Origin of the sequence: Streptomyces graminofaciens (assembly GCF_030294945.1) — a bacterium.
In the GTDB taxonomy this organism is placed as follows: domain Bacteria; phylum Actinomycetota; class Actinomycetes; order Streptomycetales; family Streptomycetaceae; genus Streptomyces; species Streptomyces graminofaciens.
The window spans coordinates 7837844-7894176 of the sequence record NZ_AP018448.1 but is presented as its reverse complement, the minus strand read 5'-3'; the positions used below and the strand labels follow the sequence as shown (position 1 = coordinate 7894176).

Genomic DNA, 56333 nt, shown 5'->3' with positions numbered 1-56333 from the left:
CTCGCGGGCCTGTTCTCCGCGCCAGGTGCGCAGGGCCTCGAAGACGGGTTGCAGTTCCTCGGGCAGCTCGACCGCCGCGGCCTTGGGCTTGCGCTCGCCCCGGGCAGAGGCCGCCTTCGGTGTCTCCGGCTTCTTCGGTTCCTTGCGCAGCGGCACCTCCTGCTCGCGCCGCAGCACCGCCCCGCTCGTCTCGGTGAGCACCAGCGTGCCGTACTCGCCCTCGACCGCCAGCAGCCCCTGTGCCAGCATCTGTCGGACGACGCCCCGCCATTCGCCCTCGGCCAGTTCCTCGCCGATGCCGAACACGGACAGCTGGTCGTGGTCGAACTGGATCACCTTGGCCGTGCGCCGCCCGAGCAGGATGTCGACGATCTGCACGGCTCCGAACTTCTGCCCCCGCTCCCGCTGGAGTCGGACCACCGTGGACAGCACCTTCTGTGCGGCGACCGTGCCGTCCCAGGTCTCCGGCGGGGTGCGGCAGGTGTCGCAGTTGCCGCAGCCGCCGGGCTCCGGCTCCTGGCCGAAGTACCGCAGCAGCTGTCCTCGTCGGCACTGGGCGGTCTCGCACAGCGCGAGCATGGCGTCCAGGTGCGCGGCGGCCCGGCGCCGGAACGCCTCGTCGCCCTCGCTTCCCTGGATGAGCTTGCGCTGCTGTATGACGTCGTTCAGCCCGTACGCCATCCATGCCGTGGAGGGCAGTCCGTCGCGCCCGGCGCGGCCCGTCTCCTGGTAGTAGCCCTCCACGGACTTCGGCAGGTCGAGGTGGGCGACGAATCGTACATCGGGTTTGTCGATGCCCATGCCGAAGGCGATCGTGGCGACCACCACCAGCCCTTCCTCGCGCAGGAACCGCGCTTGGTGCGCCGCGCGCGTGCCCGCGTCGAGTCCCGCGTGGTACGGCACCGCCTGGACGCCGTTCTTGCTGAGGAACTCCGCGGTGCGCTCCACGGAGTTGCGCGACAGGCAGTAGACGATGCCGGCGTCGCCCGTGTGCTCCTGTCGCAGGAAGGACAGCAGCTGCTTCTTCGGGTCGGCCTTGGGCACGATCCGGTACTGGATGTTGGGCCGGTCGAAGCTGGCCTCGAAGTGCCGGGCCGTCGGCATGACCAGCCGTTCGGTGATCTCCCGGTGGGTCGCGTGGGTGGCCGTGGCGGTGAGCGCGATGCGGGGGACGTCCGGCCAGCGCTCGCCGAGCAGTGACAGGGCCAGGTAGTCGGGCCGGAAGTCGTGGCCCCACTGGGACACGCAGTGCGCCTCGTCGATGGCGAAGACGGAGATCTTGCCGCGTGAGAGCAGGTCCAGCGTGGTGTCGAGTCGCAGCCGCTCCGGGGCGAGATACAGCAGGTCCAGCTCCCCCGCGATGTACTCCGCCTCCACGACGCGCCGCTCGTCGAAGTCCTGCGTGGAGTTGATGAACCCGGCGCGTACGCCCAGCGCTCGCAGCGCGTCCACCTGGTCCTGCATCAGTGCGATCAGGGGGGAGACCACGATGCCCGTGCCGGGTCTGACCAGGGCCGGAATCTGGTAGCAGAGCGATTTGCCGCCGCCGGTCGGCATGAGCACGACGGCGTCGCCGCCCGCGACGACGTGCTCGATGACGGCTTCCTGCTCGCCACGGAAGGCGTCGTATCCGAAGACCCGGTTGAGGACGGCGAGTGCCTCGCTGTCTCCCGGCAGGCTCGCGCCCACTTGCGGCTGCCTGACTCCGGCTGCCACGGTGCCCACTCCCGGCTCGACCGTGCCCGCTCCCGTGCCCGCTCGCGGCGCGCCCGGGGACGCACCCGTCCCGGCCGTACCGCTCTCTTCCACCGTCATCACGCCCGTCCCGCCCGTCCCTGTCATCGCCTGTCCCCCGTGTGTCCCGCGCCGCCCGTTGGTTCCTTGTGGTTCCTCCAGCCCTTGCCACGATAGGCGCCCGCACCGACAGCGTCGGAGTTATCCACAGGCTCCACCCTTCGGGGTGCCTCGAATCCCCGGTACAGCCCGATGACCCGCCCCGCCCGCCCCGCCCCGCCTGGCAGGCCCGGGTCGGCCCGGCCAGCCTGCTGACGCGGGTCGGGGGAGGCCCGCGTGCCCACCACGACCGACTGCCGTTCGACCAGCGCCTTCGCAAGGGGCCGCAGGGGGGCCGCAAGGAGCCCCTTGTATGTCTCCGCTCAAGGCCGCCTGCGCCCTCGCCCTGACGGCCGTGCTCCCCCTGGTCGCGGCCCCGCGCACGCCGACTCCGCCGACGATCCACGGCCGTCCGCCTGATCGGATCTCGTCAAGGCGTAACGCACAGGTAGGACCCGGCCCTCGAAGGAGCCGGGTCCTACCGTGTGTCTGTCGGACGAGCGGAGCGTCAGCGCACGAACACTCCCGCCTGCCCCGCCAGATCCAGGAAGTACTGCGGCGCCACACCGAGCACCAGCGTGACCGCCACACCGACGCCGATCGCCGTCATGGTCAGGGGCGACGGCACGGCGACCGTCGGCCCCTCGGGGCGCGGCTCGCTGAAGAACATGAGCACGATCACACGGATGTAGAAGAACGCGGCGATCGCCGACGAGATCACACCGACGACGACGATCCCGCCCGCGCCGCCCTCCGCCGCCGCCTTGAACACGGCGAACTTCCCGGCGAAGCCGGAGGTGAGCGGAATGCCCGCGAAGGCCAGCAGGAACACCGCGAACACGGCCGCCACCAGCGGTGATCTGCGTCCGAGCCCGGCCCACTTGGACAGATGGGTGGCCTCGCCGCCCGCGTCCCGCACCAGGGTCACCACGGCGAACGCGCCGATCGTCACGAAGGAGTAGGCGCCCAGGTAGAACAGCACCGACGAGACGCCGTCGGGGGAGGTCGCGATGACACCGGCGAGGATGAAGCCGGCGTGCGCGATCGACGAGTACGCCAGCAGTCGCTTGATGTCGGTCTGGGTGATCGCGACGATCGCGCCGCCCAGCATGGTGACGATCGCCACGGCCCACATGACCGGCCGCCAGTCCCAGCGCAGGCCGGGCAGGACGACGTAGAGCAGCCGCAGCAGCGCGCCGAAGGCCGCGACCTTCGTGGCCGCCGCCATGAAGCCGGTGACCGGCGTCGGGGCACCCTGGTACACGTCCGGGGTCCACATGTGGAACGGCACCGCGCCCACCTTGAACAGCAGGCCCATGACGACCATGGCGGTGCCGATGAGCAGCAGCGCGTCGTTGCCCGTGGTGTCGGCGAGCGCGGGGGTGACCTCGGTGATGGTGCCGTCGACGACCTTGGCGATCGTCGCGTAGTTCACCGAGCCCGAGTAGCCGTACAGCAGGGCGATGCCGAAGAGGGTGAACGCGGAGGCGAAGGCGCCGAGCAGGAAGTACTTGACCGCGGCCTCCTGCGACATGAGGCGCTTGCGGCGGGCCACGGCGCACAGCAGGTACAGCGGGAGCGAGAAGACTTCCAGGGCGATGAACAGGGTCAGCAGGTCGTTGGCCGACGGGAAGATCAGCATGCCGCCGATGGCGAAGAGCAGCAGCGGGAACACCTCGGTGGTGGTGAACCCGGCCTTCACCGCGGCCTTCTCGCTGTCGCTGCCGGGCACGGAGGCGGCCTGCGCGGCGAAGGAGTCGACCTTGTTGCCGTGCGTCTCGGGGTCGAGGCGCCGTTCGGCGAAGGTGAACACGCCGAGGAGGCCGGCCAGCAGGATCGTGCCCTGGAGGAACAGGGACGGTCCGTCGACGGCGATGGCTCCCATCGCCGCGATTCCCGCCTTGGTGGTGCCGTATCCGCCCGCCGCGAGCCCGATGACCGCGGCGAAGGCGGCGGCGAGGGCGACGACGGACACGAACACCTGGGCGTAGTAGCGGGCCTTGCGTGGCACGAAGGCCTCGATCAGGACCCCGACGATCGCCGCTCCGATGACGATCAGGGTGGGCGACAATTGCCCGTATTCGATCTTCGGCGGGTCGATCTTCGTGATCGGATCCGCCGCCGTTGTCCACAGGCTGTGGACGGCTGTTGCGCTCACTTGGCCGCCTCCACCTCGGGCTGGGGGTCCTTCTTCTGTACGTCGGACATGGTGTGCTCGACCGCCGGGTTGACGATGTCGGTGAGCGGCTTCGGGTAGACGCCCAGGAAGATCAACAGCACGACCAGCGGGGCGACCACCACAAGTTCCCGCACCCTCAGGTCGGGCATCCCCTCGACCTCGGCCTTCACCGGGCCAGTCATCGTCCGCTGGTAGAGGACGAGGACGTAGAGCGCGGCGAGGACGATGCCGACGGTGGCGATGATCCCGATCGCCGGGTAGCGCGCGAACGTGCCGACCAGGACGAGGAACTCACTGACGAACGGGGCGAGCCCCGGCAGCGACAGCGTGGCCAGGCCACCGATCAGGAACGTGCCGGCGAGCACCGGCGCGACCTTCTGGACGCCTCCGTAGTCGGCGATGAGCCGGGAGCCGCGCCGGGAGATCAGGAAGCCGGCGACCAGCATCAGCGCGGCCGTCGAGATCCCGTGGTTGACCATGTAGAGCGTCGCGCCCGACTGGCCCTGGCTGGTCATCGCGAAGATGCCCAGGATGATGAACCCGAAGTGCGAGATCGACGCGTACGCCACCAGCCGCTTGATGTCGCGCTGGCCGACCGCGAGCAGCGCCCCGTAGATGATGCTGATCAGCGCCAGTACGAGGATCGCGGGCGTCGCCCACTTGCTGGCCTCCGGGAACAGCCCGAGGCAGAAGCGGAGCATCGCGAAGGTGCCCACCTTGTCGACGACCGCCGTGATCAGTACGGCGACCGGTGCGGTGGACTCCTGCATCGCGTTCGGCAGCCAGGTGTGCAGCGGCCACAGGGGCGCCTTCACCGCGAAGGCGAAGAAGAAGCCGAGGAACAGCCAGCGTTCGGTGCTGGTCACCATGTCCAGCGAGCCGTTGGCGCGGGCCTCGGCGATCTCCGGGAGCGAGAAGGTCCCGGCGACCACGTACAGCCCGATCACCGCGGCCAGCATGATCAGGCCGCCGACCAGGTTGTACAGGAGGAACTTCACGGCGGCGTACGACCGTTGCGTGGACGCCGCCTCCTCGCCGTGCTCGTGGGCACGGTCTCCGAAGCCGCCGATGAGGAAGTACATCGGGATGAGCATGGCTTCGAAGAAGATGTAGAAGAGGAAGACGTCGGTGGCCTCGAAGGAGATGATCACCATCGCCTCGACGGCCAGGATCAGGGCGAAGAAGCCCTGGGTGGGCCGCCACCGCTTGTTTCCGGTCTCCAGCGGGTCGGCGTCGTGCCAGCCCGCGAGGATGATGAAGGGGATCAGCAGGGCCGTGAGCGCGATGAGCGCCACGGCGATGCCGTCCACGCCGAGCTCGTATCTGACGCCGAAGTCCTTGATCCAGGCGTGGGACTCGGTGAGTTGGTAGCGGTCGCCGTCCGGGTCGAACCGGAACAGGACGATCGCGGCGAGCACGAGCGTGGCCAGCGAGACGAGCAGCGCCAGCGATTTGGCGGCGTTGCGCCTCGCGGCCGGCATGGCGGCCGTGGCGATCGCCCCGAGGGCCGGGAGCGCCGCCGTCGCTGTCAGCAGAGGAAAGGACATCGGTATCAGACCGCCCTCATCAGCAGGGTCGCGGCGATGAGGATCGCAGCGCCGCCGAACATCGAGACCGCGTACGACCGGGCATAGCCGTTCTGGATGCGGCGCAGGCGCCCGGAGAGGCCGCCCATCGAGGCCGCCGTGCCGTTGACGACGCCGTCGACCAGGGTGTGGTCGACGTACACCAGGGAGCGCGTGAGGTGCTCTCCACCGCGTACGAGCACGATGTGGTTGAAGTCGTCCTGGAGCAGGTCGCGCCGGGCGGCCCGGGTGAGCAGCGACCCGCGCGGGGCGACGACGGGGACGGGACGGCGCCCGTACTGGACGTAGGCGATGCCGGCGCCGATGACGAGGACGACCATCGTGGAGAGGGTGACCGTCATGGCGCTGACCGGCGGGTTGCCGTGCGCGTGTTCGGTGACGGGCTCCAGCCAGTGCAGGAACCGGTCGCCGATGCTGAAGAACGCTCCCGCGAACACCGAGCCGAACGCCAGCACGATCATGGGGATCGTCATGGACCTGGGCGACTCGTGCGGGTGCGGCTCGTGTCCCTGTTCGTCCGGCTGCCAGCGCTTCTCGCCGAAGAAGGTCATCAGCATCACGCGTGTCATGTAGTAGGCGGTGATGGCGGCGCCGAGGAGGGCGACGCCGCCGAGGATCCAGCCCTCGGTGCCGCCCTTGGCGAAGGCCGCCTCGATGATCTTGTCCTTGGAGAAGAAGCCGGACAGGCCCGGGAAGCCGATGATCGCGAGGTAGCCGAGGCCGAAGGTGGCGAACGTGATCGGCATGTACGTACGGAGACCGCCGTACTTGCGCATGTCGACCTCGTCGTTCATGCCGTGCATGACCGAGCCGGCGCCGAGGAACAGCCCGGCCTTGAAGAAGCCGTGCGTCACCAGGTGCATGATCGCGAAGACATAGCCGATCGGGCCGAGGCCCGCGGCGAGGATCATGTAGCCGATCTGGGACATCGTCGACCCGGCGAGGGCCTTCTTGATGTCGTCCTTCGCGCAACCGACGATCGCACCGAAGAGGAGCGTGACCGCGCCGACCACGGCGGTGGCCAGCTGCGCGTCCGGGGCGCCGTTGAAGATCTCCCCGGAGCGGACGATCAGATAGACGCCCGCGGTCACCATGGTCGCGGCGTGGATGAGGGCCGAGACCGGGGTCGGGCCCTCCATCGCGTCCCCGAGCCAGGACTGCAGCGGCACCTGGGCGGACTTGCCGCAGGCGGCGAGCAGCAGCATCAGGGCGATGGCGGTGAGCTTGCCTTCACTGGTCTCGCCGGTGGACTCCAGGACCGGCCCGAAGGTGAAGGTCCCGAAGGTGGTGAACATCAGCATGATGGCGATGGACAGGCCAATGTCGCCGACGCGGTTGACCAGGAAGGCCTTCTTCGCGGCGGTGGCGGCGCTGGGCTTGTGCTGCCAGAAGCCGATCAGCAGGTACGAGGCGAGGCCGACGCCCTCCCAGCCGACGTACAGCAGCAGGTAGTTGTCGGCGAGGACGAGGAGCAGCATCGCCGCGAGGAACAGGTTCAGGTAGCCGAAGAAGCGGCGTCGGCGCTCGTCGTGCTCCATGTACCCGATGGAGTACAGGTGGATGAGCGAGCCGACTCCGGTGATCAGCAGGACGAACGTCATCGACAGCTGGTCGAGCTGGAAGGCGACGTCCGCCTGGAAGCCCTCGACGGGGATCCAGCTGTACAGGTACTGGCCGATCTCGCGGTGTTCGGCGTCCTTGCCGAGCATGTCGACGAAGAGGACGACGCCGATGACGAAGGAGACGGCGGCGAGGGCCGTGCCGATGAGGTGGCCGACGGCGTCCAGGCGCCGGCCGCCGCACAGCAGGACGGCCGCTCCGAGCAGGGGCGCCGCCACCAGCAGCGCAATCAGGTTCTCCACGATTCTTCCGACCCCTTACAGCTTCATCAGGCTGGCGTCGTCGACCGAGGCCGAGTGGCGGGAGCGGAACAGCGACACGATGATCGCGAGTCCGACCACGACCTCCGCGGCGGCGACGACCATCGTGAAGAAGGCGATGATCTGTCCGTCGAGATTGCCGTGCATCCGGGAGAAGGCGACGAGGGCGAGGTTGCAGGCGTTGAGCATCAGCTCGACGCACATGAACACCACGATCGCGTTCCGCCTGATCAGTACGCCGGTGGCGCCGATCGTGAACAACAGGGAGGCGAGGTACAGGTAGTTGACGGGGTTCACTTCGATCCCTCCCCGCTCTTGCCGCTGTTGCTGCGCTCCAGACGGTCCTCGGCGCGCTGCTCCAGGGCCTTGAGGTCGCTGATCGCCTGCGCGGACACATCGCGGACCTGGCCGCGGTCCCGCAGCGTCTTGCTGACGGTCAGCTCGGACGGGGTGCCGTCGGGCAGCAGGCCCGCGATGTCGACCGCGTTGTGCCGCGCGTACACACCGGGGGCCGGGAGCGGCGGGAGGTGCTTGCCCTCGCGTACGCGCTCTTCGGCCAGCTCGCGCTGGGTCTTGGCGCGCTCGGTGCGCTCGCGGTGGGTGAGCACCATGGCGCCGACGGCGGCCGTGATGAGCAGGGCGCCGGTGAGCTCGAAGGCGTAGACGTAGTCCGTGAAGATCAGGGCGGCGAGGCCCTCCACGTTGCCGCCGGTGTTCGCCTGGCCGAGGCCGGTGAACTCCTTCAGCGAGGCGTTGCCGATGCCCGCGATCAGCAGGATGCCGAAGCCGAGGCCGCACAGGAGGGCCAGCCAGCGCTGGCCCTTGATGGTCTCCTTCAGCGAGTCCGCGGCCGTGACGCCGACGAGCATCACCACGAACAGGAACAGCATCATGATCGCGCCGGTGTAGACGACGATCTGCACGATGCCCAGGAAGTAGGCGCCGTTGGCCAGGTAGAACACCGCGAGGATGATCATGGTCCCGGCGAGGCAGAGGGCGCTGTGCACGGCCTTCTTCATGAAGACGGTGCACAGGGCGCCGATCACCGCGACCGTGCCGAGGACCCAGAACTGGAAGGCCTCACCGGTGGAGGTGGTGTAGGCGGCGATCTGCGCGCTCATGCGCCCACCCCCTCTTCTTCGGGCTTCTCGCCCTTGGATGTGGCCACTTGGCGGACCGTGCCGGGCGCGGCCTCGGTGACCAGCCCCCGGTAGTAGTCCTGCTCGTCGGTGCCCGGGAAGATCGAGTGGGGTGAGTCGACCATCCCCTCCTCCAGACCGGCGAGCAGTTGCTCCTTGGTGTAGATGAGGTTGGCGCGGCTGCTGTCCGCCAGCTCGAACTCGTTCGTCATCGTGAGCGCGCGCGTGGGGCACGCCTCGATGCACAGGCCGCACAGGATGCAGCGGGCGTAGTTGATCTGGTAGACGCGGCCGTAGCGCTCGCCCGGGGAGTAGCGCTCCTCGTCCGTGTTGTCCGCGCCCTCCACGTAGATCGCGTCGGCGGGGCAGGCCCAGGCGCACAGCTCGCAGCCGACGCACTTCTCCAGGCCGTCCGGATGGCGGTTGAGCTGGTGCCGGCCGTGGAAGCGCGGGGCGGTGGTCTTCTGCTGCTCCGGATACTGCTCGGTCAGCCGCTTCTTGAACATGGCCTTGAAGGTCACGCCGAAGCCGGCGACGGGGTTCTGGAAACCGGGCTTGGTCTCCTTCGGCTCCTCAGCCATCGGACGCCTCCTTCCCATTCGAAGATCCGTCACTGTCAGTATCGGACCCACCACTGACAATCAACTCCCGCTCGCGGCGCGGACGCCTGCGCGGCACCGGTGGGAGGGTCTGTCCGGGCAGGGGCGGTACGGGGAATCCACCGGCCATCGGGTCGAAGGCGGCCGGTTCCGCGGGCTTGTCCTGGGCCTCGCGCCGGTCACGGAACATGTCCGCGACGAACGAGAGCAACAGCAGGATGAGGACGGCTCCGCCGACGTACAGGGCGATGTCGGTGAAGTCGTAGTTCTCGTTGCGGAGGGTCCGTACGGTCGCGACGAGCATCAGCCAGACCACGGAGACCGGGATGAGGACCTTCCAGCCGAGCTTCATCAGCTGGTCGTAACGGACGCGCGGGAGTGTGCCGCGCAGCCAGATGAAGAAGAACAGCAGCAGCTGCACCTTCACCACGAACCAGAGCATCGGCCACCAGCCGTGGTTGGCGCCCTCCCAGAAGGTGCTGATGGGCCAGGGGGCCCGCCAGCCGCCGAGGAAGAGGGTCACCGACACGGCCGAGACGGTCACCATGTTGACGTACTCGGCGAGCATGAACATCGCGAACTTGATCGACGAGTACTCGGTGTTGAAGCCGCCGACCAGGTCGCCCTCGGACTCCGGCATGTCGAAGGGGGCGCGGTTGGTCTCGCCGACCATCGTGATGATGTAGATGACGAAGGAGACCGGCAGCAGCACGATGTACCAGCGGTCCTGTTGCGCCTCGACGATCGCCGACGTCGACATCGATCCGGAGTAGAGGAAGACCGAGGCGAAGGCCGCGCCCATGGCGATCTCGTACGAGATCATCTGCGCGCAGGAGCGCAGGCCGCCGAGCAGCGGGTAGGTGGACCCGGAACTCCAACCCGCCAGGACGATGCCGTAGATGCCGACCGAGGCGACCGCGAGGATGTAGAGCATCGCGATCGGCAGGTCGGTGAGCTGCATCGTGGTGCGCTGGCCGAAGATCGAGATCTCGTTGCCGGCCGGGCCGAAGGGGATCACCGCGATCGCCATGAAGGCCGGGATGGCCGCGACGATCGGTGCGAGGACGTAGACGACCTTGTCCGCGCGTTTGACGATGAGGTCTTCCTTGAGCATCAGCTTGATGCCGTCGGCGAGCGACTGGAGCATGCCCCAGGGGCCGTGCCGGTTGGGGCCGATGCGCAACTGCATCCAGGCGACGACCTTGCGTTCCCACACGATGGAGAACAGCACGGTCAACATCAGGAAGGCGAAGCAGAAGACGGCCTTGATGACGACCAGCCACCAGGGGTCGTGGCCGAACATCGAGAGGTCTTCTGCGGCGAGGTACGGGCTCATGCCTCCACCTCCTCGGGGGCCTCGGCGGCGAGTGTCGCGGGGCCGATACGGACGAGTGCGCCGGGCACCGCCCCGGTGTCGGAGGCGACGCCCGAACCGGTGGAGTTCAGCGGCAGCCAGACCACGCGGTCGGGCATCTCGGTGATCTGCAGGGGAAGTTCGACGGTCCCGGAGGGCCCGTTCACCGCGAGCAGGTCGCCGTCCTTGACGCCCGCCTCGTCGGCCGTGGCAGCGGACAAGCGCGCGCGTGCGGCGTGCCGGGTGCCGGCGAGCGCCTCGTCGCCCTCCTGGAGGCGGCCCTGGTCGAGCAGCAGCCGGTGTCCGGCCAGTACGGCCTCTCCGGCGGCCGGCCGCGGCGGCTGGGCCGCGATCTCCAGCGGGTCGGTGGCGCGCGCCCCGTCCCAGGCGCCGAGCCGGTCCAGCTCCGCGCGGGCGGTGCGCAGGTCCGGCAGGCCCAGGTGGACGTCCATGGCGTCGGCCAGCATGTGCAGGACTCGCTGGTCGGCGGGTGCCAGGCGGCGCGTCATCTGGTCGGGCTTCAGCGCGGCCTCGAACAGCCGTACGCGGCCTTCCCAGTTGACGAAGGTGCCGGCTTTCTCGGCGACGGCGGCGACCGGGAGGACGACGTCCGCGTGCTCGGTGACCTCGCTGGGCCGCTGTTCCAGCGACACCAGGAAGCCGACCGCGCGGAGTGCCTCACGCGCGCGTGCCGGTTCGGGAAGGTCGGCGATCTCCACGCCTGCCACCACCAGGGCCCCGAGCTCTCCGGTGGCGGCGGCCTCGACGATCTGACCGGTGTCCCGGCCGTAGCGGTGCGGGAGTTCGGCGACACCCCAGGCGACGGCGACCTCCTCACGCGCGCGTGGGTCGGTCGCCGGGCGCCCGCCCGGCAGCAGCGTCGGCAGCGCGCCCGCCTCGATCGCGCCGCGCTCCCCGGCCCGGCGCGGGATCCACGCCAGTCGGGCGCCGGTCATGGCCGCGGCCCGTACGGCGGCGGTGAGCCCGCCCGCCACGGCCGCGAGCCGCTCTCCGACGACGATCACCGCGCCCTCGGTGCGCAGCCCCTCGGAGGCCTTGGTGCCGTCCTCCTCCAGTCCGAACCCGCTCGCGAGGGCGTCCAGCCACTCGGTCTCGGTGCCGGGTGCGGCGGGCAGCAGCGTGCCACCGGCCTTCTGAAGGCCCCGGGTGGCGTGCGTGGCCAGGGCGAACACCTTCTGGCCGTGGCCTCGCCAGGCCTTGCGCAGCCTCAGGAAGACGCCGGGCGCCTCCTCCTCGGCCTCGAAGCCGACCAGCAGGACCACGGGCGCCTTCTCCAGGGAGGCGTACGTGACGCCCGTACCGTCGAGGTCACGGCCGTGTCCGGCGACCCGCGCCGCCAGGAAGTCGGCCTCCTCGCCGCTGTGCACGCGCGCGCGGAAGTCGATGTCGTTCGTGTCGAGCGCCACGCGCGCGAACTTGCTGTACGCGTAGGCGTCCTCGACGGTGAGCCGGCCGCCGGTCAGGACACCGGTGCGGCCGCGCGCGGCGAGCAGCCCCTGAGCGGCGGCCTCCAGGGCCTCCGGCCAGGAGGCGGGCTCGAGTTCGCCGGACTCACCCCGTACGAGCGGTGTCGTCACCCGGTCCCGCAGCTGCGCGTACCGGAACCCGAACCGTCCCTTGTCGCACATCCACTCCTCGTTGACCTCGGGGTCGTTGGCGGCGAGCCGCCGCATGACCTTGCCGCGCCGGTGGTCGGTGCGGGTGGCGCAGCCGCCGGAGCAGTGCTCGCACACGGAGGGCGAGGAGACAAGGTCGAAGGGGCGGGAGCGGAATCGGTACGCCGCCGAGGTCAGCGCGCCGACCGGGCAGATCTGGATGGTGTTGCCGGAGAAGTACGACTCGAAGGGGTCGCCGTCGCCGGTGCCGACCTGCTGGAGCGCGCCCCGCTCGATCAGCTCGATCATGGGGTCGCCCGCGACCTGGTTGGAGAACCGGGTGCAGCGGGCGCACAGCACGCACCGCTCGCGGTCGAGCAGCACCTGTGTGGAGATCGGTACGGGCTTCTCGTAGGTGCGCTTCCTGCCCTCGAAGCGGGACTCGCTGTGGCCGTGCGACATGGCCTGGTTCTGCAGGGGGCACTCGCCGCCCTTGTCGCAGACGGGGCAGTCCAGCGGGTGGTTGATGAGCAGAAGCTCCATCACACCCTTCTGGGCCTTCTCGGCGACCGGGGAGGTGAGATGAGTCTTGACGACCATCCCGTCCGTACAGGTGATCGTGCAGGACGCCATGGGCTTGCGCTGGCCCTCGACCTCGACGATGCACTGGCGGCAGGCGCCGGCCGGGTCGAGCAGGGGGTGGTCGCAGAAGCGGGGGATCTCGATGCCGAGTTGTTCGGCGGCCCGGATGACCAGGGTGCCCTTGGGCACGCTGATCTCGGCGCCGTCGATCGTCAGCGAGACGAGATCCTCCGGCGGGACCGCCGCCTCCCCGCCTCCGGAGGGAGCGCTGGTGGTCACGGTCATGCGTTCACCTCCGCGTGCTTGTCCTTGTCGGCCCAGGCGGTCGACTTGGCGGGGTCGAAGGGGCAGCCCCGGCCCGTGATGTGGTCCTCGTACTCCGCGCGGAAGTACTTGAGGGAGGAGAAGATCGGCGAGGCGGCGCCGTCGCCGAGGGCGCAGAAGGACTTGCCGTTGATGTTGTCGGCGATGTCGTTGAGCTTGTCGAGGTCGCTCATGACGCCCTTGCCGGCCTCGATGTCACGCAGCAACTGCACGAGCCAGTAGGTGCCTTCGCGGCAGGGTGTGCACTTGCCGCAGGACTCGTGGGCGTAGAACTCGGTCCAGCGGGTGACGGCACGGACGACGCAGGTGGTCTCGTCGAAGCACTGGAGGGCTTTTGTGCCGAGCATGGAACCTGCGGCACCCACTCCTTCGTAGTCAAGAGGGACGTCGAGGTGCTCGTCGGTGAACATCGGGGTCGAGGAGCCGCCCGGCGTCCAGAACTTGAGGCGATGCCCGGGTCGCATGCCGCCGCTCATCTCCAGGAGCTGGCGGAGGGTGATGCCGAGCGGGGCCTCGTACTGGCCGGGACTGGCGACATGGCCGCTGAGCGAATAGAGCGTGAAGCCGGGGGACTTCTCGCTGCCCATCGACCTGAACCATTCCTTGCCCTTTTGCATGATGGCGGGAACCGACGCGATCGACTCGACGTTATTCACGACAGTCGGGCACGCGTAGAGGCCCTCGACAGCAGGGAAGGGGGGACGAAGCCGCGGTTGTCCACGGCGGCCTTCGAGCGAGTCGAGCAGTGCGGTCTCCTCACCGCAGATGTACGCGCCCGCGCCCGCGTGCACGGTGAGGTCCAGGTCGAGTCCGCTGCCCAGGATGTTCTCGCCCAGGAAGCCCGCCGCGTAGGCCTCACGTACGGCCTCGTGCAACCGCCGCAACACGGGAACGACTTCACCACGCAGATAGATGAAGGCATGCGAAGACCTGATGGCATAACACGCGATGACCATGCCCTCGATGAGGCTATGCGGGTTCGCGAAGAGGAGCGGAATGTCCTTGCACGTTCCGGGTTCCGACTCGTCGGCGTTGACAACTAGATAGTGTGGTTTTCCATCACCCTGGGGAATGAACTGCCATTTCATTCCGGTGGGGAATCCCGCGCCGCCGCGACCACGCAGTCCGGATTCCTTGACGTACGCGATGACTTCGTCCGGGGACATGGCGAGCGCCTTGCGAAGTCCCTCGTAGCCCTCGTGCCTTCGGTAGACGTCCAGCGTCCACGACCTGTCCTCGTCCCAGAAGGCCGACAGCACGGGTGCGAGCAGCTTCTCGGGGCTGGTGCCCTTGATCTCGGGTGCCAATGTCATCACTCCCCCTCCTCGGCGGTAGGCCCTGCCGGGTGCGCGGGGTCGGATGCCGATGTCTCCTGCGGCGCGTCGTGCGAGCTGAGGTGTTCGGTGGGTGACGGCTCGTGCACCCTGTCCTGCGGCGCGTCGTGCGGGCCGCCGTCCCGCGGATGGACCACGCGCGCGGATGCGGCCTCTCCCCTTGCCAGGCGGAGGCCCACCAGCGAGGCGGGTCCCGCACCGCCGGTCGCCTCGACGGCCCCTGGCCGCTCGTCGGGGAAGCCGGCGAGAATCCGCGCGGTCTCCTTGAACGTGCACAACGGAGCGCCGCGCGTCGGTTCGACCTGTGCTCCCGTGCGCAGGTCGTCGACGAGGCGCTTGGCGCTGTCCACGGTCTGGTTGTCGAAGAACTCCCAGTTGACCATCACGACCGGGGCGAAGTCGCAGGCCGCGTTGCACTCGATGTGCTCCAGGGTGACCTTGCCGTCGTCGGTGGTCCCGCCGTTGCCGACGCCCAGGTGGTCCTGCAGCGCCTCGAAGATCGCGTCGCCGCCCATCACCGCGCACAGGGTGTTGGTGCAGACACCCACCTGATAGTCACCGGAGGGCCCCCGCCGGTACATGGTGTAGAAGGTGGCGACGGCGGTGACCTCGGCCGTGGTCAGACCGAGCACCTCGGCGCAGAACCGCATGCCGGTGCGGGTGACATGGCCCTCCTCCGACTGCACGAGATGCAGCAACGGCAGAAGGGCGGAACGGGAGTCCGGGTAGCGGGCGACGACCTCGGCGGCGTCCCGCTCCAGCCGGGCTCGAACGTCGTCCGGGTAGTCGGGCGCGGGCAGCTGGGGCATGCCCAGGCTGACGCCCTCGGGGGTGGTGGTCACCGGTCGACGCCTCCCATCACGGGGTCGATGGACGCGACGGCGACGATGACGTCGGCGACCTGGCCGCCCTCGCACATCGCCGCCATGGTCTGCAGATTGGTGAAGGACGGGTCGCGGAAGTGGACCCGGAAGGGGCGGGTGCCTCCGTCGGAGACGACGTGCACCCCGAGTTCGCCCTTGGGTGACTCGACCGCCGCGTACGCCTGTCCCGGCGGGACGCGGAAGCCCTCGGTCACCAGCTTGAAGTGGTGGATCAGGGCCTCCATGGAGGTGCCCATGATCTTCTTGATGTGGTCCAGGGAGTTGCCGAGCCCGTCGGGTCCCAGGGCGAGCTGGGCGGGCCAGGCGATCTTCTTGTCGGCGACCATGACCGGGCCGGGCTGCAGCCGGTCCAGGCACTGCTCGACGATCCGCAGGGACTGGCGCATCTCTTCGAGGCGAACCAGGAAGCGGCCGTAGGAGTCGCAGGTGTCGGCGGTCGGGACGTCGAAGTCGTACGTCTCGTAGCCGCAGTACGGCTGGGCCTTGCGCAGGTCGTGCGGGAGGCCGGCGGAGCGCAGGATCGGGCCGGTGGCGCCGAGGGCCATGCAGCCGGACAGGTCGAGATAGCCGACGTCCTGCATACGGGCCTTGAAGATGGGGTTCCCGGTGGCGAGCTTGTCGTACTCGGGCAGGTTCTTCTGCATCTTCTTCACGAACTCGCGGATCTGGTCCACCGCGCCGGGCGGCAGGTCCTGGGCGAGTCCGCCGGGCCGGATGTACGCGTGGTTCATGCGCAGGCCGGTGATCAGCTCGTAGATGTCGAGAATGAGTTCACGATCTCGGAAGCCGTAGATCATGATCGTGGTGGCGCCCAGCTCCATGCCGCCGGTGGCGATGCACACCAGGTGGGAGGAGAGCCGGTTCAGCTCCATGAGGAGCACGCGGATGATCGTGGCGCGGTCCGGGATCTGGTCCTCGATGCCGAGGAGCTTCTCCACGGCGAGGCAGTACGCCGTCTCGTTGAAGAACGGCGTCAGGTAGTCCATGCGCGTCACGAACGTGGTGCCCTGGGTCCACGTGCGGTATTCGAGGTTCTTCTCGATGCCGGTGTGGAGGTAGCCGATGCCGCAGCGGGCTTCGGTGACGGTCTCGCCGTCGATCTCCAGGATGAGCCGGAGCACACCGTGCGTCGACGGGTGCTGGGGGCCCATGTTGACGATGATGCGCTCGTCGTCGGACCTCGCCGCGGTCTCGGCGACCTCGTCCCAGTCGCCGCCGGTGACCGTATATACGGTGCCCTCGGTGGTCTCGCGCGGAGTTGCGTGCTGCGTGCTCATGAGTACGACCTCCGCTGGTCCGGAGCCGGGATCTGGGCGCCCTTGTATTCGACGGGGATGCCGCCGAGGGGGTAGTCCTTGCGCTGCGGGAAGCCCTGCCAGTCGTCCGGCATCATGATCCGTGTCAGCGCGGGGTGGCCGTCGAAGACGATGCCGAAGAAGTCGTACGTCTCGCGCTCGTGCCAGTCGTTCGTCGGGTAGACGGGGACGAGCGTCGGGATGTGCGGGTCGGCGTCGGGGGCGGAGACCTCCAGGCGGATCAGCCGGTTGTGGGTGATCGAGCGCAGGTGGTAGACGGCGTGCAGCTCGCGGCCCTTGTCGCCGGGGTAGTGGACTCCGGAGACGCCGGTGCACAGTTCGAAGCGGAGGGCCGGGTCGTCGCGGAGGGTCCGGGCGACGCTCGGCAGGTACTCGCGCTCGATGTGGAAGGTGAGCTCGCCGCGGTCGACGACCGTCTTGTCGATCACGTTCTCGGGGACGAGGCCCTGTTCCTCCAGGGCGCCCTCCAGCTCGTCGGCGACCTCGTCGAACCAGCCGCCGTAGGGGCGGGCGGTGGCGCCGGGGAGCCGGATGGAGCGGACCAGGCCGCCGTAGCCGGAGGTGTCGCCGCCGTTGTTGGCGCCGAACATGCCGCGCTGGACGCGGATCTCCTCGCCGCCGTCGCCGCGCTGGCCCGGGAGGTTGGAGGCGGCGAGGTCCTTCTCGGGGTTCACCCCGTTCGCGTCGTTGGCGCCGTTCTTGTCGCTCATCGCAGCAGCCCCTTCATCTCGATGGTGGGGAGCGCCTTGAGCGCCGCCTCCTCCGCCTCGCGGGCCGCCTCCTCGGCGTTCACGCCGAGCTTGGACGTCTGGATCTTCTGGTGGAGCTTGAGGATCGCGTCCATCAGCATCTCGGGCCGTGGCGGGCAGCCCGGGAGATAGATGTCGACCGGGACGATGTGGTCGACGCCCTGGACGATCGCGTAGTTGTTGAACATGCCGCCCGACGAGGCGCAGACCCCCATGGAGATCACCCACTTGGGGTTCGGCATCTGGTCGTAGACCTGCCGCAGCACCGGCGCCATCTTCTGGCTGACCCGGCCGGCCACGATCATCAGGTCCGCCTGGCGCGGCGAGCCGCGGAACACCTCCATGCCGAAGCGCGCCAGGTCGTAGCGGCCCGCGCCCGTCGTCATCATCTCGATGGCGCAGCAGGCGAGGCCGAAGGTGGCCGGGAAGACGGACGCTTTGCGCACCCAGCCCGCGGCCTGCTCGACGGTGGTCAGCAGGAAGCCGCTCGGCAGCTTTTCTTCGAGTCCCATGGCTAAAGGCCCCTCAGTCCCATTCCAGACCGCCGCGCCGCCAGACGTACGCGTAGGCGACGAAGACGGTGAGCACGAAGAGCAGCATCTCCACGAGCCCGAAAACACCCAGGGCGTCGAAGGTGACGGCCCAGGGGTAGAGGAAGACGATCTCGATGTCGAAGACGATGAAGAGCATCGCCGTCAGGTAGTACTTGATGGGGAAGCGCCCGCCGCCGGCCGGCGTGGGGGTCGGCTCGATTCCGCACTCGTAGGCCTCGAGCTTGGCCCGGTTGTAGCGCTTCGGGCCGATCAGCGTGGCCATGATCACGGAGAAGATCGCAAAGCCTGCCCCGAGGGCTCCCAGTACGAGGATGGGCGCATAGGCGTTCACCGCTCCTCGCTCCTCTCAGTCGGCACTGACTGCTGGCGGATTGATGGACCGGCTCTCCTGCCTCATCTGTCCCGCCAGCCCCGCCGGTCCCAGGCGAAGATCGCGAACATGTGAAGCAGGTCACAAGCCCAACTGCCGTGCATCCTATGCCCGGCGGTCTGTGATCTGCGACACGGGGTACGGCACCGAGTTTGTGATCTCCACCACCTGACGAAGGATCATGAAGTCGGATGAGCGGCGATCTTCACACACGAAGCGTCAGAGTGATCACCAGAAGTGACATTTTCATTCATCGCCGCAGGTCGCAAGGGGCGTCTCCATATCAAGAGAGTTCCTCTGCATGCAAATTGGCGCTGGACGAGGGTGCTTGATAGTGGGCCGCGTTCACACCTCGGAGGGAGGTCCGGTGTGGAATGTGGACGCGTGCACGCGTTCACGAGCTCCGGCGGGCGGGCGGGGCGGGGCGGATACCCACGAGGCGCGGTCACACCGGTGACCGTTCCGTGACCTGCGCCACACCGATACGAGATCAAATCAAGCGGGCTTGGCCACCCGTCCCGTTCGATGGTAGGCGCGGGGCAATCCGGACGTAATTGCGAAAGCCCTTGATCACGGGCCCGATAGGGCGTGTCCATAATGCCCGTTACGGCGTCAATAAAGGCTGACGCGCTGAGATTTCAGGGGGCTGATTGAACAACTGTGGCACAGGACACGTTTCTTGAAGGTATGGAGCAGCCCCTGGTACCGCTTGTACCCATGTCCCACACCGCTCACATACGCAGCCACCGGAAGCCCCGCCGCAACACGTCGTCGATCGTGATGCGTGCGGGCGTTGCCAGTGGTGTCCTCGGCACCGTGGCAGTGGCCGGCGCAACGTCGGCGTTCGCCGCCGACGCGACGACGCAGACGCTCGAACTGCCCACGCTGACGGCCGACCTGGCCACGCAGGCAGCACAGTCCGCCGACGCCACCCAGCAGATGGCGGCCGACTACCAGCTGCAGGCCGAGCGGGACGCCGCCGCCGAGGACGCGGCCAAGCAGGCGGAGAAGGACCTCGCCAAGGCGAAGCAGGCCGAGGCCCGCAAGAAGGCCGCCGAGGAGGCCGAGCGGAAGGCCGAGGAGCGCGCCTCGCGCAACAACGAGCGGACCACCCTCACCTCCACCTCGACGACGGCGAGCGCGCCCGCCAGCGGCAGCGTCGCCACCGTCATCAGCTTCCTCAAGTCGCAGCTCGGCGACGCCTATGTCCTGGGCGCCACGGGCCCCAACGCATGGGACTGCTCCTCGCTGGTCCAGGCCGCGTTCAAGCAGGTCGGCGTGGACCTCCCCCGGGTCTCGCAGGACCAGTCGATGCAGGGCACCGACATCCCGCTGTCCCAGATCCAGGTCGGCGACATCCTGTACTGGGGCTCGAAGGGCTCGGCGTACCACGTGGGTGTCTACATCGGTAACGGCCAGTACCTCGACGCGGCGAACCCCTCCAAGGGCGTCGTCATCCAGGACCTCTCCGGCTACCCGGCGTCGGGTGCGGTGCGCGTGCTCTGACGCGCGGACGCCCCGCACGGGCGTTTTCCGGGCCTTCTGGAGGGCCGCTTCCCCGATGGGGGCAGCGGCCCTCAGGCCTGCCCTCGAAGGGGCGCCGAGGGCCATGCGGGGGCTCTACGGGGCATGTCCGTGCGGACGCAGTCGCCCGCGAGGAAGAAGTCCGGGACGGCCGTGCGGGCCGTGGGGCGGTCGTAGAGCGCGCCCGTAGTGGAAGAGGAGCCGTTCACGGTTCTGCGGGTCGGGCCGCCGAAGCCCGTCTCGCCGGAGTCGTTGAGCGCGTCCCGGAGCTGGGCCCAGCACTCGGCGGCTGCCTACTCGTGGACGGTGACGGCGTAGCCGCGTTCGGCGAGTTCGTGCGCGGCGCTGAGGCCGGAGGCTCCGCCGCCGAGGACGGCCACACGTTTGCCCGCGGCGGGGACGGGAGCGGCCGCCGCGGGCGGGGCGCCCCTTGAAACGAGGGCGTCGGCGGGTGGGGAGGTGGGGACGGGACGGAAGGTAGCGTCCCGATCGCCCACAGCACCCTTGCACCGGGCTCACCGGGCTCACCGGGCTCACCGGGTCATCCGGCTCACCCGGCGGGTTCACCCGTCACGCCTTGGGTGCCACCTTGCTCAGGCCGTTGATGATGCGGTCCATCGCGTCGCCGCCCGTCGGGTCGGTGAGGTTGGCGAGGAGCTTCAGGGTGAACTTCATCAGCAGCGGGTGGGTGAGACCGCGCTGGGCGGCGATCTTCATGATCTTGGGGTTGCCGATGAGCTTCACGAAGGCGCGGCCCAGCGTGTAGTAGCCGCCGTAGGTGTCCTTGAGGACCTGCGGGTAGCGCTGGAGGGCGAGTTCGCGCTGGCCGGGGGTGGCGCGGGCGTGGGCCTGGACGATGATGTCGGCGGCGATCTGGCCGGACTCCATGGCGTAGGCGATGCCCTCGCCGTTGAAGGGGTTCACGAGGCCGCCGGCGTCGCCGACGAGCAGCAGGCCCTTGGTGTAGTGGGGCTGGCGGTTGAAGGCCATGGGGAGGGCGGCGCCGCGGATCGGGCCCGTCATGTTCTCCGGGGTGTAGCCCCACTCCTCGGGCATGGACGCGCACCAGGCCTTCAGAACCTCGCGCCAGTCCAGCTCCTTGAAGGCGGCGGAAGTGTTGAGTACGCCCAGGCCGACGTTGCTCGTGCCGTCGCCCATGCCGAAGATCCAGCCGTAGCCGGGGAGGAGGCGGTCCTCACCCGGCCCGCGGCGGTCCCACAGCTCCAGCCAGGACTCCAGGTAGTCGTCGTCATGGCGCGGAGAGGTGAAGTACGTCCGGACGGCCACGCCCATCGGGCGGTCCTCGCGGCGGTGCAGGCCCATCGCCAGCGACAGGCGGGTGGAGTTGCCGTCGGCGGCCACCACCAGCGGGGCGTGGAAGGTGACTTCGCGCTTCTCGTCGCCGAGCTTGGCGTGGACGCCGGTGATACGGCCCGTGCGGTCGTCGATGACGGGCGCGCCCACGTTGCAGCGCTCGTGCAGCCGGGCGCCCGCCTTCTGGGCCTGGCGGGCGAGCTGCTCGTCGAAGTCGTCGCGCTTGCGGACGAGTCCGTAGTCCGGGTAGGAGGCGAGATCCGGCCAGTCGAGCTGGAGGCGGACGCCGCCGCCGATGATGCGCAGGCCCTTGTTGCGCAGCCAGCCCGCCTCTTCGGAGATGTCGATGCCCATCGACACGAGCTGCTTGGTGGCGCGCGGGGTGAGGCCGTCGCCGCAGACCTTCTCCCTCGGGAAGCTGGTCTTCTCGAGGAGCAGTACGTCGAGGCCGGCCTTCGCCAGGTAGTACGCGGTGGTGGAACCGGCTGGCCCGGCCCCGACGACGATCACATCGGCGGTGTGTTCGGTAAGGGGCTGGGGCTCGGTCACGACGGTTTCTCCCCAAATGCGTAGAAGGTTCGAAGCGAATGGTTCTCTGGAAGACCAGAAAACATGTGCCGACAGGCGTCGGACATGGGCAGTCTATTCAGCGGTACCGATCACTTGGCTGAAGGGCTGCCCCAGTGAACCAAGCTCTCCCCGACGCACGGCCCCTTCCCGATGTACGGCTGCGCGTTCCCACCGACGAGGACGCCATCGCCTGGCACCGGATCTTCGACGACCCTGACGTCATGGAGTTCCACGGGGGCAGGTCCGCCGAGCTGTCCGTCTACGAGGAGCTCACCGCACGCCAGCGTCGTCATGACGCCGAACGCGGGTTCTGTCTGTGGAGCATGCTCGACGAGGAGGACCGGGTCATCGGCTTCACGGGCGCCCAGCCCTGGCCCCGGGACTGGGGCCCGGCCGGCGAGATCGAGATCGGGTGGCGGCTCGGCCGCGAGCACTGGGGCAAGGGATATGTGACGGCCGCCGCCCGGCAGACCCTGGAGCGGGTGCGGACGGCGGGCGTGACCAGCGTCGTCGCCATGGTCAACGCCCGTAACGAGCGCTCCATCGCGGTCACCAGACGGCTCGGGATGGAGCTGGCGGAGACCTACACGACACCCGTTTCGCAGCAGCAGGGGCACTGCTTCCGGCTCGGGCTCTGACGGGCGGTACGCCGAGCGGCACGGGGTGGCGTTGAGGCCGCCGCCGCAGGGGCGGCCAGTCGTCCGGGCGCGGGTTGTCTCTGGTTGCGCGGGTTGCCTCTGGTTGCTCGCGAAGCTCCCCGCGCCCCTCGGAAGCAGGGGCGCGGGTGTTCGCCTCTTCGGTTACAGGTGCCCTTACTTCTGCAGGAGCAGAATCGCCGCCGCCGCGCCTCCGCCGATCACGAACGCCGCCGTGATCGTGATCGTCCAGATCAGGGTCTTGTTGCGGGGCTCGGGGGCCGGTGCGGCCGGGAGCTGGTGGCCGAGTTCGACCATCGGCATCTCGTGCGGGGACGGGACCGACGTGGCCTGTACCGGCGTCGACGGAACCTGGGGCGGGATCGAGTGGCCCGCCAGGGCGCCCGGCATGGCCGGCAGCGGTGGGGCGATCACTCCCGTGCGGCCACCCACCATCTGGACCAGATACGGCGCCAGGAAGGCCGCCGCGAAGATCCAGAGCAGGCCGAAGAGCATCGACTCGGGGATGTTGAGACCGATGTCGGCCTTGCCCGCCGCGGACAGTTCGCTGCCGAAGTCGCCCGAGGCGTAACCGGAGGCCTCCATCGAGAATCCGCCGATGCCGGCCAGCAGGAGGAAGAGGCCGAAGAACACGCCGGCGGCCAGGAGTTGTTCGCCCCGCCCGGCCGAGCGGCGGGCCGCCAGTACACCGAGGGTCAGGGCACAGACCGTACCGAGCGCCAACGCGCCCACGACCGCCCAGGAGTTGACGGCGTCGCCGAGCTGGGAGAGCCCGAACGACTCGTGCTCATAGGCGCCGTACGGGCTGGAGTCGCCGAACCCGTAGTCGTCCGAAGAGCCGTAGTCGTCCGACGAACCGTCACCGTACGAAGAGCCGTCGCCGTACGAGGAGCCGTCGCGCTGGTACGACGTGGGGCCGCCCTCGCCCTCGACGGACGCGCCCCAGGAGAGGCCGAGCAGATGGATCGCGAGGTTCGGGAGCAGGAACAAGGCGACCAGGAGCGGGGAGACCTCGCCGTCCATCTCGGACTTCAGCTCGTCGCTCTGGGCGACGACGATGAACGCGACGAGCGAGCAGAGGGCGACGACGATCGCCATGGCGCGTACGGCCGTGCCGGTCGCCCGGAACAGGGCCTGCGGGCCGGGGCGGCTGGCCAGCCAGGCGGCCAGGTCGTCGCGTTGCAGCAGCGCGCCCGAGACGACGGCCGCGACCAGCAGCGCGCCCAGCGCCGCGAGCCACGGTGACGTGGAGATCTCGACGAGGACGACCGTGGGCTGGGCGAACAGGCCGAGCAGCAGGACGGCGACGGTCACCAGCAAGGTGACCCGCAGGGCCGCTTCGAGCCCGGCGGTACGGCCACCGACACCCGCACCCGCACCGGTGCCCCCGGCGCCAAGGGTCCCCCAGGCTCCGCCGCCACCGGCTCCGGCCATGCCGTACGCCCCGCGTGTCGCCAGTCGCGTACGCAGCTGCCGTACGCCGATGACGAGCGCGGCGATGAACAGGACCGTGACCGTGAGCGGGACGAGGGTGACGTTGAAGGCGGCCTCGGCCGTCCGGAGGTCGCCGCCGCTGTAGCCCCTGTTGGCCTCCGTGATCTCGAAGCCGCCGCCGAGGCCCTGGAGGAGGGCCGCGAGGGCGATGCCCAGCCGGTCGCCGAAGCCGACGGCGACCTCGTCCTCCTGGCCGTACGACGGGATGGCCAGCGCGATGGCGGCCACGAGCAGCAGCCCGATCGGCCAGAGCGCGGCCAGCGCGGATCCGGCCCAGTCGCCCCGGAAGGCCCGGCCGAGGAAGGCGCCCACGGGTGAGGGGCGGGCGGGGACGGGGGCGTAGCCGGGAGGAGCAGGCGGGCCGAGTGGCGGGGCTCCCGGCGGAGCGACGGGGGGCGTTCCCGGTGGGGCGAACGGCGGTGCCCCGTACGGAGCCGCCGGTGGAGCGGCGGGGAACATTCCGGGCGCGGTCGGCGGTACGGCCGGGGCCGGCACAGCTCCGGGCGGGGCCGCGGGCGGCGCGGCCGGGGCCGGTGGCGGCGGGGCGGTGGGCGGAACGGGAGGCGCCCCGGCGCCGACCTCGGCGCCGACGGCAGCTTCGGAAGCGGCACCGGCCTCGGCACCGGTCTCCGCCCCGCTCGCCTCAGCCGGTACGCGTTCCCGCCCGCACTTCATGCAGAAACGCGCCTCGTCGGGACCGGGTGTCCCGCAGTGCGGGCAGTAGGACGTCATGGGAACGCTCCGTCATCCAGAAAACTCGTGCCGTGAGGGGACGTGCTGACACGTCCCGGACGTACTCGGACGTATTCAACGGACGATGTTTTCTGTTGACCGGTTCCCGTCAATATGACGCCCTTTACGGGCATCCCCCTTACGAGTGAACCTTGAACCCTCGATGCAGCGCGACGACGCCCCCTGTGAGGTTGCGCCACGCCACCTTCGACCAGCCCGCCTTGGTCAGCCGGTCGGCGAGACCGGACTGGTCGGGCCAGGCCCGGATGGACTCCGCCAGATAGACGTACGCCTCGGGGTTGGACGACACCGCGCGGGCCACCGGCGGCAGGGCCCGCATCAGGTACTCGGTGTAGACGGTCCGGAACGGCGCCCATGTCGGGTGCGAGAACTCGCTGATCACGATCCGGCCGCCGGGCTTGGTCACCCGGTACATCTCGCGCAGCGCCGCGTCCGTGTCCTGCACATTGCGCAGGCCGAAGGAGATCGTCACCGCGTCGAACGTGTCGTCCTTGAACGGCAGCCGTGTCGCGTCGCCCGCGGTGAACGGCAGCCAGGAGTTGCGCTCCTTGCCGACGCGGAGCATGCCGAGGGAGAAGTCGCAGGGCACGACGTACGCGCCGGCCTGGACGAAGGGCAGTGAGGAGGTGCCCGTCCCGGCCGCGAGGTCGAGGATCTTCTGCGCGGGGCGCGCGTCCACCGCCTTCGCGACCTCCTTGCGCCAGCGCCGGTCCTGTCCGAGGGACAGCACGTCGTTGGTCAGGTCGTACCGTTCCGCCACGTTGTCGAACATCGAAGCGACTTCGTGCGGCTGCTTGTCCAGGGATGCGCGGGTCACGGGCCCATTGTGGCAGTACGGGCCGGACGCCCCCACGTCCGGCCCACCCACCCGCGTAGGTACGCGGTCTACGGCAACAGCTTCGGTTCCTTCTTCGCCGCGACGTCCTCCACCCAGCCGCACACCAGGACGAACACCGCGATCAGGACCCAGCCGATGCCGAACATGAACCACTGGCTCTCCAGCGGCAGCCACTTCTCGAAGGCGGGTACGTTCCAGAACTGGTCGATCAGCGGGACGGCCAGGATCAGCGCGATCTCGTGCCAGAGGTAGATCGTCACGGCACGCGAGTTGAAGATCGTGACGACCCGGTCGAGGCGCTTGCGCCGGGCCAGCCAGGCGAAGTCGACCTCGAAGTACCCCTTCGCGTACATCAGCAGCGTCACGAACCCGGCGGAGAAGAATGCCTGTGCGAGCGGGATGTCGTCGAGGTCGTACGAGCCGGTCTCCTCCTGGTGCGTGAAGGCGTACCAGGCGCCGAACCCGAGGGCCGCGAGCGAGAACGCGGTGACGGCGAACGGCTTCAGCCGGGCCAGGACGCCGTCGCGGTGCGCGAAGCCGAGCATCCAGCAGAACAGGAAGGTGGCCAGGTCGGTCAGGGCGTTGCCGAGGCGGTTGTCCGGGGGCTCCCAGAGGAAGTGGAAGGCCAGGACGGGGGTGAGGGAGGCGAGCAGGACCGGGACGGGGGCCAGCCGGAACGCCCTCAGCAGGAGGGGGGAGAGCAGGACGAACCAGAGGTAGGTGCGCAGGTACCAGAGGATCTCCCAGGCCTGCTCGCCCCAGGCGTTGCCCGGGGGGTCGCCGAGCGGGACGACCCAGAAAACTATCTGCCAGCCGGGCATCCAGTCGTGGATCAGCATGGCGACGACGACGAAGAAGCCCCAGAACCAGAAGGGTGGCAGGAGACGGCGGACGCGGCTTCTGATCACCTTCAGGGGTGGGCGTTCCAGGGACTTGGCCATCAGGGTGCCGGCCAGGGCGAACATGACGCCCATGGAGGGGAAGGCCATACCGGCCCAGGCCCAGCCGAAGGTGTGGTAAGTGACCACGCGTACCAGGGCGACGGCTCTGAGGGTGTCGAAGTAGCGGTCCCTCGGCGGGGGCGAGGGGGTCCGCTGCACCTGGACCCTGATTTCAGGCTCAGTCACCGCTGCTCTCCTGTGCGACCCCATCAGTTCGCCCCGGCCGGTGTGCCGACCTCGCCCGTGCGCTTGAGTTTCTGCCAGCGCAGGCGGCCGCCCGTGAGGGCCGTGATACAGGAGTGGATGAGGACGAGGTACATCATCTGGCGGTAGGCCAGTTGCTGGAGCGGGAGCATCAGCAGATAGCGGTACTTCTCCTTGTCGAGCTTGAAGGCGTAGGCGGCGCAGATGAGTTGGACGGCCAGGACCGCGAGCCAGGCCAGCAGTGACGCCTGGAAGTCGACGAAGATCATCGCGTAGACGGTGAAGACGTCGATGAGGGGGGCGAAGACCGGGGTGAGGATCTGGAAGATCACGACGAGTGGCATGCCCACGCGGCCGAAGCGGCCCGACGGGCCCTTGTCCGTCAGGGACTTGCGGTGCTTCCACAGGGCCTGCATGGTGCCGTACGACCAGCGGTAGCGCTGGGACCACAGTTGCTTCAGGGAGCCCGGGGCCTCGGTCCAGGCGCGGGCGTGCTCCTGGTAGACGACGCGCCAGCCCGCGCGGTGCATGGCGATGGTGATGTCGGTGTCCTCGGCGAGGGTGTCCTCGCTCATGCCGCCGACCTCCAGGACGGCGTCGCGGCGGAACGCGCCGATCGCGCCCGGGATGGTCGGCATGCAGCGCAGCAGGTCGTACATGCGGCGGTCGAGGTTGAAGCCCATGACGTACTCGATGTGCTGCCAGGCGCCGATCATGGTGTTGCGGTTGCCGACCTTGGCGTTGCCCGCGACCGCGCCGACGCTCGGGTCGGCGAAGGGCTGCACGAGCTTGGCGACGGTGTCGGGCTCGAAGACGGTGTCGCCGTCCATCATCACGACGATGTCGTAACTGGCGTTCCGTACGCCGTTGTTGAGGGCGGCGGGCTTGCCGGCGTTCTCCTGGCGGATGACGCGGACGTTGGGGTAGCCGAGCGCCTCGGCGATCTCCTTGGTGCCGTCCGTGGAGCCGTCGTCGACGACGATGATCTCGATGGGGTGGGTGCTCCGGGCGAGGGAGTGCAGCGTGTTGGCTATGCACTCCTTCTCGTTGTACGCGGGCACGATGACCGTCACCGGGCCGGTGATCGGCGGCCCCCAGCTGAACCGGCGCTTGTTTCGCTCACGGAAGTGGCGTCGGGCGAGGATGAGCATCATCCCGAAGCGGCCCATGACGGCGACGCCGACGACCATCAGGCCGACGGAGAGCGACGGGACGGTCCACTCGGCGACGTAGACGGCCGCGACGAGGGCCCTGCCCTCGTAGAGGGTGGCGCCGGTGGCGGTGCGGTGGGCGGCCTGCGGGTCCGAGGTGCCCGGGGTGCCCTGCCCGTTCGCGGCCGCGCCGCCCTGCGCGTCGGATCCGGGCGCGCCGCCGGGAGCACCCGCCTGGGCCGTACCGCTCGCGGCCTCGTCCTTCTGCAGGGCGCCGCTGACGGTCGTGAAGGTGTACCCCTTCGCCTTCATCTTCTCGATGTACGTGCCGAGCGCCTCGACCGTCTGGGAGCGGTCGCCGCCCGCGTCGTGCATGAGGACCGAGGCGCCCTCGCCGTCGTCCGGCGTGGCCCACTTGATGATCTTCTTGACGCCGGGCTTCTTCCAGTCGTCGCTGTCGGTGTCGACGAAGACGCTGGTGTAGCCCTCCTCGCCGAGCTTCTGGTAGACGGGCCAGCTGAAGTTGTCGATGGCGTCCGTCTCGGAGGAGTACGGGGCGCGGAAGAGCGTCGTCGTGATGCCGGCCGCGCCCGCGAGCGCGAGTTGCGTCTGGGTCATCTCCCGGGTGATGCGGGCGTCGCTCTGGTACGACAGGTCGACATGCGTGAAGGTGTGAATGCCGATCTCATGGCCGTCGTCGACCATGCCCCGCACGATGGCCGGATAGCGCGACACCATCGAGCCGACCACGAAAAAGGTCGCCGGGACGTCGTACTTCTCCAGGACGTCGAGGATCTTCGGTGTCCAGGTCGGGTTCGGACCGTCGTCGAAGGTGAGCGCGATGGTCTTGTCCGGCACGGACCGGGTCTGGGCCTCGCCGCCGCGGAAGGTGAGGATCGGCCCGCCGTCGAGGATGTCCTCGGGTACGTCGCCGGAGCCGGCCCCGGTGCGTACGCGCTGGTCGCCGCCGACCTCGGCGCGCAGATAGCCGTCGAGCAGCATCACGCTGGTCAGCCCGAGCAGAAGCAGCAGGGCGAGGATCACCCGGGGCTTCTGCAGGGCGGCGGCCCTGCCGGTGGCCCGCTGGAGCTTGGAGGGGGCGCGTCGGCGGCCGCGGGAGGGGGTCGTCGTGGTCATGAGAGTGGCTGCCCTTCCGTCAGTTCGCGGAGGCGGACGCGGACGGTACGGCGGTGGGGGCGCCCGAGGGCGGAGTGCCGCCCGGGGCTCCGCCGGGGGCGCCGGAGGGAACGCCTTCGGGGGCGATGCCGCCCTGGGGCTGCGGGCCGTTGCCGCCGCCGGGCGCGCCGGTCCCGCCGCCTCCGCCACCGAAGGGGAACAGCTCGGACGGGGACGCGGAGATGCCCCAGCCCATGAACGCCATGCCGAGGAGGACGGCATAACCGAGGCAGACGACTCCGAGGAAGACACCGAAGTGGCGCAGCAGCCTGGCCCGGCGCCCGGAGTTGTCGACGAACACGGGCCCCTCTTCGGCGGCCCCGGCCCCGGCCCCGTTTCCCCGTTTGCGGCGACGACCGCGGGCCGGTGTGCCGGCTGCGGAGGCTGAGTTTTCGATTGCGGACTCGCTTTGCATTCCCCGGATATTAGGGAGGCTTTATGTGGTCGATTCTCGGGTTCTCATGTGAGACGCCCATGAGAAACGTCTTAACCTGTCCGTTTCCTTAGAGAATCCAAGAACGCCTGTGAAGCGGGGAGAGGTTGCCTTCGGGGCGATATGCACTGGTTCAAAGGTCCGGATCGCCTGTTGGATACCCCTTTTCCCATGCACAGCCCATGGAATGGCGATCTTCATCTGGCACAGGCTGATGTGATTCTTTTCCCTGGCACAAACACGCTTTGTTTCCATCCTGCGACGAAAATCACGAGCGACCACGAGAGCTGGTGCATACGCGATGAGGTATTTCCCGAAGCCGGTCGCCGGGCTGTTGTGCCTGGTGGCGATGGCCTGCGCGGGCTGCTCCGCGGAGAGCTCGGGGGGCAGTGCTTCGGCGACGACCACCCCGTCCGCGTCGACGCCGAGCGCCACGGCCACCGCCGAATCGACGACGACGTACGCCCCCTATGTGGACGCCACGTCCGCGTCCGACCTCGACGACGCCGGGTCGGCGGCCGCGTACAACCTGGCGTTCGTGATCGCGGACGGCTCGGACTGCACACCGGCGTGGAACGGGACGACCGCGATCGACGACTCGTCCGTCAAGTCCCGCGTCTCGGCGCTCACGGAGTCCGGGGCGTCGGTGCGGGTGTCGTTCGGCGGGGCCGACGGGAAGGAGCTGGCGGAGGCCTGCGACAGCGCGTCCGCGCTGGCCGAGGCGTACGGCGCGGCGCTCGACGCGGCCGGCTCGACCGAGGCCGACTTCGATGTCGAGGGGGACGCGCTGGCGGACTCCGACTCCGTGAGCCTGCGCTCGAAGGCGATAGCCCTGCTCCAGGAGGACCGCCCCGACCTCTCCGTCTCCTTCACCCTCCCGGTCATGCCGGACGGCCTCGACGACGACGGCGTGGCCCTGCTGGAGTCGGCCAACGACCACTCCGTCCAGGTCTCCACGGTCAACATCATGACCATGAACTACGCCAGTTCGTACGGCGGTGACATGGGCGACTACGCGGAGGAGGCCGCCTCGGCGACGCACGAGCAGTTGATGGACGTCTTCGGGACGTCGGACTCCACGGCGTGGGGGGCGTTGGCGTTGACCTCGATGCTCGGCGTCAACGACGTGGACAACGAGACGTTCACGTTGGAGGACGCGGCGCAGGTGCGGGAGTTCGCGGACGATAAGGGGGTTGCCTGGGTTTCCATGTGGGCGGCTTTTCGGGACCGTGCGTGTGATGAGGATTCGTCCTCGGACGACCCTTTGACGAATTGCAGTGGGATTGAGCAGGAGGACGGGGCGTTCGGGGAGGCGTTTTCGGGGTGAGGTCGGGGGTTTCGGTCGTATGCGGACCGCGGGTTCGTCGTTGCTTGTCGCGTAGTTCCCCGCGCCCCTTTGGTGCTCAGCGGCGGCGGTGTACGAGCCGTCCGCCCAGGACAGTGGCCACACAGGTGCCCGCGCCCTTCGCCGTCAAAGCGGACTCGTCCTCCACGTCGAACACGGCGAAGTCGGCCAATTCCCCTACGGCGAGCGGGCCGTGGACGGTGCCCGGCAGGTCGTAGCCCTCCACGAAGGGGTCCAGGGCCGGGCCGTCCCATGCCGGGGCGGCCTGCCGCCAGGCGTCCGGTACCTCGCGCAGGCCCGAGCGGGTCACGGCCTGGCGTACCCCGTCCGGGAAGGGGCCGCCCAGATGGGTCGTGCCGTGGGCGAGCATGCGTTGGAGGCCGCGTCGTACGCTGCCGGCCATGCGGGTCGCGTCCGGCGCGAGGGTGTCCAGGGCCGCGCCGGTGATCGGCTCGGTGCCGAGGGTGTCGGCCTCGCGGGGGTCGGGGTGGTAACAGCGGGTCAGCAGCCAGCGGCCGTGCAGCTGTCGCAGGCCGGGGGTGAGCACGCCCGGCCAGCGGCGTACGCGTACACCCTCGTCGGCGATGTCCGCGTAGCGTCCGATCGCCGCGACGCGGTCGCCCTCGACGAGGACGGCGCCGTCCACGACGGGGGCCGCGCCGACCGGCAGGACGAGCGGCGCCGTGTGAATCGTGCGCATGGGGGGCCTAGTTGGTGCTGAGCAGCTTCAGCTCGGGGTGGGCCGTGCCGCCCTCGATCGCCGTGGACGAGATGTGGGACATGACGCGCTCGTCGACCGGGTCGTTCGCCGGGTCGTCGTGGACGACGAGGTGCTCGTAGGTCGTCGCGCGCTGAGCGGGCACGCGCCCGGCCTTGCGGATCAGGTCGATGATCTCCAGGCGGTTGGAGCGGTGCTTGGCTCCGGCGCTGGAGACGACGTTCTCCTCCAGCATGATCGAGCCGAGGTCGTCCGCGCCGTAGTGCAGGGACAGCTGGCCGACCTCCTTGCCCGTGGTCAGCCACGAGCCCTGGATGTGGGCGATGTTGTCCATGAACAGGCGCGCGATGGCGATCATGCGCAGGTACTCGAAGATCGTCGCCTGCGTACGGCCCTTGAGGTGGTTGTTCTCGGGCTGGTACGTGTACGGGATGAAGGCTCGGAAGCCGCCCGTCCGGTCCTGTACGTCACGGATCATCCGCAGGTGCTCGATGCGCTCGGCGTTGGTCTCGCCCGTGCCCATCAGCATGGTGGAGGTGGACTCGACGCCCAGGTTGTGCGCGGTCTCCATGATCTCCAGCCAGCGCTCGCCGCTCTCCTTCAGCGGGGCGATGGCCTTGCGGGGACGGGACGGAAGCAACTCGGCGCCGGCGCCCGCGAAGGAGTCCAGGCCGGCGGTGTGGATGCGCTGGATGGCCTCCTCGACGCCCACCTTGGAGATACGGGCCATGTGCTCGACCTCGGAGGCGCCGAGGGAGTGGATGACCAGCTGCGGGAACGCCTTCTTGATGGCGGCGAAGTGCGTCTCGTAGTACTCCACGCCGTAGTCCGGGTGGTGGCCGCCCTGGAACATGATCTGTGTGCCGCCCAGCTCGACGGTCTCCGCGCAGCGGCGCAGGATGTCGTCGAGATCGCGCGTCCAGCCCTTGTCCGTGGCCTTCGGCGGGGCGTAGAACGCGCAGAACTTGCACGCCGTGACGCAGACGTTCGTGTAGTTGATGTTCCGCTCGATGATGTACGTGGCGATGTGCTCCGTGCCCGCGTACCTCCGGCGGCGTACGGCGTCGGCGGCGGCGCCGAGCGCGTGCAGCGGGGCGTCGCGGTAGAGGTCGAGCGCCTCCTCTGGCGTGATCCGCCCGCCCTCGGCGGCACGGTCGAGAACGGACTGGAGGTCGGCCTTCTCGGTCACCGGGAGCGTCCCCTTCGTAGTGTTCCTAAGGGTTGAACGGACCAGGCCAGACTACGCCAGCGGTTCGGATCGGCCGACGTCAGCCCGTCCGCCTGTGGACAACTCGGGGCGAAGGGTGTGGCGTGTGTGTCGGGTCAGGCCGCGTACGCCTCCAGCAGGAGCCCCACGAAGGCGCCCGCGATCATGAAGGGGCCCAGGGGGACCGACTGGCCGCGTACCGCGCGGCCCCGCAGGGCGAGCGCCACCGTGTAGAGGCTTCCCAGGAGCGCCCCGGCGAACGTGCCCAGGTACAGCGCGCCCCAGCCGTACCAGCCGAGGGCCGCGCCGAGGCCGACGGCCAGTTTCACGTCGCCGAAGCCGAGGGCTATGGGGCGGATGAGGAAGAAGAGGAAGTAGAAGCCGCCGAGGGCCAGGGCCCCGTAGACCGCCGTGCGCCACTGGCCCGCGTGTTCGGGGACGAGGGCGACGACTCCCAGGAGGGTGAGGGCGAGGGCCGCGAGGGGGAGGGTGAGGGGGTCGGGGAGGCGCTGGACTCTGAGGTCGACGAGGGTGAGGAGTACGCCGAGGGGGGCGAGGAGGAGCCATACGGCCAGTTCGGGGCGGGTGCCGGTGGCCAGGGCGAGGGCGGCGCAGACCAGGGCGGTGGTCAGGGTGACGGTGGGGGTGGCGGGGCCGTACGGGGTGCCGTCCGGGGAGCGGGCGGGGCCCAGCCAGCCACGGGCGGGGCCGGTGAGGGGGTGGCCGGCGGGGCAGGTGTCCCGCCAGGGGGCTTCCTCGTCGACGGCGAAGCGGTATGCGGCGCGGGGGAGCAGCGTGCCGGTGGCGGCGCCCCAGAGGAGGGCGACGGTGACGGTGAGGCCGAGGACGAGATCCACGGCGGCAACCCTATGAGCCACCGGGGACTTTTTCGCCCCCTCCGCCCCTGCCCGCCCCTGCCCGTCCCGTCCCTGGGGGCTGCGCCCCCGGACCCGGGTGAGTTGTTGGCTGCGAGCCGGTGGGGGCTTGTCACGCGGTTCCCCGCGCCCCTTGAAAGCAACGGCCCCACCCACCCCCACGCGGGGCGAAAACCCTGCCCGCTACTCCACTACTCCACCTTCGCCATCCGCGCCGTCGGATCCCCCGCCTTCGCGTTGTCCGACGCGTACTGCAATTCGTCGCCCATCGGAGTGAAGGTCACCTCATGGGTGTTCGTCGTGCACGTACCGGGGTTGTCCTTCTCCGCGACGCTCGTGACGACGATGTGCTTGGCGGCGACGGACTTGAGGATCAGCCGGTCGTCGCAGTTGCCGCCGAGGAGGTCGGTGGAGCGGAACGTGCCGATCTCCTCCCCGACTTCGGCCGACTTGAGCGTCACCCGGAACGTTCCCGCGGGAAGACTGCCGTTCAGGGCGTAGCCGTCGCCCTCCCAGGTGCCGAGGTACTTCGCGGGCACGGCACCGTCGTCGCCGCCCATGTCCGCGTCCGACCCATCGGTCGCGCTCGCACTCCGCGACGGCGCGGGCGCGGCCGCCCCGTCCTTGCTGCCGGCCTCGTCGTCCCCCAGCATCCCGAACACGAACACCGACCCCACACTCACCGCCGCGAACGCCCCCGCGACAGCCAGCGCGACCGTACAACTCACCTTCCGGCCACGTCCGTTCACGTCACTGGTGGAGGTCGCAGCCACGCTGACGGACAACTTGCCGGCCCCCGCCCCGGCGGGCACCGCGTCCTCCGGGCCGGCCACCACCGGCTGCCCCGGCACATACGTGGGCGGCGACGGCACCATGACCGGCGGCGGCCCGAACACCCCACCACCGGAACCAGCTCCTCCGGAAGCCGCGTCCGCCCCCGGCTCCCCCACCGACGGGCTGCTGAACCCCACGACCCCGGACACCGCGCCGACGCCGTCCACCGCGTCCAGGTTGAGCAACTGCACCGCGCTCCGGCCGACCTGTTCCACCATCGGCCCCGGCAGCCACCCCGCCGCCACCAACCGGGCCGCGCCCTCTGGCGCCAGGGCCCGGGCGACTTCGTCCGGGCCCGGACGCGCGCTCGGCTCCTTGGCGAGGCAGCGCTCGACCAGCTCCCGCAGCTCGCCCTCCAGGGAGCCCAGCCGGGGCTCCTCGTGGACGACCTTGTAGAGGAGGGCGGCGGACGAGTCACCGGGGAAGGGGGACTCGCCGGTCGCCGCGTACGCCAGGACCGCGCCCAGGGAGAAGACGTCGGCCGCGCCGGTGACGCCCTTGCCGAGGATCTGCTCGGGAGACATATAGCCGGGAGAGCCGACCGAGACGCCCGTGGACGTCAGCGACGCCGTGCCGTCCGTGGCGCGGGCGATGCCGAAGTCGATGAGAAGAGGGCCGTCGACGGTGAGGAGGACGTTGGAGGGCTTCACATCACGGTGGACGAGGCCGAGCGCGTGCACCGCCGAGAGCGCCTCGGCGAGGCCTGCGCCCAGGACCCGTACGGAGTGCGTGGGCAGCGCGCCGCCGTCGGCGATCGCCGCCGCGAGGGAGGGGCCGGCCGCGTACGCCGTGGCCACCCAGGGCACGGACGCCTCCGGGTCGGCGTCGAGCACGGGGGCCGTCCAGGCGCCGCCGACCCGCCGGGCCGCGTCCACCTCACGCCGGAAGCGGGCGCGGAACTCCTCGTCCAGCGCGAAGTGCGGGTGCACGACCTTGACGGCGACGGTACGGCCGCCCGAGCTGCGCCCCAGGTAGACGCGGCCCATCCCGCCCGAGCCGAGCCTGCCGAGCAGCCGGTAGGGCCCCACGACAGTGGGTTCGCCCGCGCCGAGTGGTTGCATGACGCCCACACCTCCCCCGTACGTCCTGCTCTCCACAACTCTCCACGCCTCCCCAGCAGGGTAGTGCCGTACGCCCGAATGGGAATGCGAACGGCGGCCGCCGGTTCCGGGGCCTTGCCACAGACCCCGGAATTCGTCAAACGAATTTTCCGGAACCCGCGGGAAGTGAATGCTCAACAAACGGAGGAAATGTTCATCAATCTTGCGGAAGCGGGGAAAGCAGTTCCACCTTCACGTCCGCCGGAAATCCGGTCGTCGGGCCGACCCGGCGCGCGAACTCGGCGACCGCCGCCAGCTGCGGGCCGCCGAAGCGGAAGTCGAGGGTGGTGAAGTACCGCTCCAGGACCTCCTCGTCGAAGGACTCCCAACGGGCGGCCTGCTCGGCGACCTTGCCGACCTCGTCGAGGGAGAGGTTGCGGGAGGCGAGGAAGGCCTCGTGGACCTGACGGGTGATGACCGGCTCGCGCTCCAGGTAGTCGCGGCGGGCGGCCCAGACGGCGAAGACGAAGGGCAGGCCCGTCCACTCCTTCCAGAGCGTGCCGAGGTCGTGCACTTCGAGGCCGTAGCGCGGGCCGTCGAGCAGGTTGGCGCGCAGGGCCGCGTCGCCGATGAGGACGGCGGCCTCGGCCTCCTGCATCATCAGGCTCAGGTCGGGCGGGCAGGTGTAGTAGTCGGGCCGCACTCCGTAGCGATCCGTCAGCAACAGCTGGGCGAGGCGGACGGAGGTGCGCGAGGTCGACCCGAGGGCGACCCGGGCGCCGTCCAGTTCGTCCAGCGGGACCTTGGAGACGATCACGCAGGACATGACCGGGCCGTCGCAGCCGACCGCGATGTCGGGGAAGGCGACCAGGTCGTCGGCGTTCTTGAGGAACTCGACGAGGGTGATGGGCCCGATGTCGAGCTCTCCCCGCACGAGCCTCTCGCTGAGCTTCTCCGGGGTGTCCTTGGTCAGCTCGAAGTCGAGCAGCGTGCCCGTTCTCGCGAGCCCCCAGTACAGGGGCAGGCAGTTCAGGAACTGGATGTGGCCGACGCGCGGCCGGGTGCGAGAATTGTCCACATCGCGAGGCTAGACCTCGCGGGGTACGGAGCGGGCTTCGGGGTCGTATCGGTGTCAACACGGCGCCCCGGCGGATCAAACATCCGGGTGACGTGATCTTGCCCTCTATTGCATTCCGGTGCCTGCGTGCTAGGCTCGCCGCAAGTTGCAGTTTGGTTTCCCTTGCAGTACAGAGCCTGCGGAGCATGTGACCGCGGGCTCTCGTCGTTTTCAGACGTATGCAGTTGTGCGGCATCTTGTTTTCACACTTGCAGGGTTCTGGAGCAGGGCAACCCTTTGGGCCCAAGGAGGGCTTATGGCTACCGGAACCGTGAAGTGGTTCAACGCCGAAAAGGGCTTTGGCTTCATCGCCCAGGAAGGCGGCGGCCCCGACGTCTTCGTCCACTACTCCGCCATCAACGCGAGCGGCTTCCGTTCGCTGGAGGAGAACCAGCAGGTCTCCTTCGACGTGACGCAGGGCCCGAAGGGTCCGCAGGCGGAGAACGTCACCCCCGTCTAATTCGAGGGATGCCCCTCTAAAGACGTCTGAGAGCAGTACCCAAGGAGCCCCTCGCCGTTCGCGGTGCAGGGGCTCCTGCCTTTCCCGGCCTGGAGGGCCAGGGCCCTGATGGATCTCCGCGGAGATCCATCAGGGCCCTAGATGTGCTGCATCACGAGCACGAACGTCGTGCCCGGCGCCAACGCCTCGTACGAGTGCGGTACGTCGCCCCGGAACGCCATGTAGTCCCCGGGGCCGAGTTCGACCTCCTCACCCCGCGGGCCCGCCTTCACCAGGCCCGTGCTCACGGTCAGATGCTCGACCGTTCCCGGAATGTGCGGCTCCGACTCCCGTACCGAACCCGGCTCCAGTTGCGTCCGGTAGATGTCCCGCCGGGCGCCGGGCGGGCTCGCGGAGAGCAGGACCGCCGTGTAGCTGGACCGCTCGGAGTGGACGGTCGGACCCTCCCCCGCGCGGATCACCTGGACCGCCGGTGCCGGCGGCTCGATCAGCGTGCTGAACGGGACTCCGAGCGCGACCCCCAGCGCCCAGATCGTCTCCATGCTCGGATTGCCGCCCGCCGCCTCCAGTTGGGAGAGCGTCGACTTCGCGATGCCGGCCCGTTTGGCCAACTCGGACAGGGAGAGCCCGGCCCGGGCGCGCTCGCGCCGCAGGGACGCGGCGATCCAGTCGAGGGGGAGACGGGAGGGCGGGGAGGCGCCTTCGGACATGTCGTTCGCTCCATCGGTACGTTCGTTCGCCTTGACGAACATCGGCCGCTCTGTCCATTGTAGAAAACATGCGTTCGCCACTCCGAACACCCACGGCTGCCTCCCTTGTCCGCGACAGCTCCCTCGTCTGGCTCGCCGCCGGTGTCGTCGGGGTCTCCTTCGGCGCGATCTCCGTGGCCGGTGGGCTGCCGGTGTGGGTGCCCGTGGTGATGTCGCTGGTGGTGTACGCGGGATCGGCGCAGTTCAGCGCGGTCGGGGTGCTGCTCGCCGGGGGCGGGCCGGTCGCGGCGGCGGCCACCGGGCTGATGCTGAACACCCGTACGGCAGCGTTCAGTCTGGCGGTCGGCGACATCCTCGGACCCGGCCGCGCGGCCAGGCTGCTCGGCGCCCATCTCGTCACCGACGAGACCGTGGCCTTCGCCCTCGCCCAGCGGGACCCGGCCCGGCGCCGGGCCGCGTTCTGGGTCTCCGGGATCGGGCTCTTCACGGTGTGGAACGTGTGCGTGCTGGGCGGTGCGATCGGCGGTTCCGCGCTCGGCGACACCGCCGCGCTCGGCCTGGACGCGGCGTTTCCGGCCGTGCTGGCCGCCCTTGTCCTCCCGGCGCTGCGCGACGACCCCGGCGGCCCTGATGACGCCGGGGCCCCGGGCGGTTCCACCCTCTCCGGCCTGCGGCGGGCCGCGTTCGCCGGGGCGGTGGTGGCTCTGGCGGTCACGCCGTTCGTGCCGGTGGGGGTGCCGGTGCTGCTGGCGCTCGCCGGTCTGGCGCTGGTGGGGCGGAGGGCGCCGGCATGAGCGCGACGGTCGCGATGATCCTCGTCCTCGCCGTCGGTACGTACGCCTTCCGGCTCACCGGCCCGCTGCTGCACGGGCGGGTCGACATCCCCGTACGCGTACGGGAGTTGCTGGCCGCGGCGGCCGTGGTGCTTCTGGTCGCGCTGCTGGCGACGGGCGCGCTGACCGAGTCCGGCGGATTCGCCGGGTGGGCGCGGCCCGCCGGGGTGCTGCTGGGTGCCGTACTCGCGTGGCGGCGGGCCCCGTTCGTGGTGGTGGTGCTGGGGGCGGCGGTGACCACGGCCGCGCTGCGGCTGGCGGGTGTGGCTTAGGGCCCTTCCGGGGCGAACGTTTCGCCGGGCTCCCGCGTCGTAGGGGCGCAGGAGTGGGACGGGCAGCGGAGGGGAGCGGCAGTACATGACCAGTACACGTGGGGCCGTACGGCGGGGCCGGGCCGCGGTGGGTGGCGTCGTCGTGTTTGTGCTGGCCACGGGGTGCGGGGGTGTCGTTGTCGGCGAGGGGGCCAATGAAGGGGACAAGGGGCAGTCGGCCGCCGAGTGGGTCGCGTGCTCCACGACGATGGCGGTCGGTGATGTGGCCTCCGTGCGGAAGTCCGCCGAGGAGGGGAACATCGTGGTGACCTTCGAGGTCACGGAGTGGCTGAAGCCGGCTCGGGGGGACCGTCGGATCACCCTCGATGTGGTCGACCCCGGCACGCACGACGACCAGCAGCGGGTGAAGGCCGGGCAGCATCTGCTGATCGCGGTTCCGGAGCGGGACGATCAGGCGCTGGGTGTGGTCGAGGGCGACGGCCTGGCGCTGCAACGGCGTCAGATCAAGAAGTACCTCGACGAGGCGGAGACCACGGCCTGCCCGTCGCCGTGGAAGGCGGGCTGATCCGGGCGGCGGGAACGGCCGCCACCTCGGGACGTATGCATCAACTCGCATATATCTTGCGGTAGTTGATATTCCGGTGCCTAATGAGGCTCATGTTGCCCGTGGGGTGAGCGCGCGCCTCGCGGGGTGTGTTCGACCGCAACGCGCAAACGGGGGATTTGGGGGAATCTTGACGCATGTTCCGATCCATGGTGCCCGCCGGGTCGCCGGGGCTCTCGCCCTGGCGCTGGGGGCACTGTTCCTGACCGCGCCGTCCAGCCCGGCTGCCGACCTCGACGCGGACGCGGCGGCGGCCGGAGCCATCGACAACATCGCGCCGACCGCCCACTACGACGTGCCGTGCCGCAAGGGCCTCGTCTGCCAGACCGACAACGCCACGCTCACCTATTACATGGACTCCGGCGGCGGCAACAAGCTGGAGGCCGACGACAAGGCGACCGTGCGGGACGTACTGAACAGCGAGTACGCCCCGACCGACCTGTCCGTCAGCTACGACTCGTCGCCGTCCTGGTCCGGTGACGCGGAGACGGACATCTACTACAGCGAGGGCACGGTCTCCGGCAGCGACGACGGGTTCACCTACTGCGAGAACCCCGCGTCGGGCATCTACAAGTGCGACCAGCAGTACATCAAGATCGAGCCCGGCTACTGGTCCTACGGCCTGACCTGCCACGAGACCGGGCACGCCGTCGGCCTGCTGCACGGGATGGACTCGCAGCCGACCGTGGGCGCACAGGACTCCCGGCTGGGCTGCATGAAGAAGTCGGTCGGAGGCGAAGGGCTCGGCGACAACAACAAGCGCAACATCAACAGCGTCTACTGACACGGGGGTTGGGATGACGAGAGCATCAAGGACACAGGTCGCCGTCGGTGTCGGCGCGGCGGCCGTGGTCGTCGCGACGGGGCTGGCGATGGCCGTCACCGGGGACAAGGCCGGTGAGAAGGCGGGCGAGAAGGGGCGGTCGGGGGAACGCGCGGTCATCCTCGCCGAGGGCAGCGACCGCTTGCCCGCGCAGACCGCCGAGGACTGGGTGACGTACGCGGACCACGCGGTCGTCGTCACGGCCGTCGACGAGGCGGCCGTCGAACCCGATACGGCGGACCCGGACGACCCGGCGGGCGCGGCCGGTCCGGTCATGCGCGAGGTCACCCTGCGCGTCGACAAGGTGCTGTGGTCCGCCGAGAACCCCGCCCACTCGGCCCCCTCGTCCTTCCGGTGGGACGCGTACGGGTGGCACCAGGACGAGGACGGCGGGCGTGTGGAGATGTCCGGCGCGAACGAGCCGCGGATCGAGCCCGGCCACACCTATGTGATGGCGCTGCAGTGGGAGCCGCCGCGGTGCCCGCCGGGGGACGAGCCGATTCCGGGCCAGTGGCGCGGCCTCGGCGACGAGTCGACGATCCCGTACGACGGCCAGGTGCTCGGCAAGGGCGAGTTCGAGGGGGAGACGCGGACGGCGGAGGCGGCGCGGTCCGCCGAGTCGGGTGCGTCGGGTGTGTCCGCGCTCGACACGGAGCCCGAGGGGGAGCCGGAGTACGTCGTGCTGAGGGACGAGTACAGCGGCCGTAGCGCGGAGGAGCTGGCGGGGAAGCTGAAGAGCACCGAGCCTGTGGCGGCGGCGGAGGAGAGTGGAGCGCCTGGCGCGGCTGCTCTGGCCGCCGCCGACTGCGAGTAGCAGCCGGCGCGGGCACTGGCCCCGCGGGCACTGGCCCCGGACCCGATCGGTACCGGTCAGGCGCCCCGGGCCAGTGTCTCCAGCACCCGGCGGGTGGTGGTCCCCTGTCCCGGGAGGTCGGGCTCCAGTCCCTGGGCGCGCAGGAGGGCGGTGAGGGAGGCCTGGACGACCTCGGCGCCCTCCGGGGCGACGCGTTCGGAGACCTCGAACCAGTCGAGCCGCTCGCCGCCATGGCCGGCGGCGGGGCTCAACGTCCAGTGCTCCAGGGTCACTTCGTGGTGGTCGAGGCGTACGCCGTTCCAGCGCACCGCGTCGACCGGGCCGAGTATGTCGAGGGCGTCGAAGGGGACGTGGGCGTCGGCGCAGTCGGCGAGGAAGGCCCGCTGCCGGTCGGAGAAGACCGACTCCAGGGGCTTCGCGCCGGCGACGGCCGCCTCCACCGCCGTACCACCGCAGTCGGAGGTGAGCGCGGCCGACAGGGCCTGGCGGTCCCCGGACCAGGCGCTCGCCAGAAGGAGGGAGTCCGGTCCCTGCTCACGGAAGCGCAGCCACTGTTCCGAGAGCCGGGACCGGCGGCAGGGTCGCAGTTCCGCTGTCGCGACCCCGCCCCGCCCGCTCCCCGCCCGTAGGCACAGGATCAACCCCGCATCCAGAAGCGGCAGTTGACCTGGCGCCGTGGAGCGGGCGAGGGCCTCACAGAAGTAGACGCGGCGCCGGGCTCCCCCGGTGTCCGGCGCCAGCGCCCGGGTCGCGGCGGCCGTGCCCGCATCCGAGAACGTCACCTTGATCTCGACCGAGTCGAGCCGGTCGGGCTCAGAGGTGAGGTCCCCGCGAATCTCGGATGCCGGCATGAGCCGTCCCCCTTGTTCCGCGACCTGCTTGGTTCCCCGTGTCGTGCTGGTGGTGCGAATGGTGCTTCCCCCGTTGCTTCGCTGTTCCCCTTGCTTCGCTGTTCCCGGTTGTTCCTTTGTCCCCGTTGTTCTTTGTCCCCGTTGTTCTGTTGCTCGTTGTGCCGTTGCCCGTTGTTCCTTCTCCATTGAAGGCCTGGCGTGGCCGGCCCGCTTCAGGGAAGTCCCTACATCTCCCCCTGATGTCTCCCTCAGGGGCATGATGGACGGGCGGGGCAGGCAGGGCGGGCACCAGGGGGTGGCGCATTGCGTGGCGGACTCGTCGGCCGTGGGCGGGAACGGCGTCTGATGGACGACCTGCTCGTGGCGGGTGGGGCTGGTGGGGCCGCGCTGCTGCTGTGGGGCGAGCCGGGCATCGGCAAGACGGCGTTGCTGGACTACGCGGCGGAGCGGGCGGCGGGCGACAGGACCGTGCTGCGCGCCCGGGGCATCGAGACCGAGACCGTACTCCCGTTCGCCACCCTCGGCGACCTGCTCATGCCCTATTCATCCCATTTCAGGGAACTCCCCGGCGCGCAACGGGCCGCCCTGGAGTCCTGCCTCGCGCTGGGCGGCGACCCGGCCGACCCGCCCGGCAACCCGTACGCCGCCTGCATGGGCGCCCTGAACGTCCTCGCCGCGCTGGGCGACGAGCGCCCGGTGGTCGTCCTCGTCGACGATCTGCACTGGGTGGACCCCTCCTCCCAACGTGTCCTGCTCTTCATCGCCCGCCGGCTGTCCAGCGAACGGGTCGCCCTGGCCCTCGGTTCCAGGGAGGACCACGGGGAGTCGGGGCCGCGCCGCAGCGTTCCGGTGGTGCAGCTCGGCGGTCTGACGGCGGAGGAGTGCGCCGCGCTGGTCAACGCAGGCGGCGACGGGGCCGCCCCCGTCAGCGGCCATGGCCGTACGGTCGCCCCCAACGTCCTCACCGACCTCGTACGCATCAGCGGCGGCAACCCCCTCGCCCTGCGCGAGATAGCGACGGGTCTGACGGACGAACAGGCGCGCGGCGAGAGCCCGTTGCTGGACCCGCCCTCCCTCGGGCACCACCTGGAGCGTGCCTGGTCGACCCGGATCGACGCCCTCCCCGACCCGGCCCGCCGCGCGCTGGTGGTGCTGGCGGCGAGCAGATCGACGGCGGCGGGCCCGCTGCGGAAGGCCCTGGAGGCGGCAGGGCTGTCGCTCGACGCCCTCTCCCCCGCCGAGGAGGACGGCCTGATCACCGCCACGGCCGACGGCCTGGACTTCCACCACCCGGTGCTACGCCCCCTCGTTCTCGGCCGTGCCCCCCTCGCCCACCGCTACGCCGCCTTCCACGCGCTGGCCGAGGTGAGCGAGGGCCCGTTGCACGCCTGGTACCGGGCGTCGGCGAGCCCCGGCCCCGACGAGGAGGCGGCGGCCGCGCTGGCCGAGGCGGCGCTGGAGGCCCGGCGCCGCAGTGCGTTCGGCGAGTCGGCCCTGGCCTGGCGCCGGGCCGCCGATCTCACCCCCGACCCGGCGCCCCGCGCCGACCGCCTCCACCATGCCGCGTCCGACGCCCTGCTGAGCGGCTCCCCGGCGGGCCCCCAGTGGTGCGAGGAGGCGCTGCGCATCACCCCCGACCCGGCGATGCGGGCCGTCATCCAGGGCCTGCTGGGCCGTATGTACACGTGGAAGGGCGAGACGGCCCAGGCGTACGGCCTGCTCATGAACGCCGCCGAGGCCGTACGCGCCACGGACCCCACCCGCGCCTGCCTGTTGCTGGCGGAGGCGACGGCGGCGGCCCGCCTGGACGGCAACGTCCCCACGGCGGTCCGCGTGGCGGAGGACTCCCTGGCCCTGGCGACGGAGGCGGGCCCCGAACGCTGGTACAGCCTCACCCTGCTCGGCGCCGCCCTGATCATGAACGGCCGTACGGCCGAGGGTCGCGCGATGCTGGAAGCCGCCGACCGCCACAGCACGGGCGGCGACCCGGTCCGCGACCAGCAGGTGTACGCGATCGCCGGCCAGGCGTGGAGCCGTGCGGAGGAGTTCACGCGGGGTCGGCAGCTCCTCAACACGGCGGTGGAGTCGGCGCGCAGACACAGCGCGGTAGGGGTGCTGGGCTTCACGCTGGCCGTACGCGGTGAGCTGGAGACCCGTATCGGCCAATGGGCTTCGGCGCGCGGAGACTTGACGGAGGCGCTGCGCTGGGCGGAGGAACTGGGTCAGCTGACGGCCGTGAGCTACTCCCTCTACTGCCTCGCCCGGCTGGAGGCGCTGCGCGGCAACCGGGTGGAGTGCGAGGAGCATGTGGCCCGGGCGCGGCGGGAGTGCGGGGCGTACGGGATCGGCTGCCAGGAGTACCACATGACGGCGGTCCTGGGCCTGTCGGCTCTGTCCTACGGCGACTACGACACGGCGGCGGACCAGATGGAACAGACCCTGGCGCTGGCGATCGAACAGGGCATCGGCAACACGGAGGTGGTCCCGTTCGCGGCGGACCTCGCGGAGGCGCACATCCGGGCGGGGAACCCGGTCCGGGCCGCCGAGGTGGTGGAGTGGCTGGAGACGCGGGCCCTCGAAACCGGCCTGGCGTCGGCGGAGGCCGGGGCGGCGCGGTGCCGGGGCCTGCTGGCGACCACGCCGGAGGAGGCGGAGGCGCACTTCGCGGTGGCTCTGAAGGCCCACCAACGAACAACAGGCCCCTTCGACTTGGCCCGGACGCAGCTGTGCGAGGCGGAGGTGCTGCGCAGGCACCGCCGCCCCGGGGCGGCCCGCGCACCGCTGGCATCGGCCCTGGCCTGCTTCGAACGGCTGGGCGCGACCCCGTGGGCCCGCCGCGCGGCCGGCGAACTGGCCGCCGCGGGAGGGATGCCGACCCCCCAGTCCACACCGGGCGGCGGCATGGGCCGCACCCTGGACCAGCTCACCCCGCAGGAGTTCCAGGTGTCGCGCGCCATCGCCCGCGGCCTGAACAACACGGAGGCGGCGGCATCGCTGTTCGTGTCGAGGAAGACGGTGGAGGCACATCTGACGCGGATCTACCGGAAGCTGCGGGTGAGGTCGCGGACGGATCTGACGCGCTTGCTCACGGCGGCGGACATGGTGGACTAGGTGGACTGGATGTCACTCGGGCATGTGAAGCTCGGCCCACACGGCCTTGCCGAGGGCCCGATTCTCGACACCCCACCGGTCGGCGAGCGCGGCGACGATCAACAGCCCCCGCCCGGTCTCGGCGTCGACGGCCACCGGCCGCGTCTCCGGCCGTCGCTGCTTGCACGCGTCGGCCACCTCGATACGTACGGTGCCGGTCATCCACACCACTCTGACCAGAAACCCGTGCCCGTAGACGCGCCCGTGAGTAACCGCGTTGGCGGCGAGTTCCCCCATGACCGGAGTGGCGGCGCCGTTGATCTCGCTGCTTGCGTTCACCGAGGACGGTGGGGGTTTCCGAATTAATGTCACTCAGCGTGGTCGTCCGGTTCTAACCTGACCAGGGGCGACGGCGGGACGCTATGTAGCCGTATGGGTGCGGTGTGCCAGGTGTCGGGTTGTCGACCGTGACCACGACGAGGTGCGGGCGGTACGGGCGTGACGGACGAGCGAAAGCCGGAGACCCCGGCGGAGGCCGACGGTACGACGGGGTTGTTCACGGCGGTGGGCAAGCTGCTGAAGCTGCTGCGGGAGCGAGCGGGCCTCACGCAGAAGGAGCTCGGCGAGGCGGTCGGATACGGCCCGGACGCCATCAGCGCGATGGAGCGAGGGGTACGGGTGACCCGGCCGGAGGTGTTGGAGAAGGCGGACGAACTTCTGGGCGCCGAGGGGTTGTTGGTGGCGATGGTCCCCGAGATCAAGGAGGGGATGAAGAAGGCGCGGACTCGGCATCCGGAGTGGTACCGGAGCTATGCGGGGCTGGAGGCGGAGGCGGTTGAACTGCACTTCTACGCCAACCAAGGCGTGCCGGGGTTGTTGCAGACGGAGGAGTACGCGCGGGCTGTGTTCTCTCAACGGCGACCGTTCCTAAGCGAGGAGACCATCGAGAAGCGAGTGGCGGACAGGCTCTCCAGGCAGCAGGTTTTCGATCGCTGGCCGCCGCCTGCCGTGAGTTACGTACTCGAAGAGGTCATCCTGAACCGACCGATCGGACCGGCTCTCTTCGCGGCGCAGCTTCGGCATCTGCTACGCATCGGCGGCATGCGGAACGTCGAGATCCAGGTGATGCCGACCCAGCGCGAGGAACACCCCAACCTGGACAGCGCGTTCAATCTGCTGACCCCCAAGGGGCACGCCTAGGTGGCGTACACGGAAGCGCAGGGCTACCCACACCTGATCACGGGCCTGGAAGAGGTCCGGAAGATCGCCGACCGCTATGGGATCATGCGCGCACTGGCCCTCAGCCCCATGGAGTCCCGGGCCCTGATGGAGAAGAAACTGGGGGAGCTATGAGCACTGAGCGATGGAACTGGTTCAAGTCCAGTTACAGCAGCGGCGAGGGCGGCGAGTGCGTAGAGATAGCGGCCCTCCCCCACACCATCCACATCCGCGACTCCAAGAACCCCACCGGCCCCCACGTCACCCTCTCCCCCACCGCCTGGTCGGCCTTCCTCGAAGGCCAGGAGAAGTGAACGTCGAGGAGCCTCAGACGTTCGCTCCACTCCCCGACCGCGCGCAGGACGACCAGGCAAGAGCATTCCAACAACAACTGGCGCGACTGGTCGAGGAGTTCGGTACCCCCGACATGTTCACCGACTTCCCGCAGACCTGGACGTGGGAGCAGATACCGCACGGCATGCGACGCAAGGCCTTGGCCAAGGAAAAGCGGCTCCTCGAAGCCCTCTTCGACACGCTGCTCCGTACGGCGGTCTACGACCCGAACCCCGGCTTCAGCCGATGGTTCGTCGAGCCGGCGGTCAACGCGTACGGCCGCGTCAGGGTCCAGACCGCGCTGCTCGACCATCTCCGCACGGGAAGCAACGCGGAGCGAGCGGGAGCGGCACGCTCGTGGTACTGGACGGGCCACCCGGAAGACCGACAACCAGGCGGACGCCGGCCTCTTCCACACCTTCCAGCAGGCCGGCCCCCGCGAGTTCGTGGCCAACGACGCCCTGGACGTACGCCGCTGCATCCCACAGCGCAGGGCTCCGGACGATCCGCTTCCACGACCTCCGACACTCGACCGCCACCCTGCTCCTGGAGCAAGGCGTCGATCTCGTCGTCATCAAGGAACTCCTCGGCCACGCCCACATCGGCGTCACCGCCGGCGTCTACGCCCACGTCCGACTCCGCCTCCAACGCCAGGCCATCGACACCCTCAACGTCGCACTCGGCGGGGTCGCCGACCTCCCCGACGACCCATCCACCACAGCCGTCGTCCGCTGACGTTGCCGTCAAACCGTTGAAGAGCCCCACCGGAACACAACTCGGTGGGGCTATTCAGGCCGATCGACTCACCTCAAAGGAGATCGCTGCCGACGCCGCCTAGTCGGTCGTCCACAGCCGCGCGAACTTCGCTCCAGGGGTCGTGCCGAAGGGATTCCAATGTCTCCCTCGACGTATTCCTGTGCTGCGCGACCCTCATTCTGATCGATTCGTCCACATCGTGAGCGAGGCGCGCGAGAAGGTCCGGTGACAGTTTCCGCTTCATGGCCACCATGAAACGGACGCGAGTATCAGGGTCGTCGATCAGTATTTCCAGAACAGCCAACGGCACCGTCTTGTTCTGGACAACCGCCACCCGTTCTTCCGGATATCGATCGACGACCTCCATCCACACCTGCGCGGGCGCCTCCTCAACTGCCGCCCTGCGGCATTCCTGTGGATCTGAGCTGTTGCGCAGCCGTACGAACTCGTCGGCAGTCTCGATCATCTCTTGACGCCCCGCAAATTGCTGTTCGGTATAAATTTCCCCGTATCGCCCTTCCACTTGTCCGGCATGTAGTCGCCGTATTTATCGGCATCCGATATCCATTCGAGTCCCTTACTGGTCTCCCGATAGACCTTGAACGCCGATTCACCGTGGCCGGTCACGTCCGGAGTCCACCAGGTACCGTCCGAGGCACTCTTATAGAAGGTGGTCTTGAACGGACCTCCCTTTAGGAGTTTCGTCGAGCCTTCCTTGGTTAGCTGCCAAAGCTCTCGGCCAGCAACATCACAGTTGCTGTTATGAACGAGTACCGGCGTCTCGTCCGCCAGCACATAGTACGTGTGCTCGCTCGGGGGCCGTCATCTGCGTTTTCGCAGGTGAGCGCTATTCGGCTTGTACGCAGGTGTGCGTGGAAGTGCCGCGTTGTGCGCCCCTGTTGCCGTCGGCGTTGCCGTCAGACGGCTTTGCGCGTGAGGGAGGTGGAGTGGGCTTTGGCCGGTGTCCTGCCCGGGTTGGGGTCGGGCATGGTCAGGGGGCCGTACGCTGGCCCGGCAACTCGGGCAGGCTATGCCCCTGCCCGGAATTTGAACGAGTGGCCCCCTGGCCTTGCCCGACGCGGGCCCCGCCCCGGGGAGGTGGGTAAAGCCCATGGAGCCGACCGACCCCACCGCCGCTCTGCGCACCGGCCAACTCCCGTCGCCGCCTCGCCGTCGGCCTGGTGCTCGCCGTTCGGGAGCGTCTGGTCTTCGCTCGCTTCCGGTCGTCCGCTACGCGCTTCTGCGCGGCCTGGTCGCTGGCTGGCCCGCGGTGGCGGAGCCGAGAGCGGGCCGGGTGGGCGGCCGTGCCGCGCGCGACCCGCGTCAGCGGGTCGCCTTGAAGACGTAGAGAAAGTTTGGACGCATCCCGCCTTGGTGCTGTGCCCTGGCCGTCGGCTGGTCGTTCGGCTGGAGTGCGGTCCGAAGCGTCGGACTGGCAGGTGTGGTTCTGCGGGCAGCCGGGGTGATCGTTGTTCAGCCGGTCCGGGGCCGTGTTGCAGGGGTACCGTCTGAGTGTTGCCGCAGAACGGAGTTCGCCGTGTCGCAGAGCATTGAGGAGCACACCGGCGCTCGGATCGCCCGTATCCGGAAGCAGCGCGGCCTGACGCAGCAGGGGCTGGCGATGCGGGCTCACGTGTCGAAGTCGTTGCTGTCGAAGGTGGAGTGCGGGCAGAAGGCTGCCTCCCCGGCTCTTGTCGCTGCCTGTGCCCGCGCGCTGGGCGTCTCCACGTCCGATCTGCTGGGGCAGCCGTACGCCGAGGAGTTGCGCCGGGACCGCATGGACGCCTTGATCCAGCCGATCCGTGAGGGACTGGAGAACTGGGATGTCGCGCTCGACTGGGAGACAGTTCCGCGCCCAGCCGCGTTGATCCGGGCTGATGTCCAACGGGCCCTCGTACAACGCCGGCAGGCGCAGTACACGGACATGGTGCGCGACCTGCCCGGGTTGATCGATGAGTCGGTGCAGGCGGTGCACACCAGCACCGGGGAGGAGCAGCGGCTGGCCTACGAGTGTCTGGCGGGGACGTTCCGGTGTGTGTTCACCGTGGCGTGGAACTTCGGCTATATCGATCTGGCCACCGTTGCGCTGGACCGGCTGGCGTGGATCGCGCCGCGCGCCGACGAGCCGGGGCTGGCCGCCATGTATGCCTATCTTCGCGCGCAGACCACGATGTCGTCCGGCCGGTACGACGTGGGTCTGCGGGTGATTGACCGCGCTCTGCGGGATCTCGACGGCCTGGATGCGCGCCGCCCGGCAGGCGTTGAGGCCATGCAGGGTGTGATGCATCTGCGGGCTGCGGTGATCGCGGGGCGGATGCAGGACCGGGATGAGGCGGATGCCCGCCTTGCCGAGGCCCGCTCTCTGGCCCGGGCCACGGGCGAGTTGCCCGATTTCGGCGTCACCTGGGGGCCGGTGAACGTCGGTGTGCATGCGGTGGCCATCGCCTCGGAGATGGACGACTTCGGTCGCGCGATCGAGCTCGCCCAGGATGTGCACATCCCGCGAGGCTGGACCCGTTCCCGGGCCGGACACCACTGGATGGACCTCGGCCGCTCCCATGCCTGGGCCGGCCACCCGGAGGAAGCGCTGGACTGCCTGCACCAGGCCCGGCGCATCGCGCCACAGCAGACCCGCTACCACCCGACCGTGAGGGACACCGTGCTGGCCCTCAAACGGCAGGAACGGACGCGTAACAGTTCGCTGGCGCAGTACGCGGAGTGGGTCGGGATATAGCAGGTTCCCGGCGAGAGGAGTTGCACCGCTTGGTGCAACCGGTGTGCATCGCCAGTCGGCAGGCTGACGCTCAGTCAGGACCCCCGCGACCGGGCGAACGGTCCGGGGGCGTGGCCAACGCTGACAAGGAGCGCCGACGTGCCGCACTGTATCGCCCACATCTTCGAACCACTGCTACGGCTGCTACGGCCCGCGCCAGGCCGCCACCGCGCACCGGATTCCCGCCCCACCCTCCCCGTTGTGGAGGCATCCACTGAATGTCCGCCTCACGTACCCGTTGCCCCGGTGCTGCACGGTGAGGACACCGGACTGGTCCGCCCGTACCTGCTCGCGCACGAACAGCGGGAGCAGCAGCGCCGACGGGCACCGCGGCGCGCACTGTGGTTGGCCGTGCACGGAGTCGACAGCGGTCCCCTGCTGACCCGCAGCATGGAGGTGGGGGCCTGATGAGCCTCACGAATCAGGTCCGCCTGCTCCCCTGGGCCGGGCCGGAAGGAAAACCCTGCTACCTCGCAGGCGACGGGACCGGATACCTGTCACGCCTCGCTGACAACATGGAGTCGGCCCAACTCGGCCTGGCCGGTGAACTCGTTCAAGAGGCACAACACACACTGGACGGACGCCAGTGGACGCCTGGCGAACTGCACCTGCTGGCAGTCCAGTTGACCGAGGCATTGACGAACGTCCACCGGATCGCGGTGAGCCGGGGAGCACGTCTACCCGCCCCCGCCTACGACGACCTCGACACCCTGGACGACCTGGAGACCGAAGACGAGGAGCGGGACAGCCGCCGCCCCGTCCCGCTCGACTGACTGCCCATCACGATCTCCTGTTCCAGCCGGCGCCCGTCGCACCCGGTCGGATAGGGCCGCAGCGGAAATCCCCGGAAAGCCATGGCTCTCCGGGGATTCTCACTGCATGCAGTCAGGCGCCCTTGGGGCGCTTGGCTCCTCGGCCCTGGCTTGCCTGCTCCAGGCGCTCAAGACGCTCGCGCATGTCGGCCATCTGCTCCAGGATCAGGTCCAGCTTGCCCGCCAGGCCGACGTCCCAGGACCCGGGCGGCGCGGACTGCGGCAACTGTGCGGAACCGTCGCCGGTACCCCCCGCGTCTGCCGGTTCTTCCCAGAAGAGGCTTTCGCCGATGACGTAGGCCAGTTCTTCCGGCTGCGGCTCGCTCGGCCGGGTGCGGGAGGGGATCTCCTTGCGCGGGTTCTTGTAGACCTTGCGGGCATGTCCTTCCAGGGCCAGCGCGGCCAGGGCCTGCTCGGTGTTCTCTTCGCTGTGGCCGATGGCCTCGGCGGCCTCCGCTCCGGTCAGCCGGGTGCCCTTGGGCAACGAGCCGTTGCGGATCTTCTGGACGAGGGCCGCGTGAGCGAGGTGCCGCCCGAGGGCGGGATCGTCCGCGTCGCGGACATAGGCGTCGTGGCTGCGCTCTTCGTCCTCGTAGCGAAGCCATTCGTTGCGTACAAGCAGGCTGACCGCCGCGTCGATGACACGGACCGGTACCGCGTAATGGTCGGCGAGCGCTTCACGGCCCGGCAGCTTGATCCCCGGCGTGAGGCTGCCGGAGCGGATCTGGCGTTCCAGATCCTTGACGACTTTCTCGAAGGCGTGCTCGAAATCCGCCGACCTGCTCACGAAGGTGCCCTTGCCCTGGCGGGTCATGACCCAGCCCTCGCTGCGCAGGAGCCGCACCGCCTTCTGCACGGTCAGACTCGATGCGCCGTACGCCTCCATCAGCTGGCTGTGCGACGGCAGCAACTGCCCCGGCTGGAGCTTCTCACCACGGATCTGCTGCTTGAGATCGTCCGCGATGCGCTCGAACGCCAGGCGTGCCTCGTCGGCAGGAGCCATCGTCTTCCCTCGGATCGGCGTATGTCGGTGGTGGAAGGACGGGCCGGCCGCCGTTCCCGCAGCACAGCACGCTGCACCGGCCAGATTAGCGACCCCATGGACAGGGCGGGAGCAGAACAACAACGAATAGGGATGGATAGAGTTGGATTGAGTCAGGTAGGGTCGGGTTGAGCGATCACCCGCATGGGTGATTCGCACCCTTCTACCTGGAGGTTTGCCGTGAAGACCATGCCCATCGACCAGTCCCAGGCCTTGGTGATCCTGGCCTCCGAGCCCCGGCCGCGTTTCAAGGACCGTGACGGCCGGGAGCCCGCGATCGACCGCACGACCGGCGCCCACCTGCACCAGGTGGACGTGATGTTCGCGTTCAACGGCCGCGCCGAAGTGATCACCGTGAACGTGCCCGAGCCCGGCCTCGGCAAGGGCCTCAAGGTCGGCATGCCCGTCGCCTTCACCGGCCTGGTCGCCTCGGCCTGGGAGAACGAGATCAACGGCAAGGACCGGCACGGCATCTCCGTGCGCGGCGACGCCGTTACCGCCAAGGCGGGCGCCTGATGCCCGGGACCTCTCTCGGGCTCGCGCCCCTGGCCGTCGTCGGCCTCACTGCGCTCGGGCTGCTCGGCTGGGCCGGGTTCTGCTTCGCCCGCTGGTACCGCACCGATGCGGAGACCCGGGCCAGTCTGCGGCAGGCGCGGCAGATGCGGTGGGGCTGGAAGCGGCTGGCGCCGATGCTGGGCCTGGCGGTCAAGGACGCCACCCCGACCGTGCTCCAGCAGTACGGTCCGCAGGAGCAGGCGACGAAGCCGCGCGTGCTGGTGCCGCGTCTGCACACCTGCGCCGACGGCTTCGGCGTCACCGTCACCGCCGATGCGCTGCCGCAGGTCGGGCTGAGCGCCTGGCAGGAGGCCTCTGAGGGCCTGTGCGACGCCTGGGGCATGCGCCGCATCCGGATCTGCCAGCCCAAGCCCGGAGTGATCGTCGCGCGTGGGTTCCGGCGTGAGCCGCTGGAGGCGGTGATCCGCTCACCGCTGCTCGGCCCGGACGGCTCCCCGGTCTGCAGACCGGGTCAGTTCGTCTCCACCGATGACGTGCTGCTCGGCTGGGACGAGGACGGCACCCCTGTTGTGCTCAACCTCGCTTACTCCGCGCACGCGCTCATCGCCGGCGCCACCCGCTCCGGCAAGTCGATCACCGTCAACACCCTGCTCGCCCAAGCCTCGCTCATGCGGGACGTGCGTCTGATCGTGATCGACCCCAACCTCGGGGCGGTCGCGCCCTGGTGGCGTACCGCGTACAAGGTCTCCGACGCCATCCATCCCGACGAGCCGACCGAGATCCTGCGCTGGGTGCGCGAGGAGATGCAGCGTCGCGAGCGGTTGTTTTGGTCCGGCCGTACCGACCGCATCACCGCCTTCAGCGAAGAGCTGCCGCTGCTGCTTGTGGTGATCGACGAGGTGGCGAACTACACCCGTCACCCCGACCGCAAGGCGCGCGAACGGTTCGAGGCCGAGCTACTGGCCGTCGCCAGCCAGGGCGCCAAGTTCGGCGTACGGCTGTGGCTGCTCACTCAGAAGCCCTCCGCCGACGTTCTCACCACCGCCGTACGCACCAACCTGTCCGCCCGGATCTGCCACCGCGTCGACACCGTCGAGGACTTCCTGCACCTCTTCCCCGACGGCCGGGAACTGGACATCACCGCCGCCGACCGCACCATGCCCCAGGGCGTCTCCATCGCCTCCATCGGCGACATGCGCACCCCCGTCCGGCTGCGCTCGGTCTACCTGCCCACCGAAGCCTGCTGGCAGATCAACGACTTGATGTGCGCCTCCGGACTCAAAGTCCGCGAACTGCCCACCCGCATCGACCTGGACAAGGCCGCGTGAACCCCACCGGCCGCTCCCGGTCCCGTACCGCAGTGATCCCCGGCAAGGGCGTGTAGTCGCCAAACCCTCGCCCCTGCCGGGGCCTCCCTCCCCATCCGTTCACGGCACACGCGTGTGCCGCAGTGCAGAGAGGTCCCGCCAGCATGCCATCGCACGACCGCACCACCGCCATCCCACGGCCGCAACCGGCCGCCGCCGACCTGGCGGTGTTCGCCTCCTACCGGAACCTGCCGGGTCTCGTCCGGCAGTTGTCTTCGCTCGGCGGCTGCGCCCAGCCCATCCGCCTCGAAGGCCACCGCACCGAGATCAACGCCGCCACCGGCGAAATCCTGCGCGAACTGAAGTCCAAGGAGTTGCCCGCCGGGCACCTCCTGGTCCGCTGCGGCAACCGTCGCACCACCCGTTGCCCCTCCTGCGCCGAGCTGTACCGGCAGGACACATTCCATCTCATGGCCGCCGGTCTGCGCGGCGGGAAGAACATCCCTGAACAAGTCGCCGCCCATCCACGGGTGTTCGTCACGCTCACCGCCCCGTCGTACGGTCCGGTTCATGGCAGGCGCTCCAGTTCCGCCGCGCGCTGCGGGTGCGGACATACCCACGCCAAGGACGACCCGGCCCTCGGTACCCCGCTCAACTCGGACCGGTACGACTACACAGGTGCCGTCCTGTGGAACGCACACTCCCCCGCCCTGTGGGCCCGCTTCATGCTCCACCTGCGCCGCACCATCGCCGCCGTTGCCGGAGTCCCGCAGCGCCTGCTCTCCAAGCTCGTCCGGGTCTCGTATGCCAAGGTCGCCGAGTACCAGCGACGCGGGCTGATCCACTTCCACGCCGTGATCCGCCTCGACGGCCCCGCAGGCGGCCACACACCGCCGCCCACCTGGGCAACCCCCGAACTGCTGACTGACGCCGTCCACGCTGCCGCCGCCCGCGCGCACGTCGACGGACCGGAGATCGACGGCCATGCCTACGCCTTCACCTTCGGCAAGGAGCTGGACGTCAAGGTCATCCGGTCCACCGCCTTCCAGGACGGCACCACCATCACGGAAGGCAAGGTCGCCGGGTACGTAGCGAAGTACGCCACCAAAGGCGCCGAAAGCGCGACCGGCACCCTCGACCACCGCCTGAAACTGATCGCCGAACTCGGCCAGGAAACCATCCCCAACCACGCCGCCCGCATGATCCGCACCGCTTGGGCCCTCGGAGCCCGCCGCGACCTCGAACACCTGAAACTGCGAGCCTGGGCCCACATGCTCGGCTTCCGCGGCCACTTCTCCACCAAGACCCGTACTTACTCCACCACCCTCGGCGCCCTCCGCGCCGCCCGCGCAGACTGGCACCGTCGCCACACCCCCATGCCCGAAGTAACCACGCTCGTACTCGCCCACTGGGCCTACGACGGCATCGGCCTCACACCCGACCTCGAACGCCTCGCCGCGCTCATCGTCGGCAGCACAGGCGCAGAGGCGGTAACGGCCAGTGCATGACGACGAACTCCTCACCGTTCCCCAGGCCATGGCCCGTCTCAAGATCAGCCGCTCCGCGCTGTACGACCTCATCCGCACCCGGAACCTGGCCTCGCTGACCATCGGCCGCGCCCGCCGCATCCCCAGCCACGCCCTGGACGACTACATCCAGCGCCATCTGGAAGAGGCCGCCCGATGACCGCTCCCCGCAAGAAGACCCGCGCGAACGGCGAAGGCACCATCTACCAGCGCAAGGACGGCCGCTGGGAAGCCGCCGGCTACGTGCTCGCCGCCGACGGCAGCCGCAAACGCGTCCGTGTCTACGGCACCACCCGCAAGGACGCCGCCAACAAACTCGCCGAGAAGATCACCGACAGCAACCGAGGCCTGCCTGTGGCGGCGGCTGACAGCACCGTGGGCATGTACCTCGCGTACTGGCTGAGCAGCGTCGCCATCCACCGACTCCGCGAGAACACCCATACCCGCTATGCCACCTGCATCCGCCTCCACCTCATCCCCGGCCTCGGAACAAAGAGGCTCGCCCGCCTCACCGCTAAGGACGTACGCACCTTCCTCGACCGCCTCCGGACCACCTGCCAGTGCTGCGCGCAGGGGCTTGACGCGGCCAAGCACCATTGCTGTGCCGTCGGCGAGTGCTGCGGCAAGCGGCTGTCCCCGCTGACCGTGACGTACGTCCACTCAGTCCTCAAGTCCGCCCTGGAACACGCCGTCCGCGAAGACGAACTACCGCGCAATATCGCCCGGAACGTCAAAACCACTGCGCCCAGGCCTCGCCGCTTCACACCGCTCACCGCGGCTGAAGCCCGACAGCTCCTCCTGGTGTCCAAGACCGACCGGCTGCACGCCCTGTACGAACTCGCCCTGCGCACCGGACTCCGCAAAGGTGAACTCCTCGGCCTCCGCTGGGAAGACCTCGACCTCGATGCAGGAACCGCCAGCATCCGCCGCTCCCTCCAGCGCACCCGCACCGGCGGTCTGACCGCCCTGCCCACCAAGACCCGCGCCTCCGAACGCCGCATCGCCCTGCCCACCGAGTGTGTCCACTCGCTGAAGAGCCACCGAGAACGGCAGGAAGCAGAACGCAAGGCAGCTGGGGCGCGATGGAAGAACAGCGGTCTCGTC

Annotated in this window: 53 protein-coding genes and 1 pseudogene (2 of these 54 running past the window's edge); 21 read left to right on the top strand and 33 right to left on the bottom strand. The window is 69.6% G+C overall.

What is annotated here, in order from left to right:
• The 15 genes from recQ to SGFS_RS34585 form a co-directional block, all read right to left on the bottom strand.
• A protein-coding gene (gene recQ / locus SGFS_RS34655) for a DNA helicase RecQ (protein WP_286256124.1) crosses the window boundary here: on the bottom strand, nucleotides 1–1815 show its 5' portion. It extends 297 nt beyond the left edge of the window; only the first 1815 of its 2112 coding nucleotides appear in the window; it begins with the start codon at nucleotides 1813–1815; the stop codon falls past the left edge of the window.
• 526 nt (nucleotides 1816–2341) lie between these two features.
• Entirely contained in the window at nucleotides 2342–3991 is a 1650-nt protein-coding gene (nuoN, locus tag SGFS_RS34650) for an NADH-quinone oxidoreductase subunit NuoN (protein WP_286256123.1), read from the bottom strand.
• Nucleotides 3988–5559, bottom strand: a complete 1572-nt coding sequence (locus SGFS_RS34645; protein ID WP_286256122.1) for an NADH-quinone oxidoreductase subunit M — start codon at nucleotides 5557–5559, stop codon at nucleotides 3988–3990. Before SGFS_RS34645 ends, nuoN begins: the two co-directional genes overlap by 4 nt.
• A gap of 5 nt (nucleotides 5560–5564) precedes the next feature.
• The gene (gene nuoL / locus SGFS_RS34640) at nucleotides 5565–7460 is read right to left on the bottom strand and encodes an NADH-quinone oxidoreductase subunit L (protein ID WP_286256121.1); all 1896 of its coding nucleotides are present in this window, start codon (nucleotides 7458–7460) and stop codon (nucleotides 5565–5567) included.
• A 15-nt stretch (nucleotides 7461–7475) separates the two neighbouring features.
• Complete coding sequence (nuoK, locus tag SGFS_RS34635) at nucleotides 7476–7775, bottom strand: NADH-quinone oxidoreductase subunit NuoK (protein WP_200300650.1); 300 nt, start codon at nucleotides 7773–7775, stop codon at nucleotides 7476–7478.
• A complete protein-coding gene (locus SGFS_RS34630) occupies nucleotides 7772–8599 on the bottom strand; it encodes an NADH-quinone oxidoreductase subunit J (RefSeq protein ID WP_286256120.1) in 828 nt (275 codons plus the stop codon). The genes nuoK and SGFS_RS34630 overlap by 4 nt, the downstream gene beginning before the upstream one ends.
• Nucleotides 8596–9198 (bottom strand): NADH-quinone oxidoreductase subunit NuoI, encoded by a 603-nt coding sequence (gene nuoI, locus SGFS_RS34625; RefSeq protein ID WP_286256119.1) that lies wholly within the window; start codon nucleotides 9196–9198, stop codon nucleotides 8596–8598. Before nuoI ends, SGFS_RS34630 begins: the two co-directional genes overlap by 4 nt.
• Nucleotides 9191–10552 (bottom strand): NADH-quinone oxidoreductase subunit NuoH, encoded by a 1362-nt coding sequence (nuoH, locus tag SGFS_RS34620; protein ID WP_286256118.1) that lies wholly within the window; start codon nucleotides 10550–10552, stop codon nucleotides 9191–9193. Before nuoH ends, nuoI begins: the two co-directional genes overlap by 8 nt.
• Nucleotides 10549–13053, bottom strand: a complete 2505-nt coding sequence (locus tag SGFS_RS34615) for an NADH-quinone oxidoreductase subunit G (protein WP_286256117.1) — start codon at nucleotides 13051–13053, stop codon at nucleotides 10549–10551. The genes nuoH and SGFS_RS34615 overlap by 4 nt, the downstream gene beginning before the upstream one ends.
• Nucleotides 13050–14408, bottom strand: coding sequence for an NADH-quinone oxidoreductase subunit NuoF (gene nuoF / locus SGFS_RS34610; protein ID WP_286256116.1), 1359 nt, complete (start codon nucleotides 14406–14408; stop codon nucleotides 13050–13052). Before nuoF ends, SGFS_RS34615 begins: the two co-directional genes overlap by 4 nt.
• Nucleotides 14405–15235 (bottom strand): NADH-quinone oxidoreductase subunit NuoE, encoded by an 831-nt coding sequence (gene nuoE / locus SGFS_RS34605; protein WP_286260219.1) that lies wholly within the window; start codon nucleotides 15233–15235, stop codon nucleotides 14405–14407. Before nuoE ends, nuoF begins: the two co-directional genes overlap by 4 nt.
• 29 nt (nucleotides 15236–15264) lie before the next feature.
• The gene (locus SGFS_RS34600) at nucleotides 15265–16587 is read right to left on the bottom strand and encodes an NADH-quinone oxidoreductase subunit D (RefSeq protein WP_286256115.1); all 1323 of its coding nucleotides are present in this window, start codon (nucleotides 16585–16587) and stop codon (nucleotides 15265–15267) included.
• Nucleotides 16584–17336: an NADH-quinone oxidoreductase subunit C gene (locus tag SGFS_RS34595; protein ID WP_286256114.1), complete on the bottom strand. Its 753-nt coding sequence runs from the start codon at nucleotides 17334–17336 to the stop codon at nucleotides 16584–16586. Before SGFS_RS34595 ends, SGFS_RS34600 begins: the two co-directional genes overlap by 4 nt.
• Nucleotides 17333–17887 (bottom strand): NuoB/complex I 20 kDa subunit family protein, encoded by a 555-nt coding sequence (locus SGFS_RS34590; protein ID WP_003998928.1) that lies wholly within the window; start codon nucleotides 17885–17887, stop codon nucleotides 17333–17335. Before SGFS_RS34590 ends, SGFS_RS34595 begins: the two co-directional genes overlap by 4 nt.
• A 13-nt stretch (nucleotides 17888–17900) precedes the next feature.
• Entirely contained in the window at nucleotides 17901–18260 is a 360-nt protein-coding gene (locus SGFS_RS34585) for an NADH-quinone oxidoreductase subunit A (protein ID WP_009310323.1), read from the bottom strand.
• A gap of 726 nt (nucleotides 18261–18986) precedes the next feature.
• Between SGFS_RS34585 and SGFS_RS34580 the strand changes: the two genes are divergently transcribed.
• The gene (locus SGFS_RS34580) at nucleotides 18987–19805 is read left to right on the top strand and encodes a C40 family peptidase (RefSeq protein ID WP_286256113.1); all 819 of its coding nucleotides are present in this window, start codon (nucleotides 18987–18989) and stop codon (nucleotides 19803–19805) included.
• 311 nt (nucleotides 19806–20116) lie between these two features.
• Here SGFS_RS34580 and SGFS_RS51880 read toward each other — a convergent pair whose 3' ends face one another.
• Entirely contained in the window at nucleotides 20117–20320 is a 204-nt protein-coding gene (locus SGFS_RS51880) for an FAD-dependent oxidoreductase (RefSeq protein ID WP_434028102.1), read from the bottom strand.
• Nucleotides 20321–20393: 73 nt separating this feature from the next.
• On the bottom strand, nucleotides 20394–21686 hold the full coding sequence (locus SGFS_RS34570; protein WP_286256112.1) for a geranylgeranyl reductase family protein: 1293 nt from the start codon (nucleotides 21684–21686) through the stop codon (nucleotides 20394–20396).
• Between the two features lie 134 nt (nucleotides 21687–21820).
• Here SGFS_RS34570 and SGFS_RS34565 point away from each other — a divergent pair, with 134 nt between their 5' ends.
• Entirely contained in the window at nucleotides 21821–22345 is a 525-nt protein-coding gene (locus tag SGFS_RS34565; RefSeq protein WP_286256111.1) for a GNAT family N-acetyltransferase, read from the top strand.
• A gap of 174 nt (nucleotides 22346–22519) precedes the next feature.
• Here SGFS_RS34565 and SGFS_RS34560 read toward each other — a convergent pair whose 3' ends face one another.
• The 5 genes from SGFS_RS34560 to SGFS_RS34540 form a co-directional block, all read right to left on the bottom strand.
• Nucleotides 22520–24589, bottom strand: a complete 2070-nt coding sequence (locus SGFS_RS34560) for a zinc ribbon domain-containing protein (RefSeq protein ID WP_286256110.1) — start codon at nucleotides 24587–24589, stop codon at nucleotides 22520–22522.
• A gap of 139 nt (nucleotides 24590–24728) precedes the next feature.
• The gene (locus SGFS_RS34555) at nucleotides 24729–25427 is read right to left on the bottom strand and encodes a demethylmenaquinone methyltransferase (RefSeq protein ID WP_286256109.1); all 699 of its coding nucleotides are present in this window, start codon (nucleotides 25425–25427) and stop codon (nucleotides 24729–24731) included.
• Between the two features lie 68 nt (nucleotides 25428–25495).
• Nucleotides 25496–26599 (bottom strand): acyltransferase family protein, encoded by a 1104-nt coding sequence (locus SGFS_RS34550; RefSeq protein ID WP_286256108.1) that lies wholly within the window; start codon nucleotides 26597–26599, stop codon nucleotides 25496–25498.
• On the bottom strand, nucleotides 26599–28881 hold the full coding sequence (locus tag SGFS_RS34545) for a bifunctional polysaccharide deacetylase/glycosyltransferase family 2 protein (RefSeq protein WP_286256107.1): 2283 nt from the start codon (nucleotides 28879–28881) through the stop codon (nucleotides 26599–26601). The genes SGFS_RS34550 and SGFS_RS34545 overlap by 1 nt, the downstream gene beginning before the upstream one ends.
• 19 nt (nucleotides 28882–28900) lie before the next feature.
• Nucleotides 28901–29221 (bottom strand): hypothetical protein, encoded by a 321-nt coding sequence (locus tag SGFS_RS34540; protein WP_350284040.1) that lies wholly within the window; start codon nucleotides 29219–29221, stop codon nucleotides 28901–28903.
• A gap of 433 nt (nucleotides 29222–29654) precedes the next feature.
• Here SGFS_RS34540 and SGFS_RS34535 point away from each other — a divergent pair, with 433 nt between their 5' ends.
• A complete protein-coding gene (locus SGFS_RS34535) occupies nucleotides 29655–30680 on the top strand; it encodes a chitinase (protein ID WP_286256105.1) in 1026 nt (341 codons plus the stop codon).
• Between the two features lie 76 nt (nucleotides 30681–30756).
• On the opposite strand, the gene SGFS_RS34530 is transcribed toward SGFS_RS34535, so the two are convergent.
• The 5 genes from SGFS_RS34530 to SGFS_RS34510 form a co-directional block, all read right to left on the bottom strand.
• Nucleotides 30757–31398: a hypothetical protein gene (locus SGFS_RS34530; RefSeq protein ID WP_286256104.1), complete on the bottom strand. Its 642-nt coding sequence runs from the start codon at nucleotides 31396–31398 to the stop codon at nucleotides 30757–30759.
• 7 nt (nucleotides 31399–31405) lie between these two features.
• On the bottom strand, nucleotides 31406–32605 hold the full coding sequence (gene mqnC, locus SGFS_RS34525; RefSeq protein WP_286256103.1) for a cyclic dehypoxanthinyl futalosine synthase: 1200 nt from the start codon (nucleotides 32603–32605) through the stop codon (nucleotides 31406–31408).
• A 134-nt stretch (nucleotides 32606–32739) separates the two neighbouring features.
• Nucleotides 32740–33480 (bottom strand): prepilin peptidase, encoded by a 741-nt coding sequence (locus SGFS_RS34520; RefSeq protein WP_286256102.1) that lies wholly within the window; start codon nucleotides 33478–33480, stop codon nucleotides 32740–32742.
• A gap of 209 nt (nucleotides 33481–33689) precedes the next feature.
• The gene (locus SGFS_RS34515; RefSeq protein WP_286256101.1) at nucleotides 33690–35393 is read right to left on the bottom strand and encodes a serine/threonine-protein kinase; all 1704 of its coding nucleotides are present in this window, start codon (nucleotides 35391–35393) and stop codon (nucleotides 33690–33692) included.
• Nucleotides 35394–35589: 196 nt separating this feature from the next.
• Nucleotides 35590–36450, bottom strand: a complete 861-nt coding sequence (locus tag SGFS_RS34510) for a menaquinone biosynthetic enzyme MqnA/MqnD family protein (RefSeq protein ID WP_286256100.1) — start codon at nucleotides 36448–36450, stop codon at nucleotides 35590–35592.
• Nucleotides 36451–36745: 295 nt separating this feature from the next.
• On the opposite strand from SGFS_RS34510, the gene SGFS_RS34505 reads away from it, so the two are divergent.
• On the top strand, nucleotides 36746–36949 hold the full coding sequence (locus SGFS_RS34505) for a cold-shock protein (RefSeq protein WP_003992177.1): 204 nt from the start codon (nucleotides 36746–36748) through the stop codon (nucleotides 36947–36949).
• A gap of 137 nt (nucleotides 36950–37086) precedes the next feature.
• On the opposite strand, the gene SGFS_RS34500 is transcribed toward SGFS_RS34505, so the two are convergent.
• On the bottom strand, nucleotides 37087–37659 hold the full coding sequence (locus SGFS_RS34500; RefSeq protein ID WP_286256099.1) for a helix-turn-helix domain-containing protein: 573 nt from the start codon (nucleotides 37657–37659) through the stop codon (nucleotides 37087–37089).
• Between the two features lie 68 nt (nucleotides 37660–37727).
• Here SGFS_RS34500 and SGFS_RS34495 point away from each other — a divergent pair, with 68 nt between their 5' ends.
• From SGFS_RS34495 to SGFS_RS34475, 5 genes are all read left to right on the top strand, one after another.
• Complete coding sequence (locus SGFS_RS34495) at nucleotides 37728–38453, top strand: AzlC family ABC transporter permease (RefSeq protein ID WP_286256098.1); 726 nt, start codon at nucleotides 37728–37730, stop codon at nucleotides 38451–38453.
• Entirely contained in the window at nucleotides 38450–38764 is a 315-nt protein-coding gene (locus SGFS_RS34490) for an AzlD domain-containing protein (RefSeq protein WP_286256097.1), read from the top strand. The genes SGFS_RS34495 and SGFS_RS34490 overlap by 4 nt, the downstream gene beginning before the upstream one ends.
• Before the next feature lie 85 nt (nucleotides 38765–38849).
• A complete protein-coding gene (locus SGFS_RS34485; RefSeq protein WP_286256096.1) occupies nucleotides 38850–39329 on the top strand; it encodes a hypothetical protein in 480 nt (159 codons plus the stop codon).
• Between the two features lie 169 nt (nucleotides 39330–39498).
• A complete protein-coding gene (locus SGFS_RS34480) occupies nucleotides 39499–40152 on the top strand; it encodes a hypothetical protein (RefSeq protein WP_286256095.1) in 654 nt (217 codons plus the stop codon).
• Between the two features lie 13 nt (nucleotides 40153–40165).
• Complete coding sequence (locus SGFS_RS34475; protein ID WP_286256094.1) at nucleotides 40166–41005, top strand: hypothetical protein; 840 nt, start codon at nucleotides 40166–40168, stop codon at nucleotides 41003–41005.
• 56 nt (nucleotides 41006–41061) lie between these two features.
• On the opposite strand, the gene SGFS_RS34470 is transcribed toward SGFS_RS34475, so the two are convergent.
• Nucleotides 41062–41856, bottom strand: a complete 795-nt coding sequence (locus tag SGFS_RS34470; RefSeq protein ID WP_286256093.1) for a hypothetical protein — start codon at nucleotides 41854–41856, stop codon at nucleotides 41062–41064.
• A gap of 303 nt (nucleotides 41857–42159) precedes the next feature.
• Here SGFS_RS34470 and SGFS_RS34465 point away from each other — a divergent pair, with 303 nt between their 5' ends.
• Nucleotides 42160–44967 (top strand): helix-turn-helix transcriptional regulator, encoded by a 2808-nt coding sequence (locus tag SGFS_RS34465; RefSeq protein ID WP_286256092.1) that lies wholly within the window; start codon nucleotides 42160–42162, stop codon nucleotides 44965–44967.
• A 12-nt stretch (nucleotides 44968–44979) separates the two neighbouring features.
• Here the strand turns inward: SGFS_RS34465 and SGFS_RS34460 are convergent, their stop codons facing one another.
• Complete coding sequence (locus SGFS_RS34460) at nucleotides 44980–45285, bottom strand: ATP-binding protein (RefSeq protein ID WP_286256091.1); 306 nt, start codon at nucleotides 45283–45285, stop codon at nucleotides 44980–44982.
• Nucleotides 45286–45444: 159 nt separating this feature from the next.
• On the opposite strand from SGFS_RS34460, the pseudogene SGFS_RS34455 reads away from it, so the two are divergent.
• The 3 genes and pseudogenes from SGFS_RS34455 to SGFS_RS34445 all read left to right on the top strand — a co-directional run bounded on the left by SGFS_RS34455 (nucleotide 45445) and on the right by SGFS_RS34445 (nucleotide 47232).
• A pseudogene (locus SGFS_RS34455) lies at nucleotides 45445–46299 on the top strand (helix-turn-helix domain-containing protein).
• Nucleotides 46296–46478 (top strand): DUF397 domain-containing protein, encoded by a 183-nt coding sequence (locus SGFS_RS34450; protein WP_286256090.1) that lies wholly within the window; start codon nucleotides 46296–46298, stop codon nucleotides 46476–46478. Before SGFS_RS34455 ends, SGFS_RS34450 begins: the two are co-directional and overlap by 4 nt.
• A gap of 376 nt (nucleotides 46479–46854) precedes the next feature.
• On the top strand, nucleotides 46855–47232 hold the full coding sequence (locus tag SGFS_RS34445) for a tyrosine-type recombinase/integrase (RefSeq protein WP_434028101.1): 378 nt from the start codon (nucleotides 46855–46857) through the stop codon (nucleotides 47230–47232).
• Between the two features lie 73 nt (nucleotides 47233–47305).
• Here the strand turns inward: SGFS_RS34445 and SGFS_RS34440 are convergent, their stop codons facing one another.
• Together SGFS_RS34440 and SGFS_RS34435 are read right to left on the bottom strand one after the other, a co-directional pair.
• The gene (locus SGFS_RS34440) at nucleotides 47306–47719 is read right to left on the bottom strand and encodes a hypothetical protein (protein WP_286256089.1); all 414 of its coding nucleotides are present in this window, start codon (nucleotides 47717–47719) and stop codon (nucleotides 47306–47308) included.
• Nucleotides 47716–48048, bottom strand: coding sequence for a hypothetical protein (locus SGFS_RS34435; protein WP_286256088.1), 333 nt, complete (start codon nucleotides 48046–48048; stop codon nucleotides 47716–47718). Before SGFS_RS34435 ends, SGFS_RS34440 begins: the two co-directional genes overlap by 4 nt.
• Before the next feature lie 742 nt (nucleotides 48049–48790).
• On the opposite strand from SGFS_RS34435, the gene SGFS_RS34430 reads away from it, so the two are divergent.
• From SGFS_RS34430 to SGFS_RS34420, 3 genes are all read left to right on the top strand, one after another.
• The gene (locus SGFS_RS34430) at nucleotides 48791–49987 is read left to right on the top strand and encodes a helix-turn-helix domain-containing protein (RefSeq protein WP_286256087.1); all 1197 of its coding nucleotides are present in this window, start codon (nucleotides 48791–48793) and stop codon (nucleotides 49985–49987) included.
• Between the two features lie 285 nt (nucleotides 49988–50272).
• A complete protein-coding gene (locus tag SGFS_RS34425) occupies nucleotides 50273–50434 on the top strand; it encodes a hypothetical protein (RefSeq protein ID WP_286256086.1) in 162 nt (53 codons plus the stop codon).
• Nucleotides 50434–50799: a hypothetical protein gene (locus SGFS_RS34420; protein WP_286256085.1), complete on the top strand. Its 366-nt coding sequence runs from the start codon at nucleotides 50434–50436 to the stop codon at nucleotides 50797–50799. Before SGFS_RS34425 ends, SGFS_RS34420 begins: the two co-directional genes overlap by 1 nt.
• 112 nt (nucleotides 50800–50911) lie before the next feature.
• Here SGFS_RS34420 and SGFS_RS34415 read toward each other — a convergent pair whose 3' ends face one another.
• Nucleotides 50912–51841 (bottom strand): GntR family transcriptional regulator, encoded by a 930-nt coding sequence (locus SGFS_RS34415; protein WP_286256084.1) that lies wholly within the window; start codon nucleotides 51839–51841, stop codon nucleotides 50912–50914.
• A gap of 228 nt (nucleotides 51842–52069) precedes the next feature.
• Here SGFS_RS34415 and SGFS_RS34410 point away from each other — a divergent pair, with 228 nt between their 5' ends.
• From SGFS_RS34410 to SGFS_RS34390, 5 genes are all read left to right on the top strand, one after another.
• Nucleotides 52070–52396, top strand: coding sequence for an SCO3933 family regulatory protein (locus tag SGFS_RS34410; protein ID WP_257850208.1), 327 nt, complete (start codon nucleotides 52070–52072; stop codon nucleotides 52394–52396).
• The gene (locus tag SGFS_RS34405; RefSeq protein ID WP_286256083.1) at nucleotides 52396–53724 is read left to right on the top strand and encodes an FtsK/SpoIIIE domain-containing protein; all 1329 of its coding nucleotides are present in this window, start codon (nucleotides 52396–52398) and stop codon (nucleotides 53722–53724) included. Before SGFS_RS34410 ends, SGFS_RS34405 begins: the two co-directional genes overlap by 1 nt.
• A gap of 143 nt (nucleotides 53725–53867) precedes the next feature.
• Complete coding sequence (locus SGFS_RS34400) at nucleotides 53868–55211, top strand: replication initiator (protein ID WP_286256082.1); 1344 nt, start codon at nucleotides 53868–53870, stop codon at nucleotides 55209–55211.
• Nucleotides 55204–55389, top strand: coding sequence for a helix-turn-helix domain-containing protein (locus tag SGFS_RS34395; RefSeq protein ID WP_286256081.1), 186 nt, complete (start codon nucleotides 55204–55206; stop codon nucleotides 55387–55389). Before SGFS_RS34400 ends, SGFS_RS34395 begins: the two co-directional genes overlap by 8 nt.
• Nucleotides 55386–56333 carry the 5' portion of a tyrosine-type recombinase/integrase gene (locus SGFS_RS34390; RefSeq protein WP_286256080.1) on the top strand. 318 nt of this gene lie beyond the right edge of the window, so 948 of the gene's 1266 nt are visible here — the first part of the coding sequence; its start codon is at nucleotides 55386–55388; its stop codon lies off the right edge, out of view. The genes SGFS_RS34395 and SGFS_RS34390 overlap by 4 nt, the downstream gene beginning before the upstream one ends.

What these genes read in the sequence shown, in the direction of transcription:
- SGFS_RS34645 (WP_286256122.1), bottom strand. Translation starts at nt 5,559, where the DNA reads ATGTCCTTTCCTCTGCTGACAGCGACGGCGGCGCTCCCGGCCCTCGGG.
- SGFS_RS34630 (WP_286256120.1), bottom strand. Translation starts at nt 8,599, where the DNA reads ATGAGCGCGCAGATCGCCGCCTACACCACCTCCACCGGTGAGGCCTTC.
- nuoI (WP_286256119.1), bottom strand. Translation starts at nt 9,198, where the DNA reads ATGGCTGAGGAGCCGAAGGAGACCAAGCCCGGTTTCCAGAACCCCGTC.
- nuoH (WP_286256118.1), bottom strand. Translation starts at nt 10,552, where the DNA reads ATGAGCCCGTACCTCGCCGCAGAAGACCTCTCGATGTTCGGCCACGAC.
- SGFS_RS34615 (WP_286256117.1), bottom strand. Translation starts at nt 13,053, where the DNA reads ATGACCGTGACCACCAGCGCTCCCTCCGGAGGCGGGGAGGCGGCGGTC.
- nuoE (WP_286260219.1), bottom strand. Translation starts at nt 15,235, where the DNA reads ATGCCCCAGCTGCCCGCGCCCGACTACCCGGACGACGTTCGAGCCCGG.
- SGFS_RS34600 (WP_286256115.1), bottom strand. Translation starts at nt 16,587, where the DNA reads ATGAGCACGCAGCACGCAACTCCGCGCGAGACCACCGAGGGCACCGTA.
- SGFS_RS34595 (WP_286256114.1), bottom strand. Translation starts at nt 17,336, where the DNA reads ATGAGCGACAAGAACGGCGCCAACGACGCGAACGGGGTGAACCCCGAG.
- SGFS_RS34590 (WP_003998928.1), bottom strand. Translation starts at nt 17,887, where the DNA reads ATGGGACTCGAAGAAAAGCTGCCGAGCGGCTTCCTGCTGACCACCGTC.
- SGFS_RS34580 (WP_286256113.1), top strand. Translation starts at nt 18,987, where the DNA reads ATGGAGCAGCCCCTGGTACCGCTTGTACCCATGTCCCACACCGCTCAC.
- SGFS_RS34560 (WP_286256110.1), bottom strand. Translation starts at nt 24,589, where the DNA reads ATGACGTCCTACTGCCCGCACTGCGGGACACCCGGTCCCGACGAGGCG.
- SGFS_RS34550 (WP_286256108.1), bottom strand. Translation starts at nt 26,599, where the DNA reads ATGGGGTCGCACAGGAGAGCAGCGGTGACTGAGCCTGAAATCAGGGTC.
- SGFS_RS34545 (WP_286256107.1), bottom strand. Translation starts at nt 28,881, where the DNA reads ATGACCACGACGACCCCCTCCCGCGGCCGCCGACGCGCCCCCTCCAAG.
- SGFS_RS34535 (WP_286256105.1), top strand. Translation starts at nt 29,655, where the DNA reads ATGAGGTATTTCCCGAAGCCGGTCGCCGGGCTGTTGTGCCTGGTGGCG.
- SGFS_RS34530 (WP_286256104.1), bottom strand. Translation starts at nt 31,398, where the DNA reads ATGCGCACGATTCACACGGCGCCGCTCGTCCTGCCGGTCGGCGCGGCC.
- SGFS_RS34515 (WP_286256101.1), bottom strand. Translation starts at nt 35,393, where the DNA reads ATGCAACCACTCGGCGCGGGCGAACCCACTGTCGTGGGGCCCTACCGG.
- SGFS_RS34505 (WP_003992177.1), top strand. Translation starts at nt 36,746, where the DNA reads ATGGCTACCGGAACCGTGAAGTGGTTCAACGCCGAAAAGGGCTTTGGC.
- SGFS_RS34500 (WP_286256099.1), bottom strand. Translation starts at nt 37,659, where the DNA reads ATGTCCGAAGGCGCCTCCCCGCCCTCCCGTCTCCCCCTCGACTGGATC.
- SGFS_RS34495 (WP_286256098.1), top strand. Translation starts at nt 37,728, where the DNA reads ATGCGTTCGCCACTCCGAACACCCACGGCTGCCTCCCTTGTCCGCGAC.
- SGFS_RS34490 (WP_286256097.1), top strand. Translation starts at nt 38,450, where the DNA reads ATGAGCGCGACGGTCGCGATGATCCTCGTCCTCGCCGTCGGTACGTAC.
- SGFS_RS34485 (WP_286256096.1), top strand. Translation starts at nt 38,850, where the DNA reads ATGACCAGTACACGTGGGGCCGTACGGCGGGGCCGGGCCGCGGTGGGT.
- SGFS_RS34475 (WP_286256094.1), top strand. Translation starts at nt 40,166, where the DNA reads ATGACGAGAGCATCAAGGACACAGGTCGCCGTCGGTGTCGGCGCGGCG.
- SGFS_RS34470 (WP_286256093.1), bottom strand. Translation starts at nt 41,856, where the DNA reads ATGCCGGCATCCGAGATTCGCGGGGACCTCACCTCTGAGCCCGACCGG.
- SGFS_RS34450 (WP_286256090.1), top strand. Translation starts at nt 46,296, where the DNA reads ATGAGCACTGAGCGATGGAACTGGTTCAAGTCCAGTTACAGCAGCGGC.
- SGFS_RS34440 (WP_286256089.1), bottom strand. Translation starts at nt 47,719, where the DNA reads ATGATCGAGACTGCCGACGAGTTCGTACGGCTGCGCAACAGCTCAGAT.
- SGFS_RS34420 (WP_286256085.1), top strand. Translation starts at nt 50,434, where the DNA reads ATGAGCCTCACGAATCAGGTCCGCCTGCTCCCCTGGGCCGGGCCGGAA.
- SGFS_RS34415 (WP_286256084.1), bottom strand. Translation starts at nt 51,841, where the DNA reads ATGGCTCCTGCCGACGAGGCACGCCTGGCGTTCGAGCGCATCGCGGAC.
- SGFS_RS34410 (WP_257850208.1), top strand. Translation starts at nt 52,070, where the DNA reads ATGCCCATCGACCAGTCCCAGGCCTTGGTGATCCTGGCCTCCGAGCCC.
- SGFS_RS34405 (WP_286256083.1), top strand. Translation starts at nt 52,396, where the DNA reads ATGCCCGGGACCTCTCTCGGGCTCGCGCCCCTGGCCGTCGTCGGCCTC.
- SGFS_RS34400 (WP_286256082.1), top strand. Translation starts at nt 53,868, where the DNA reads ATGCCATCGCACGACCGCACCACCGCCATCCCACGGCCGCAACCGGCC.